Origin of the sequence: Mycobacterium sp. 1164966.3 (assembly GCF_001665395.1) — a bacterium.
Lineage (GTDB): Bacteria > Actinomycetota > Actinomycetes > Mycobacteriales > Mycobacteriaceae > Mycobacterium.
On the sequence record NZ_LZSG01000026.1, the window covers coordinates 1 to 56,351 of the forward strand.

Below are 56,351 nucleotides of genomic sequence, written 5' to 3' on the forward strand. Positions count from 1 at the left end.
CGCTGGGCGGGACTTGTTCCGCCGAGCGTGGCGCCGATACCGGCCGCGGCGGCCGCCCCCCCGCGTCGCGCACCGGCCACGCGTGCGCCGGCGCCGAGGGAGCAGGCACCCGCACCGGCGGCGCCGCCTCCGCCGCCGCCGGCCGCGCCGCCTCCGCAGCCACCGGCCGCGCCGCCCACGCCGGCTGCTCCCGCCCAGCCACCGTTGACGATGTACTTGCACTTTCCGTTCGTCACCGTCCCGATTCCGATCAACCCGCCGCCGCCCCCGGCGCCGCCGCCCGGCCCTTAGCCGCTCAGCGGCCTACATGGCGGATCGCGTCGCGCGAGCGCACACTGGGCCATATCGCTTAGAGATCAACAGCGAGGAGGTCGCGTGGGCGACTACGGTGCATTCGGTTTTGATCCCGAGGACTTGGATCGGGTGATCAGGGAGGGCAGCGAGGGGCTGCGCGAGGCATTCGAACGGATCGGGCGGTTCTTGAGCGCGCCGGCAGGCACGCGGTCCGGGTGGTCGGCGGTGTTCGACGACCTGTCCCGGCGGCCGCGGCCGGCGCCGGAAACCGCAGGTGAGGCCGGCGACGGAGTGTGGGCCATCTACACCGTGGACGACGACGGCGGCGCCCGCGTCGAGCAGGTGTACGCCACCGAGCTCGACGCCCTGCGAGCCAACAAGAACAACGTCGACCCCAAACGCAAGGTGCGATTCCTGCCGTACGGGATAGCCGTCAGCGTCCTCGACGACTCCGAAGAGTCCGCGTAGTAATAGCCGTCAGCCCTGCTGGACGACGTTCGACTGGCCGGACTTCTTGATCTTCGGCGAGCCGGAGTGATACGTCACCTGGTTCTGCATACCGGACGCCTCGATGGTGTCGGCGGCGTCGACGGTGATCGAGTTCTTGACGCCGGACACACTCAGGCGCGTGCAGTGGCCGGTGATCACCACCGTGTTGGACACGCCGCTGACGCTGATCACGTTGTCGGTGCAGGCAATGGTCCGGGTCTCGCCGACGCCGGAAACGGTGAGGGTGGCGCCCGCCGGCGGGGCAGAGGACGTCTGGCCCGGCGCAGTCAGGGTGAGGGATGGCAGAGCGGGGGGAACCCTGACGCTCGGCATGGGCTGCGGCGAAGTGCTCAGCCGGCTGGTGCTCGAAGCCGGGGACCCGACCACCACTCCGGCATCGGGGAATCGGTGCACGGCAAACGCGGCGATCCCGCCGACCAGAATCAGGATGCCGACGACGAACATCGCCGCCACGATCCAGAACACGCGGCTGCCCGAGGACGAGGAGGCGGGCGGAGGGTAGATGCCGCCGTATCCGTACCCGGGCGATGGCGGCGGTTGGGTTCCTCCCAGTTCCGATGCGCGCGCGGCGTCGGCCAGCGGTTGCTCCAGCTGCCGGATCCGGGCTTCGGGGTCATCGTCCGGGTACATCCACAGATGCTCCCACATCCGGGGGGTCGGTTGCTTGGGTAGTTTCGGAGCGTGCCCGAATTGCCGAACCGTCAGATCCTGCTCCGCCGACGCCCCACCGGGCTGGTCGAGCCGGGTGACACCGAGTTGGTCACCTCGACGGCGCCCGAACCCGGCGACGGTGAGGCGCTGCTGCGCACCACCTATGTCGGCATCGACGCTGCGGCCCGCACTTGGCTCGACGACCAGCCCGGCTACCTGCCGCCGGTGCAGCTCGGCGAGGTCATCCGGGCGGCCGGGATCGGCGAGGTCGTCGAATCGCGTTGTGCCGCTTACGCCGTCGGCGACGTGGTCACCACGTTGACTGGCTTCCAGGAGTACGTGATCATCCGCGACGACGTGTTCAGCACGCCCATTCCCGGCGAGGACGATCAGTTGGCGATCATGTCGGTGTACGGCCCGACGGGCGCCACCGCCTACTTCGGGATGACCGACATCGGAAAGCCGCGGGCGGGGGAGACGGTGGTGGTGTCGGCAGCGGCGGGTGCCACCGGATCGGTGGCGGGGCAGATCGCCAAGATCGCCGGAGCGCGGGTAGTGGGCATCGCGGGCGGCTCGGAGAAGTGCCGGGCGGTGGTCGAGGATTTCGGCTTCGACGCGTGCATCGACTACAAGAACGACGACCTGCCCGCGGCCCTCAAGCAGCACTGCCCCCGGCGGGTGGACGTGTACTTCGACAACGTCGGCGGCCCGATCCTCGATGCGGTGCTGGGCCGGCTGAATTCCAATGCGCGAGTGGTGCTTTGCGGTGTCATCTCCAGCTATCTGACGGGGGAGCATCCGGGGCCGGCCAACTACGTGAACCTGCTGTCGAAGACGGCGCTCATGCAGGGGTTCAACGCGCTGCACCAGTGGGGCCGTTTCGACGAGGCCTTCGCCCACCTTCGGCAGTGGGAGGCCGAAGGCCGCCTGCGGCATCGGCAGACCATTTTCGAGGGCATCGAATCCTGTGTCGACGCGCTCAACGGGCTGTTCACCGGAGCCAACATCGGCAAGACGTTGGTCAAGCTCAGCGAACCCGCGACCGGCTAGCCGTCACCCGCTGGATGCAATCGCGATGGACTTGGCGTCCAGGTAGCTTTCCAGCCCTTCGGGGCCCAGCTCACGGCCGTAGCCGCTGGCCTTGACCCCGCCGAACGGTGCGAACGGGTCCATGGTGTAACCCTGGTTGATCCCGAGGGTGCCGGTACGCATGCGCGCCGCGAGTTCCAGCGCTCGGTCCGTGTCAGCGGTCCATACCGATCCGGCCAAGCCGTAATCGGAGTCGTTGGCAATGGCCACCGCGTCGGCTTCGTCGCGATAAGGGATGACCGTGATTACCGGACCGAAAATTTCTTCACGCGCAATGCGCATGCTGTTGTCGGCGTCGGCGAAAAGAGTGGGCTTCACATAGCATCCGCGGTCGATGCCGTCCGGCATGTCGGTGCCCCCGACGACAATTCGGGCGCCTTCGCGCTCGCCGATTCGGATGTAGTCCAAGACGCGTTCTTGCTGGCGACGGGAGACCAGCGGCCCCAGCTGGGTGTCGGGGTCATTGGGGTCGCCCACCCGCAGCCCGGCCATTTCGGACGCGAGCGCCTCGACGTATTCGTCGTGGCGTCGCAACGGCACCAGAACGCGCGTCAACGCATTGCAGATCTGGCCGCTGTTGGACAAGCTGGCCGATCGCACCCCGGCCGCGACCTGCTCAGGTACCGCGTCGTCGAGGATGATCGCGGCCGATTTGCCCCCGAGTTCAAGACTGACTTTGGTGAGATTGGCGGCGCACGCCGTGGCCACGGCCCGGCCCGCAGAGGTCGAACCGGTGAACGACACTTTGTTCACGCCGGGATGGCTGACCAGCAATTCCCCGACGGTGCTGCCGCCGGTCAGGACGCTCACCACACCCGGCGGCAGCTCGGCCTGGTCCAGTATTTCTGCCAAAAGCAGTGCATCCAAAGGGGATTCGGCAGCGGGTTTAAGGACCACGGCGCAACCGGCGAGCAGCGCGGGCACCAGCTTGGCGATAATCAGGAACTGCGGCATGTTCCACGGCACGATCGCGGCGACCACGCCGACCGGTTCCTTTCGGATCTGCACATCAGCGCCGAAGAACCCGGGCCGGGTCTCCCGCCATGGATGCCATTCGGCCAGGTCGCAAAAAGCGCGCATCATCATTGCCGGCAGACCGACCTGGGCACGCCGGGCGAAGCTGATCGGGGCACCGATCTCGGCGGTGATCGTCTCGGCCATCTGTTGTCGTCGTTGGTCGTACACGTCGGCGAGCCGACCGACCACCGCGATGCGCTCCGACGGTTGGTAATGACCCCACGGTCCCGTATCCAGTGCGGCGCGTGCAGCTTTGACGGCAGCATCGACATCGGCAGGTCCAGCGACCGCGACTTCGGCAATAGCCTGCCCGGTCTGGGGTGACACAACGTGAAAAGTCCCCGATTGCACGCGCTCGGTCACCCGAGCCTCCCATCCCACGAATATCAACTACTTGTGATTCAGGCGTCGAGCATATACCGTCGGCATCGACCGACTCCTATGGATAAGCCGGTGGCTGCTTGAGACCGGGACAGACAGGAGCGCCGATGGCTCGATTCCCCAAGCCGCCTGAGGGCAGCTGGACGCAGCACTATCCCCAACTGGGTACCGCGCCGGTGTCCTATGAGGATTCCATCAGTCCGGAGATCTACGCCCTGGAGCGCGAGGCGATCTTCAAGCGGGCCTGGCTGAATGTCGGCCGGGTGGAGCAACTTCCACGCAAGGGCAGTTACTTCACCAGGGAACTGAAGGTCGTGAACACCTCGATCATCCTGGTGCGCACGACATCTGGGGAGATCAAGGCTTACCACAACGTCTGCCGGCACCGTGGCAACAAATTGGTGTGGAATGACATGCCGTTCGAGGAGACACGTGGCATATGCCGCCAGTTCACCTGCAAATACCACGCCTGGCGCTACGACCTGGACGGCAACCTCACGTTCGTGCAGCAGGAAGACGAGTTCTTCGATCTCGACAAGAGTCGCTACGGGCTGGTGCCCGTGCACTGCGACGTCTGGGAAGGCTTCATTTTCGTCAACTTCGCCAAACAGCCCGAACAGTCACTGCGGGATTTCCTCGGGCCCCTGGTCCTCGCGCTGGAGGGTTATCCGTTCGGCAAGATGACCTCGCGCTGGTACTACCGCTCGACGGTGAAGGCGAACTGGAAGCTCTACATGGATGCGTTCCAGGAGTTCTATCACGCGCCGGTGTTGCATGCGAACCAGTCGCCGACGGCGTATTCGAAGGCGGCCGCCGAGGCGGGTTTCGAGGCGCCGCACTACCGGCTGGAAGGACCGCATCGGCTGGTCAGTACGTCGGGCGTGCGGGCCTGGGAGATGTCACCCGAGATGCGCAAGCCGATCGAGGACATCTGCCAGAGCGGGCTGTTCGGGCCGTGGGACAAGCCCGATTTGGGAGAGCTGCCGGCCGGGTTGAATCCGGCGAAATGCGATCCGTGGGGCCTGGATTCGTTCCAGCTGTTTCCGAACTTCGTGATGCTGTTCTGGGGGCAGGGTTGGTATCTGACGTACCACTACTGGCCGACGTCGTACAACAGCCATGTATTCGAGGGGACGCTGTACTTCCCGCAGCCGCGAACCCCGCGCGAACGGGTGGCGCAGGAATTGGCGGCCGTGTCGTTCAAGGAGTACGGACTGCAGGACGCCAATACCCTTGAGGCGACCCAGTCGATGATCGAGTCGCGGGTGATCGATCGGTTCGTGCTCAATGACCAAGAAATCCTGCTGCGTCACCTGCACAAGGAGACTGCGGCGTGGATCGACGAGTACCGCCGCACGAAGGCCGGGGTGTGAGCCCATGCCAATGCTGCCAACGGAATTCGCCGATCTCGAACCGTTCTCGGACTGGTGCCTGCCGTCGGAACCGCAGCGCTATGCCAAGCGGCTGGCCAGTTCGATGACGCAGATGAAGGCGTTTTATGACGCGATCACCCCGCGTGCCGAGGAAGCGCTCGCGTACTGCGACAAGTTCTCCCTGGACGACTTACCGGAAGACGTCCTCAACCTCATGCACCTGCTGTATTCGATGATCATGGTGTCGTTTCCGGTGGAGTGCTGGAAACAGCCGCGGGTTCCCGACTCGGGGGCATCCACTTTGGACTGCGTGTCCGAGCCGGTTCCGTGACCGTAACGACCGTCCTTCGCGCCGCCCGGTGGGCCGACGTCGAAAAGGGCCGGGTTCGCTCCCCGGCGGTAGTGGCGGTCGAAGGCAACCGCATTGCCGGCGTCAATCCTGCTGGGCCGGTGCCGGATTCGGCACGGGTCATCGATCTGGGGGACGTCACGCTGCTGCCCGGGCTGATGGATATGGAGCTCAACCTGTTCATCGGCGGCCCCGGGGGTCCCGAAGGGCTGCCTGCGCCCATGCACGGCGTGCAGGACGACCCGGCGTATCGCACTCTGCGGGCCGCGGTCAATGCGCGGACCACGCTGCACGCCGGCTTCACCACGGTGCGCAACCTCGGGCTCATGGTCAAAACGGGTGGCTACCTTCTCGATGTCGCCCTGCAGCGCGCGATCGAGCAGGGCTGGCACGACGGACCGCGTATCTACCCCGCCGGGCATGCCGTCACACCGTACGGTGGCCACTTGGACCCCACGGTATTTCAGCGGCTGGCTCCCGGCATCATGCCGCTCTCGGTGGCTGAGGGCATCGCCAACGGCGTGCCGGACGTGATCGCCTGTGTCCGCTACCAGATTCGGCACGGCGCCAAGTTGATCAAGGTGTCGGCGTCGGGGGGAGTCATGTCGCACAGCACCGCTCCCGGCTCGCAGCAGTACTCCGACGCGGAATTCTCGGCGATAGCCGACGAAGCGCACCGGGCCGGTTTGCGGGTGGCCGCTCACGCGGTGGGCGATACCGCGATACAGGCATGTATCCGCGCCGGCATCGACTGCATCGAACACGGATTTCTGGCCAGTGACGAGACGATCCAGATGATGGTCGACCACGGCACGTTCCTGGTCTCGACCACGTACCTGACCGAGGCGATGGCCATCGACCGGATCGCGCCGGAACTGCGCAAGAAGGCCGAGGATGTCTTTCCGAAGGCAAAGTCCATGCTGCCCAAGGCAATCGCGGCCGGCGTGCGCATTGCTTGTGGCACCGACGCACCGGCCATCCCGCACGGCCAGAATGCCAAGGAACTGGTCGCCCTGGTGCAGCGCGGCATGACGCCCATGCAGGCGATCCAAGCCGCCACTGTGGTAGCCGCCGAACTGATCGAGGCCGAAGACGAGCTGGGGCGGATCGCCCCCGGCTTCCTTGCCGACGTCATAGCCGTATCGGGAGATCCGGCGCAGGACATCGCCACCACACTCGATGTCTCGTTCGTGATGAAAAACGGGCACATCTATAAAAGCCCCTGCGCTACCGTCGAATGATGGCCGAGCCCGGCATGGAACTCACCGACCACATCCTGTGGCTGCTCAAGCAGGCCTTCTACTACTCGCTGACCACTATCAACGAGGCGATGAGCGTGCACGGCGTGAGCACCGCGCAGATCGGTGTGCTGCGCCAACTCGCCAACGAACCCGGCCTGTCCGGAGCCGAACTCGCCCGGCGCCTGCTGATCAGCCCGCAGGGGGTACAGGTCGCGCTCGCTTCGCTGGAACGACGCGGTCTGGTGGAACGGAAGAAGGATCCGCAGCACGGGCGCATCCTGCAGGCGTACCTCACCGAAGAAGGCCGCAGCGTCGCCGCGACGGTGGTCGGCAGCGCGTTGTCGGCTCACGAGCAGGTTTTCGGTGTGCTCAATGCGCAAGAGCAGGAGACGCTGCGCGAACTGCTGGGCCGGGTGGTCGAAAAGGGCACGGGCCATGAACTTTTCAGTGATCACGTCGAAGACTGAGGTGGGCCTGCGCCTACCATATGCCGCGAGTGTCTAGTACTTGAGATTAATGACAAGTAGTTGATACTCTTGCCGGGATGCCAGATTCCCGTGCTCTGCCGTACGCCGATGCCGCACCGGCGGATGCCGGTGCGCGCGGCAATGCCGGCACCGAAGCGGTGACGATCGAACTCGGCGGCCGGACCATGACGGTGTCGTACTCGGGCGGCGACACCTTGTTGCAGACCGCGCGGATGGCCGGCCTACCCGCTCCGTCGTCATGCGAAGTCGGTAACTGTGGAACATGCATGGCGCGTTTGACCGAAGGCTCTGCGCGGATGCTCAACAACGACGCCCTCGACGACGAGGAGGTCGCCGAGGGGTGGATCCTGACCTGTCAGGGTCTGCCGACCAGCCGGACCGTGCGGGTGGTCTACGAGTGAACAGGACCTCGAATGCCAACTAAGTCCAGGGTCGCCGTGGTGACGGGCGGTGCGTCCGGCATCGGCGAGGCCACCTGCCAGGAACTGGGGCGGCGGGGCCTGCAGGTCGCAGTGCTCGACGTCAACGAGGAAGCGGCCCAACGTGTTACCGATGAGCTGCGGGCCAACGGGGGCTCGGCTCTTGCGATCGGTGCCGATGTCACCGACCGCATCGCCGTCGAGCAGGCGTTCGCCAAAGTCCGCAGCGAATTGGGGCCGGTCTCGGTGCTGGTGACCAGCGCGGGACTGTTCGGCTACTCGGCGTTCACCGACATCACCACCGAGGCTTGGTCGCGAATCATCGACGTGAACCTGAACGGGACCTTCCACTGTTGTCAAGTTGCGTTGCCGGACATGCTGGCCGCGAAATGGGGCAGGATCGTGTTGATTTCGTCGTCGAGCGCACAACGCGGATCGCCCTTCGCGGCCCACTATGCGGCGTCCAAGGGCGCGGTGATCACGCTCGCCAAGTCGCTGGCCCGCGAGTACGCGGCGCAGGGAATCACGGTCAACACCATCCCGCCCTCGGGGATCGAGACACCGATGCAGCATCAGTCGCAGGCCGCCGGGTATCTGGGGTCCAATGAGCAGATCGCCGCGAATATTCCGGTGGGCTACTTGGGAACTGGTGCCGACATAGCCGCGGCGGTGGGTTTTCTCTGCTCGCACGAGGCCCGATTCATCACGGGTCAGGTTCTGGGTGTCAACGGCGGCGCGGTGCTATGACAGGGAGGACAACATGACACGATCGGCAAGACCAGCGGAGAGGTCCTGGACCGAGCACTATCCGGAATTGGGCACCGGGCCAATCTCTTTCAAAGACTCCACCTCGCCGGAGTTCTTCGAACTCGAGCGCGAAGCGGTCTTCAGGCGCGCCTGGCTCAACGTGGCCCGGGTCGAAGAACTGCCGCGGATCGGTAGCTATGTGACCAAGGAAATCGAGGTGGCACGCGTATCCGTCATCTTGGTCAGAGGTCGGGACGACGGCATTCGTGCGTTCTACAACGTGTGCCGGCACCGCGGAAACAAGCTGGTGTGGAACGACTTTCCCGGCGAGGAAACTCGCGGCACCTGCCGGCAATTCACGTGCAAGTATCACGGCTGGCGCTACGGTCTGGACGGCGCGCTGAACTTCGTGCAGCAGCAGTCGGAGTTCTTCGACCTCGACATGGCCGACTACGGACTGCGTCCCGTGCACTGCGACGTCTGGAACGGATTTGTCTTCATCAACTTCGACGACGAGCCGCGCCAAAGTTTGCGTGAGTTCCTGGGCCCGATGATTACCGGCCTGGACGACTACCCGTTCGGCAAGTTGACCGAACGCTACGAATGGGTCGCGCACAACAACAGCAACTGGAAGATCTTCGCCGACGCCTTCCAGGAGTACTACCACGTGCCCTCGCTGCATCCGCAACAGGTGCCGCCGGAGGTGCGCGACCCGAACGCCGGATTCACCTGCGGGCATTTTCAACTCGACGGTCCGCACCGCCTGGTGTCGACGGCGGGACGGCGCCGGTGGCTGCTGCCGCCGGAGTATATGTACCCGGTTGAGCGGGCCACCCGAAGCGGACTCGTCGGCCCATGGCGCACGCCCGACATCGGCGAGCTTCCGGCCGGCCTCAATCCTGGCGGCATCGAGCCGTGGGGGATCAGCAATTTCCAGATCTTCCCCAACACCGAAATCCTGATCTACGGGGGCTGGTACCTGCTCTACCGGTACTGGCCGACGTCGCACAATACGCACCGCTTCGAGGCGTACACCTATTTCCATCCGGCCCGCAACGTCCGGGAGCGCATCGAACACGAAGTTGCGGCGGTGGTGCTCAAAGAATTTGCATTGCAGGACGCAGGCATGCTCGGGGGGACGCAGGCCGCGCTCGAGTACGGCGTCGTCGACGAGTTCCCGCTCAACGACCAGGAAATCCTGGTACGCCACCTGCACAAGGTAGTCGTCGACTGGGTCGACGAATATCGGTCCGAACGGACGCCGGTAGGAGCATGACCATGTCAGATGCACGGCTGCCCAGCGCATTCGCCGAACTCGAGCCCTATGCCCAAACCTGGTGCTTGCCAACCGAAACCGACCGGTGGAACGCCCGAATGGCCAGCACCATGCCGGAGATGCAGGAGTTCCACGACGCGTTCTTGCCGCGGCTGGAAGAAGCCATCGAATACTGCGACAAGTTTCCGCTCGACGGTTTGCCCGACGATGCGCTCAACCTGCTGCACCTGATCTATTCGCTGATCATGGTCGCGATGGCGGTGGAGGTCATGCATCAGCCCGCCCCGGTCAATGCCGCTGACGCGGTGATGATCCGCACCGTCGAACCAGTGCCCTGAGTCGCCAGAGAGGCCGGGTTATGAGTCTGCTCACCATCACCAAGCTCACCGAGTCGGTCGGCGCCGAAGTCTCCGGCCTCGACTTGGCCGCTGCCGGCGACGACGAATCGATCGGCGCCGCTATCCTCGATGCGCTGGAAGCCAACGGAGTCTTGGTATTTCGCAACCTGCAGCTCGAGCCCGAGGCGCAGGTCGCCTTCTGCCGGCGCCTCGGCGAGGTCGATCACTCCTCCGACGGACACCATCCGGTCGCCGGTATCTACCCGATCACCCTGGACCCGTCGAAGAATTCGTCGGCAGCCTACTTGAAGGCCACGTTCGACTGGCACATCGATGGATGCACGCCCTTGCGTGAGGAATATCCGCAAAAGGCCACCATCCTGTCGGCGGTGCAAGTCGCCGACCGGGGCGGAGAAACCGAATTCGCCAATTCCTACGCCGCGTACGAGGCACTGACCCCGGCAGAGCAGGAGCGGTTCGGTGCACTTCGCGTCGTGCATTCGCTGGAGGCCTCACAGCGACGTGTCACGCCCGATCCCACTCCAGAGCAGCTGGCGCGCTGGCGATCCCGGCCCACTCATGAGCATCCGTTGGTGTGGACCCACCGCAGCGGCCGAAAGTCGCTGGTGCTGGGCGCTTCGGCCGACTACGTCGTAGGCATGGACGTCAAAGACGGCCGCGCTCTACTATCCGACTTGCTCGAGCGAGCGACCACGCGTGACCGGGTCTACAGCCACGCCTGGTCGGTCGGCGACACGGTCATCTGGGACAACCGGGGGGTTTTGCATCGAGCGGCCCCCTACGACCCGGATTCGCAACGCGAGATGTTGCGGACCACCGTCCTGGGCGACGAACCCATTCAGTAGCTACCAGGAAAGACGATAATGGCCAGAACCTTGTTATTTGTCGAAAGCAAGCCCGCCGCACCGGCTTTAATTGAGGAATATCACCAATGGCACGAGCAGACTCACATACCTGAGATGCTGAGCGTCGAGGGATTCGTCTCTGCGCGCCGCTGGCGTGCCGACAACGGCGAATCATTCATCACCCTCTACGAGATCGACACGGACGTCGACACTGCTCGTGCCAACCTGAACGCGGCGTTGCGCAGCGGGCAGATGTCCAGGCCGGTGGCCGTAGAGACCCAACCACCGCCGGTGATGCGTTACCTGAGCGCGATTCGATGACCCGATCACTGGCCGGTAAAGTTGCCGTGGTCACCGGCGCTGCGTCCGGTCTCGGATACGGAATCGCGTGTAGGTTTATCGACGCCGGCGCCGAAGTGGTGATCGCCGATGTCAACGACGAGGGCCGAGAATTGGCTGCGGGATTCGGCCCAAGCGCGTGGTTTCAGCACACCGACGTCTCGTCCGCCCACGATGTCAGCGCTCTGGTGCAGGCGACGGTCGAACGCTTCGGTGGACTCGACGTGATGGTCAACAACGCGGGAATCTCCAGCACGATGTACCGCAGTTTCCTGGATTACGATCTGGGCGACTTCGCAAAGGTGATGTCGGTCAACCTGTTAGGGGTGATGCTGGGCACGCGGGAAGCCGCGCGATACATGGCTGCCCACGACGGCGGCAGCATCATCAACGTGTCGTCGATCGGTGGGCTGCAACCCGGTGCCGGAGTCGCGACATATCGTGCCTCCAAAGCAGCGGTCATACACTTCTCGAAGAGTGTGGCCGCCGAACTTGCGCCGCTTGGCGTCAGCGTGAACTGCCTTGCGCCGGGCGGAATTCCCACCCCCATCCTCGCGTCCTCGGTCCGCGGACTAAGCGCGGAGGCCGTCGACAAGTTCGTGGCGAAGACGCGCGCGAAAATGCGCGAGGACCGGCCGCTGCCCAGGGAGGGAACCCCTGACGATGTCGCCGAGGCCGCGCTGTACTACGCCGCGTGCACCAGCATCACGGGCACGGTGCTGCCTATCGACGGCGGAACGTCGGCCGCCGACTCGTGACCTCGCCCCGCCGCCGGGGTCGAGGAACTCGTGGCAGCGGGTGCCCGCCGCCTCGCCTGCTTCAGCGCGGTCCATCACGGGCTGATATCGTCCCTTGCTTGTGCCTGACATTGATCGTCGACGCATGATGCTGGCGACGGGATTTGGGGCTCTGGCGGCCATGATTCCCGTTCCGAATGCAGGGGCTGTTCCGTTGCGTTCATCGCCCCCAGCTGCACCGGCGCCCCCACCCGCTGCGCCGGTCGCGCAGACTGGGGCGTACCTGTTTCACGACGAGTTCGACGGCGCGGCCGGTTCGTCGCCGGACCGGTCGAAGTGGATCGTCTCCAACTTCCGGACGCCGATCCGCAACCCGGTCAACTGGGACAGACCCGAATTCTTCGGCCAATACCGGGACAGTCGCGAGAACGTGTTCCTGGACGGCAAATCCAACCTCGTGCTGCGCGCCACCCGAGAAGGCAGCGCCTACTTCGGCGGCTTGGTGAGTGGCACCTGGCGCGGAGGCATCGGAACCACCTGGGAAGCCCGTATCAAGCTGAACTGCCTAGGCCCTGGCATGTGGCCGGCGTGGTGGTTGTCCAATGACGACCCCGGCCGCAGCGGCGAGGTCGATCTGATGGAGTGGTACGGCAACGGGGAGTGGCCGTCGGGGACCACGGTCCACGCAAACCCGGTGGGCACGGCATTCGAGACCCACCCCATCGGGATCGACGGCGGCTGGCACAACTGGCGGGTCACGTGGAACCCCAGCGGCATGTATTTCTGGGTCGACTACGCCGACGGCGCGGAGCCATATTTCAGCGTTCCCGCGACCGGCATCGAGGATCTCAACGATCCGATCCGGGAGTGGCCGTTCAACGATCCCGGCTACACGATGTTCCCCGTGCTGAACCTCGCGGTTGGCGGTTCAGGGGGCGGGGACCCGGCACGCGGGAATTATCCGATGGAAATGCTCGTCGACTGGGTTCGTGTCTTTTGATGCGCAACGGGGGTGGGCATGGTTTCATAACACCGTTTGCGGCGTTGTCCAGGAATTGCGCAGGGGAGCTTGTGAGGGAATTCCGAGTCGGAGGTCCCGGTCTAACGATTGGTGGTATTTGAGATGGATCGTCGCCACATGTTGTTGACGACGGGGCTCGGCATGCTGGCGGCTGCAGCGGCGATGCCCTTGCCCGAAGCCCTGGCGTACCCGTCGCAGCCGGAGGCACCTGCGGGCGCCGGTGGGCCCTATATTTTTCAGGACGAGTTCGACGGCCCGGCCGGCGCAGCCCCCGATCCGGGGAAGTGGACGGTGCAGACCTGGCAGGACGACGTCTTCCCGCCTGTCGTGGGGATATACCGCGACGATCGCCGAAACGTATTCCTCGACGGCAATTCCAATCTCGTCCTCCGGGCCACCCAGGAAGGGGGCGACTACTACAGCGGCAAACTGCGAGGCAACTTTCGCAGCATGATCAACCAAACATGGGAAGCCCGGATAAAGCTGGACTGTTTGTTCCCCGGCCTTTGGGCGGCGTTCTGGGGTGTCAACGAGGATCCTCTGCCAGACGGCGAGGTCGATATCTTCGAGTGGTACGGCAACGGCTCCTGGCCCCCGGGTAGCACCGTCCACGCGGCATCCAACGGCAAGACCTGGGAGGGGAAATCGATTCCCGGATTGGTGGACGGCGGTTGGCACACCTGGCGAATGCGTTGGGCTGAGGACGGATTCCAATTCTCGCGCGACGGGGCACCGTACTTCAGCGTCCCGCCGAAGCCCATTCACGTCTATGGCGGCCCTCCTGAGGACAAGCGGTGGCCGTTCAACAATCCCGGCTATTGGATGACTCCCATGTTCACGCTGGCGGTGGGTGGCGTCGGTGCCGGTGATCCTGCCCTAGGTACCTACCCGGCATCAATGCTTGTCGACTACATCCGTATCTATTGAGCCTCAGCGCTCGGCTTTGATCACCTGAACCAGGTTGAACTGCCAGCGCTCGACGAGCCGGAAGCCCAGGTCTCGCGGAACCGTGAAGGCCGGTGTTGCGCCGTAGCGCGGGCCGGGCGGAATTGCCGCCCCCTGCTCGTGGGCGGGCGCCGACTCGTCGGCCTGGGTGATGATCCACACGACGCGGCAGTTGCCCAACGGTCGCGCGACGACCTCCGGAATCAGGTTGGTGTCGAAGACGTCGTTGCGATCAGTTGCTCGTTGCCAAAGGGTGAGATCGATCAGCTTGCGGTAGGCATCGGGGCGCGCCGCCATCAGGGGGCGCATCGGTGCGGGCATGAACGTCACCGTGTCGTTCACCAGCAGGCAATCACCCGGTGCCGTCTTGACGGTGATCAGGTCGGCGACTTGGCTGTAGTCCATTCCGTATTTGGCATACGGGTTACGTTGCACCCGAACATAATTCGGTGCCGCCACAACGGCGAACAGCGTAACGAGGGCCGTCGCTACCCAGGGCCTGACCGCCACCGCGCCAATGCAGACCCCAAGTACCAGCGCCATCGCCGGGGCGGTGAAGCACAGGTAGCGCGGCGTGTAAACCGGGTGGGCCAGGGCCGACCAAACCACGATCAAAACGGTTGGTATCACCAGCCAGGACACCGCCAACGTCAACAGCTGTCGATCCCCGGCATCCAGCCGACCGGATGTGTAGCGCCACAAGACAATAGCTGCCGCCATCACCAATGCCGAAAGCACCGCGAAGAGCGGGTTTCTCTCAAAGTACTGCTGGACCACCACGTCTTCGATCGTCCGGCGCCCGATCGGAGCTATCCACTTGATCTGCTGAACTTGTCCGACCACCTCGATCACGAACGGCGACAGGGCGCAAACCGCCACCACCGACGTGACGGCGAACGGCACCAGCACTGGTCGATTTCGCCTGAAGGTACACATGAAAACGACATGCGCCGGCAAGACGAGGGCCAGATACATGTCGAGCAGGATCGAAAAGACCAGGGCGATCCCGTAAACCAGCCAGAGCCAACGGCTTTCCCGGCGCGCGGCGACAACGAGGAGGACGGTCAGCCACACCGCGGCCATCATTGACATGGCGTAGGGGCGAGCCTCGATGCCTGCCCACGTCGTCCGGGGTAGGACCGCGCAGACGAATCCGGCACTCAAAGCCGCAGTGCGCGAAGAGAACTGCTTCCCAAGCACCACAACCCCGGCTGCGGTCGCCCCAGCGGCCAGACCGCTCGGCGCACGCGACCAGAATTCCGTCGGCGGAAAGATCTGGAACCAGCCGTGCATGGTCACGTAGTACAGGCCATGCACCGCGTCGACGTTTCCCAGCATCCGCCACAGTTGTCCGAGCGAGCGACTGTATGAGGCGGAAATGGTCGCGGCCTCGTCGTACCAGAAGGACGGGCGGCCGGCGCCGGCCAGGCTCACCGCCGCGGCAAGAATTCCGACGATCAGCGGATCCAGCACGCCAGGGCGCCACCTGGTACCCCGGCCCGACTGCACCTGACCATTCTCCACAGCAGCCTATTCGAACGTATGATCGATGAATGGCTCCGCTCGGGTCTATCGGATACAACGGGCAACCGGTCCGCAACCCGTTTCGGGTGGTGCGCCCGCCCATCCCGGTGCTGGTTGACCTGACCGTGCTCTTTCCGCGCGAACCGCACCGCTCGGGCCATTACCAGCCCAACGGACTGCAGCTGCACAAGGTCGTCGAGGGTCGGCTTAGCTGCTGGGGCATCTGCGAGCAGGGCGACTGGTGGGGGCTGGTGACCTACCCGATCGCCTATGGGTCCAAGCGGAAGACCGTGACGCACTGGGTGCCGGCGTGGACCTTGCGCCAGAAACGCTGAAGGCGGCCTATTTCAGAAGCGGCGCGATGCGTTTCTCATGGGCCTCATGCGTCAGAGATTTTCCGAGGTGTGTCCATTTGTCCGCCTTCGAGCGACAACCGTTGCGCGGCAAGCCAATTGTCGCTGTGAGGTGGAATAAAAGACACGAACCTCAGCCAGCTTCAGCCTTGGACTTTGCCCGGCGGGGGCTGCAGGCGGCGTCCTTGGACGTAGGTCTCGGCGATCGACGTCTCCCGGGTCCTCATCAGCAACCCGAACAGCGTCTGGTCCCGGGCCATCACCGGGTCGTCGGACCGTACGCCCTGGGTGATCACGGCCTTCAGCGCCGGTGTGCGGGTGGGGTCGACTACGACGAAGTCGGCGTCCTTGCCGACGTCGAAGTTGCCGAAACGATCCTCCATGTCCAGGACACGCGCGCCGCCGAGTGTTCCGATGAACAACATCTCGGCGGGGTGCAGGGAAACTCCGGCTTCACCCGCTTCGGAGATGTGCACCTTGAACGCCGCCGCCAGCACCTGCGGTATCGGCCACTCATCTCCGCCGCCGAAATCGGTTCCGGCGGAGATGTTTACTCTGGATGCCACCGTCCGCAGCCACGGCATGGTCCCCGAGCCCAGGAACTGTTGCGAAATGGGGCAGTGCGCAATGGAAGTGCCTGTCTCGGCCATCCGCTGCAGTTCCACGTCCTGGCAGTGCACGGCGTGCGCCATGATGCTGCGCCGCCCGAGCAACGTTGGTCCGCCCACTTTCGATCCGGGCAGGAATTTGCCGTCGTAGGTGTCCAGGTAGGTTTCGACCTGGTAGGTCTGTTTGGTCTCGTCCACTTCGCCGGTGCCCGGCCGGTTGTTCTCGTTGAGATGGGTGTGGAAGTACACTCCGCGGTGGCGTACCGAATCATAAAGCTCGCCAAGGCGTTTCAGCGTCTGCGTTGTCACGGCCAGGGAGAAGCGCGGGACGATCGCGACTTGTAGCAGCGCGGTGTGCGGATCGCCGGTGTCGGCCGCGTGCCACTTGTCGATCTCTTCGCGGGTCAGCCGGATCGCGTCGTCTTCCGACGTCATCAACGGCGCCGCCGCCTTAGGCCCGACGGTCTGGATGCCGCGTCCGCTGACAATGCGCAGGCCGCGCTGGCGGGTTTCGGTGAACAACGCGTCTTGGGCATGCGGAAACGGGGACCCGAAGACCATGGCCGCAGTGGTTCCCGACGCGACGCGCCGGTCGCAGAACTCGATCGCCGCCCGCCGAGCGAAGCCCGGGTCGGCGAAGCGAGCTTCCGACGGATAGATGCAGTCGGTCAGCCACTCCAGCAGCTGTCCGCCACCGTATGAGTCTCCGGCGAACGTCTGAGGGAAGTGCACATGGGTGTCCACGAACCCGGGCAGCAGAAACCCTGGCCGGTGATCGGACACCGCCGCGGCGCGGTACTGGAACGGGATGTCGGCGCGTTCACCGCAAAACGCGATCCTGCCGTCGTCCTCGACAACCAGCGCGCCCTCCGGAATCGACACCAGCGCCTGGGCGGCTTCGGTGATCAGCGGAGCGCCGGCGAGGTGGAAGATGTGTCCGAGATGAATGCGGCTTGCCACTGGGACCTCCCGTTGCGCGCAGTTCGGCTCACCACGCCGGATCATCACACGCGCGGCGGGATGGCGCCACGCGAGCGCGGCGATTCTGCCACCACAGCGCCTGTGGCAATGCGATGATTGCTGCCCGTGGCAGGAAGCTGGGGAGCCGTGACGGCCGGGCTCATTTCACTCGGACTGGTCATCTCGCTGTCACCGATCACGATCATCCCGGCGGTGCTGGTTTTACAGGGGTCGCGACCGCGGCCGAGCAGTCTGGCCTTCCTTGGCGGTTGGTTGCTGGGACTGATGGTGCTGACGGCGATCTCCGTGCTGGCCTCGCGAGCGCTCGGCGGCCTGCACAAGTCGCCGCCGCTGTGGGCGTCGTGGCTGCGAGTGGTTTTGGGGTCGGCTCTGATCGTCTTCGGTATCTATCAGTGGCTGACCCGGCATCGCCGCAGCGAATCGCCACGCTGGATGCGCTCATTTGCCAACATCACGCCGGCGCGTGCCGCCGTCACGGGGGCAGTGCTCACGGTGGTGCGACCCGATGTGTCGCTCATTTGCGTGGGCGCCGGACTGGCCATCGGCAGCAGCGGGCTCAGCATCGCCGGGCATTGGGTGGCGGCCGCCTTTTTCGTCGCCGTCGCCGTCTCCTCGGTCGCGATCCCGATCTTGGCCTATCTAGCTGCCGGTGACCGGCTGGACGAACCGCTGACGCGGCTCAAAAACTGGATGGAGCAAAATCATGCCGGCCTCATGGCCGCCGTATCGGTAGTGATCGGCCTGATGGTGCTCTACCACGGAATTCACGCTCTGCAGTAACGGTCGAGCAACGCGAACGCGGGCCGCCCGTGGTGGGCGAGCGCGAGCAACGTGCGCGCGGCCAGGTCTGTCGGCTGCAGCCGGCCTGACGGGGTCGCCTTGACGGGCAGTTTGACGTCGAGGCCGAGTCGCCAGCGCACCGCGTCCAGCATGCGGAACGGGGCCAGTACCGGCGGCTCCCACAGCGGCCAGACACCGCAGGGCTTTGCGTGCGAATTCGCCGCTTTGAGTATCCCGTTCACCGCCCGCCGCGCGGCCTCGTTGGCGCCTTCCATCGTCGCCAGGTCGGTGTTGGTCTGGACGAAGTCGGAGGCGAGGAAGAAGTTTGGGATCTTGGTGACCGCGTCCGGCCGGTTGGCCCACGAGCCCGCCGTGTTGACCAGCAGCGGCTCGGCGTTGGTCGCCTTGCCCGGGTTGGGCATCTGGATATCCGGGTCGAGGAACCAGGTGACGACGTTCTTCTTTTTCAGCACACCCTTGTCGATGTGGTCGCGGATCTGCGCCCACACCTCGTCGTGAATCTCAGCCCTGGAGCACTCGCGGGCGGGTTTCTTGTTGTGCGTGCCCGGTGTGCACCAGTCCGAGATGTCGACCGACAGGATTCCGCCCACCCGACCGTTGCCGAGACCGCTGAAATCGATGCCGTGCCAAAACTGCTTCTGCGAAATCGCGGTGAGCGCCCACGCGGAGTCGATGAACAGAATGTGTCCGTTGACCAGCGGCACGTCCTCGTGAAGGTAGAACATCATCCCGTTCATCCAGCGGATCTGCAGCTTTTTGTCTTTCACGGGTCGCAGCCGCGGTTCGGCTTCGATCAGTTTGTCGGTCAGCAGCAGTCGCAGCCGCTCGAGGGGCATCGCCGAAACGTAGTAGTCGGCTTTGACCTTCTCCCGGTGAGCGCCCTTGCGTACGGTGACGCCGGTGATACGGCGCCCGTCGCAGTGAATCTCCTCGATTGAGTGGCGCACGTGTAGCTCGACGTCGCGGCTGCGCAGATAGCTGACCCACGGATCGATCCACATTTCGCTCGTCGGCCCGGTCAGCACACCGTCGGCATGCTTGCCCGGGATGCTGGTGCAAAACATCAACTGCCACAGAATCGAAGCGCCGGTGCGCGCCGACATCTCTTCTGCGCGTGCGGCTACGAGCGTGCGGGTCATTCCGGTGGCGATGAACTTCTTGAAGGCCGCCGACCGGTGTTCGGCGTCGACGAAGTCCATCCAGGACATGCGTTCCCACTGCCCGATCCGGCGTTCTTGGCATGAGGTGAGATAGGTCAGCATCTGCTCGAAGAACGCGACCATCTCGTGCGCCGGAATGCCGATCTGGGTTCCGATGGTCCAGATGAAGTTGGCCGTCAGCTTGAGGTCGTCCAGCGATGCGGGCGGCAGCATGGGGCCGATGATTTCGTTGCGTCCCTCGGCCTGAGCGATCATCATCAGTTTCGGCGTGTCGAGGTGGTCGTGAACCGTTCCCTGCCCATCCGGGATGCGGCGCATCGTGTCGTAGAGGTGCTGATAGAAGCCCGGGAAGAAACGAAAGCCGTGCTCAGCGGGGAGATCCGCTCGCCCGGCTTTTCCCGAGCCGGGCACCGGCATCGATCGCGCCTTGCCGCCGAACACGTCCCGATGCTCGTAGACCTTCACCTTGAATCCGCGCTCGGCGAGTTCGTGCGCGGCGCTCAGTCCGCCGACGCCACCGCCAAGCACCGCAACGGTCTTCACGGCCGGGAGATCAGGTTCGGGCGCGTCGCGGCACCACTGCGCACGCCGCTGCGATACTTGGCCACATGCCGCCGAACCTTACTCCAGTCGACGACGTCCTCGACGAAATTCGGTCGATCATCAAATGGTGCAAGGAATCTGCGAGCCCACTGGGATACTTCGCCGCGCTGTATCTGCGAGTCACGCTGGCCATCAAGCAAGCGATCCAGGACGACAGATTCGACGACGGCAAGCGGATGGTGGACTTCGACGTGACGTTCGCGCGCCACTACTTCGACGCTTTCTATGCGCACCGCGACGGCAAGAAAGTCCCGCCGCAGGTGTGGCAGGTCGGTTTCGAGGACCACGACGGGAAAGATCCCCTGATCATTCTGCAGCAGCTGATGACCGCGATGAACGCGCACATCGACCTCGATCTGGGCGTTGTCACCGACGAGATTCGCCGCAAGCACCCGAAGGCGTCGGTGCAGTCGCTTCACCACGACTTCACCGCGGTCAACACCGTGCTGAGCAGTCAGATCCCTGGTGTTCTCAATGCGATCTGCGGCGTCTCGCCAGGCACCAAGACCTACCGAAAGTGGGCGGGCGACAACTTCATCAAGGCGGGACTGGGAGTGTTTCGCGAAGATGCCTGGCGGTTCGCCTGCGCGCTGGCCGCTCTGCCGGCGGCGCAACGAAAGAACATGATCGCGCTCCGTGACACCATGTGCGCCCCGCTGGGCAGGTGGTACATCCACCCGGTGCCGTCGGAGTGGATCGTCGACGACATCCGGCAGCAGGAGTCCACCGACGTTGTCCACATCATCGATGTGCTGGCAAGCAAACCGGCCGTAGCGCCCAAGAAGCTGTGGTGATCTGCGAGGGCGGTCAGGGCTGCCGCTTGAAGCGCGCGATCTCCGCTCGGGCGCGGTTGGCCCACAGGGGTGTTCGCATCTCCTCGAAGGCGCGCAAGGCTGCAGCCAATGTTGCCGTGGCGGTTTCGTGGTCGCCACACCGATGCTGCAGCTGCCCGAGCAGTAGCTGAGTTCGGGCCCGTTCGAACGGCATCGGCAGCGAATCGTGAGCGGTCATGGCCTGGTGCGCCATCCGCTCGGCCGCGTCGAGGTCACCCTGGGCGGCCAGCCACATGCTGCGGCCCCGGGCACCGACCGCCAGCAGCCAGGATCGGTTCAGCCGCAGGCCATTTTGCTCCAGCACCTCGATCAGCGGCACCGCTTCGTCGAGGCGGCCGAGTCCGACCATCGCCTCGATCGCGTCGGGTAACTGCCAGGTCACCATCAGCTCTACGCCGTGGGCTGGGTTGAAGTTGGCCAGCAGTGGTTCCAGCACGGTCAACGCCGCCTGATAATTCTCGAGTGAGACTTCCAGGAAACCCAATGTCTGAGTGGGCCATTCGGCCATCCGTGCCGACTCGCAGCGCTGGGCGCGCGCGATAACGGCGTCGGCGTCGGCGCGCGCGTCGCGAACCTGGCCGACGTAGGCGTTCACCAGCGCCCGGATTGTCAAGGGGATGATAAGGATATCTTCACCGCCGAGCTGCTCGGCGTATTCCACTGCTTCCGAGGCGTTTTGGATGGCGCTGGTGAACTCGCCACGCCAAACATCGATCAGCGCAAGGAATCCGGACACGGCCATCATGTCACGTTCAGCGCCGCGCTCCAGGCAGTGCTTCCCGAGATCCTGCACGAGGACGCGCCCTTCGTCCAAGCGTCCTGTCCAGGCCAGGATCATGGCGTTGACGAGGCTGGCGCGAAAATAGATCGGCGCATCGACGTCACGGTCTTCGAGCTCCAGGGCGCGCCGCAGCGCAGCGTGATCCAGCCCGGCTCCGTGCGAGAAACTGACGAACGACCAATACGCCAGCGCCTGGCTCGTCAGCGCCGGCACTCCGAGTTGCTCGGCAATGGTCACCGCCTCACGCGCATGATGGAGCGCTTCGTCGAACTCGCCGGTGTTGACCTCGGCCATCGACAGCATCAGGTCGGTGCGCGCCAGCATTGCCGGATTGTCTTTGGCGTCGTCGAGGGCGCGCTTGAGCAGGCTTGCCGCTTCGTCAAACCTGTTGTCGTAGATGCGAATACCGGCAAGGAGGTTGTAGGCCAGCGCCCGTAGCGCCCCCGGCCGCATCTTATCTACCACGGGTTCGAGCACCGTTCGGGCTTGTTCGGTGTTACCGGCCTCGAAATGCAGGCCCGCCGAATGTATCCGGCGCGACGGTTTGTCCCCGCCGAGTCCTATTGCCAGATCGAGTAATTCGGCTGCCGCTGCGGGTGCTCCGCGGGCCCGGGCGGCGGCCGCGGCATCGTCGAGTGTGTGCAAGATCTCGGGATCGGCGCTCACCGTGGACAGCGCGAGATGTCGTGCCTTCAGCTCGGGCAGCACCACCACCTCGGCGAGCGCGCGATGCATGCGCCGGCGCCGGGCCGGCGTCGCGGCGGTGTACACGCCGCGGGCAAGCAGTGGGTGCGAGAACCTGACCCGGTTGCCGTCGAATGCAACTATGCCGTTGCCTTCGGCTTCCTCGAGCAGCTCCACGGTCTGCTCGACACTGGACCGGGTGACTTCTGCGAGCAGCTCCACTGTCGGGTCGGCGACACACGCGACCGCCAGCAACACGTCCAGGACGTCGCCTTCGAGGCGACCGATACGTCGACTTACCAAGTCTGTCAGCGTGCCGGGCAACGCCAGTTCGCCGCTGGGTGAGGTATCGCCGATGGTGCGGGCCAGTTCGATTGCGTAGAAAGGGTTTCCGCCGGATATCTCGGCAATCCGCACCAGATTCCGTCGTGGTAAGGCGCGGCCGAACTTATTGCCGATCAGCGTGCGCAAACCGTCCAAACCCATGGGGCGCACCTGAATTCGCTCGATAGCGTCGGCCCGGCCCAGGTCCAACCAGGGTGCTACGGCATCGGTGTCCGAGGCGACGCGCTCGGCCACCAGCACGCCGACCGGGCCCCTCAGTCTGCGGGCCGCGAAGGCCAGCGCCTCTTTGCTGGAGGTGTCGAGCCATTGCGCATCGTCGACGGCCACCAGTACGGGCCCCTCGATCGCCACTTTCTCCAGCACCGACAGAAATGCCGCGGCGACCACACGCTGGTCGGTGGGCGGCCCAGTACCGTTGGCGCGCAGCAATACCCGGTCCAATGCCAGGCGTTGCAGGGGCGGCAGGCCGGCGAAGACGTCAAGTTCGATATCGGCGATCAGGTCGGCCAGCGACGCGTAGGCCAGCACCGACTCGGTTGCCCCGACCCGCGCCGAGAGCACCCGGAACCCCCGCTCGGCAGCCTCATCCAGCGCCGCCTGCCACAACGTCGTCTTGCCGATGCCCGCCTCGCCGGCAATGACCAACCCCGAGACCCGAGCGCTCGCCGAGGCCAAGAAGTGGGTGACCGCGTGCAACTCGACCGCGCGGCTCACCACCCCGGCAGCCGCAAACTCGATAGCTTCCGAGGGGCGTTGCTCGGTTGCCGGTGCGTCGGCGTCCTGCGGTGCGCGTCCCGGTGGGGGCCAGTTGATCGTTGCCGCCGCCTGTACCGAAGAAGGCGGTGTGCCCAGGGCGTCGCGGGCCGCGCGCGCCAAATCCGTGACGGTCGCGTATCGCTCGTCGGGATCTTTGGCCATGCCTTTGGCGATGACGTCGTCGAAGGCCTTTGGGACCGAGCGGATGGTCGACGGTCGCGGCGGTGGGCTCGCGAGGTGGCCGGCGAGTTGCTGGTCGACGCTGTCGCCGGGGAATGGGCAGCTGCCCGTCAGGCACTCGTGCAGCACGCACGCCAGCGAATACACATCTGAGCGGGTGTCGACCCGGCCGTTGGTGAACCGCTCCGGCGCCATGTACTGCACCGTCCCGATCAAACCGCCGCTGGTCGTCAAGCCCGCCTCACCGGTGACGCGAGCGATCCCGAAATCGATGAGGTAGGCGAAGTCGTCGTCGGTGACCAAGATGTTCGACGGCTTGACGTCGCGGTGCACCAGGCCGGCGTCGTGAACGGCCTGCAACGCCTTGGCCGTTTGTTCGACGATCAGCACGGCGCGCATCGGATCCAGCGGGCCGGCCGAAACAAGCGCGTTCAAGTCGCGGCCGTTGATCAGTCGCATGTCGACGAAGAGCCGGCCTTCGATCTCGCCGTAGGTGTGGATCGGCAACACGTGCGGCTCGCTGAGCCTAGCGGCCGCGTGCGCCTCCCGCCGGAAGCGCTTTTTGAACGCGGCGTCGGCCGCAAAGTGCGACGGAAGCAGTTTCAATGCCACAACGCGATCGGTGGCGGTGTCGTACGCGCGCCACACTTCTCCCATGCCGCCGCGAGCGACCATCTCGATCAGCCGGTACTGCCCGAACGGAGTCCCTTTCACAGCGTCTTTTCCAGGTCCTTCCCAGCTAGACCGGCGATCACTACCTTGGCTGAACGATAGACCTCGGTCACCGGCGGCCGCAGCCACTCGCAACGCCTTGCGTCGTCCGGGTTCGTCGTGACGGGCCGTTAGGGTGGAGCCGATGACTAGGCCCTGGCGCTCGCGCGGCATCAAGCAGATCACCCGCGGCCTGGGCTCCCTCGACCGCGAACTGTTCATGGCGATCGCCGACAGCCCAACGCCGTTGCTGGACACGGTGATGCCGCGGCTGACGCGGGCCGCGGACCATTCCAAGCTGTGGTGCGCCATCGCGGCGGGGCTGGTGGCCACCAGGCGACCTTCCGCACGACGGGGTGCGGTGCGGGGGGTTACGTCGCTCGGAGCCGCCAGCCTGTTCACCAACCAGATCGCCAAACGGATCCGCCAGCGGCCCCGTCCCGCCAACGATTCCGTGCCACTGATCAGGCGAGTCCGTCGCCGGCCCACCTCCAACTCGCTGCCGTCGGGGCACTCGGCCAGCGCCGCCGCGTTCGCCGTCGGGGTGGGCCTGGAGAATCCGCCGGTAGGTTTCGGGCTGGCGTTGCTGGCGGGGTTGGTCGGACTGTCGCGGGTGGCAACCGGCGCGCATTATCCCGGCGATGTGATCGCCGGATTCGGGATCGGGGCCGGCATCGCCGTCCTCGGCGGGCGATTGGTGCCGCCGCTCACGGCGGCCACCGCGCCGGAGACCGAACCGCTGCGAGTCGAGACGCCGGAGCGGCCCGACGGCTCCGGAGTGGTCCTGGTCGTCAACCCGGAGTCGGGCAGCGGGACTGGGGCTCGCGTCGCCGAGGAGGTGCGCGCCGACCTGCCGAAAGCGGAGATCGTGGAAATCGCTCCGCACGACGATCCGGAGCAGGTGTTGCGCAATGCCGCCGCGCGCGCCGAGGTGCTCGCGGTGGCAGGTGGCGACGGGACCGTGTCGACCGCCGCTGCGGTGGCCGCCGAGGCCGGCCTGCCGCTGGCGGTCTTTCCGGCCGGGACGTTCAACCACTTCGCGAAGGACATCGGCTGCGACACCGTGGCCCAAACCGTGGCGGCGATCCGGCGCGGCAGCGTTGCCTGCGTCGACCTGGTGTGCCTGAACGAAAGCCGGATGGTGGTCAACAACGCCAGCATCGGCGCGTACCCCAAATTCGTGCAGCGCCGCGAAAAGCTGGAGAAACGCATCGGCAAGCCGCTGGCCAGCGTCTACGCGATGCTGCAAACCCTGCGCAACGATCAGCCCGTGCGAATCCGCTACGACAACAAGACGATTCAGACATCGCTGTTCTTCTTGGGCAACTCGGTGTACCTGCCGACCGGATTCGCCCCGTCCCGTCGTACCCGCATGGACGATGGCCTGATCGATGTGCGCATCCTGGAAACCGGCCGTCGATTCGCCAGGACCAGGATCTTGACCGCGTTACTCTGCGGACGTCTGCCCCGGAGCCCGCTCTACCACGAGATGCAGGTGCCGCAGTTCAGCTTTACCGCCGTCGACGGTCCCACTGTCATCGCTCATGACGGCGAGGTCGGCGAGAGGTACGACGAGGTCAGCTTCAGCGCGCAGTACCGGGCGCTGCCGGTCTTTCGACCGCTTCCGTCCGTCTAGCGGGTTATCCCTTATTCGTGGCAGCGGAAGCATGAAGACCGGGACTCATGCCCGCTCTTGCGCCACCCTCGCGAGGTTCTTGAGCGAGTTGTCAAGATGCTGCCGGTCGAACGGCGGGAACCCGATGTGTTCGCGGAGGGCCGCCGGCACCGCCGACCAGTCGTACGTCAGCGTGACCTGCGTCCGGTGGTCGTCGACCGGCTCGAGGTCATAGCGCCAGATCCAGCCGCCGAACTCGAGGTGGGCGTCGTCGGCGCCTTGGCCGGGAAGCCAGGCAATCGCGTGTGGCGGCTGGAAGACCTCGACCCGGTTGGCCATCTCGTAATGCATGCCCTCGTAGTTGTCGTGGTACATCGCCATCCGAAAGATCTGGCCGACCTCGGTTAACCGCTTGTCGTCGAGCGACTCCCGCACCCAGCCGGTGCCGTCGATCGCCTGATGGGTGGTCGGGTCGGCCAGCACGTCGAACACGGTTTCCGCCGGCGCATCGACGATGCAGGTCGCTTTCATGGTTTCGTCAGTCATGCCAGTACTGACCGGCGACGGCTCGCAAACTCATCGCTACCGGCCTCGCGGATGCTCGATACACGGCTCGCCACACTGGTCACTTCGGTCGCGGAGGAGAGGCTTGCGTCTTTCGGTCCAGCTACGAGCGACAATCGGCTCGCCGCGCAACGCTGTCGCTCGAAGGTGGACGAAAAGACACGGGCCGAAATTCTGTGGCGGGTAAGACTCATCGGAAACGTCGGATACGGCTTTGATTGTGCAGCTACGGCTTTCAAGGGGTACTGACGGCTTTGAAAGTGAACTGAGTGTGGCGATCCGGCCCTTTTCTCCGCCCTGCGCGCACAGCGAAAGCCGTAGGTTCACACCAGATTCCGCGGCGCGGCGATCGGGTTCATCACCACAGCTCGCCACCGGGGCGACGGTAAGCCGACGGAGGCCGTCCCCATGCGCTGCGGAATGCGCGGGTAAATGAACTGGCACTGTCGAAGCCCACCCGGGTCGCCACCTGAAGAACGCTCAACTGAGGATCGGCGAGCAGGGCCGCGGCCTGCATGAGACGTGCCTGTCGGGTGTAGGCACGCCAGGTCATGTTCAACTCGCGCTCACACAGCCTTCGCAGCGAACGGGCAGACATGCCGGCAGTCCTGGCGGCATCGTCAATACTGATGTCGGCCAAGGCATTACGCGTGTGCTTGAGAGCGGCCGCAAGTTGCGGGTGATGGGTCGTGGGCAGGCTGAACGGGCGCTGCGAATCCAGCAGTTCGGCCAGCAGCTCGGCGAAACATTGGAAGTAGGCATCGGCTGTCGAGTCTGACGACTGTCGGTCGATGGGCCAGCGGCAAGCGTAGATGATCATGTGCCGGATCAGCGGGGTCACCGCCACGATCCCTGCGCCTTGGCGGGCCGGTTGAAGAAGGATGGGATGCAGAAATATCGACACCGAGCGCACTTGGGTGTCGATCGTGCTGATGTGCCCGAGCCCGGCGGGAATCCACGCCGCCTGTCGTTCGGACAAGATGTAGGCGCCCGCGTCGGTCTCGACCTCAAGCACACCCTGGACGACGTACTCCAGCTGGTGCAGATCGTGGGCGTGCCGTGCGGTGGTGACCGGCTCTCCTTCGTAGACGAACGCCCCTGCGGTGGGACGACCTCCCTGGCGCATGTCGACCATCACGGTCTTGTCCGCTGAGGACAAGGTTGTGGCCGCTCGTGCAGAGACAGTCATCGCTCATCGATGGTACGACTGGGAGTCATGTCAACCCAGTCCTTCACACCGGCCGCGGGCAACCCCAAGTGGACCAAGTACTACGACACCACTGTCGCGCTGTTGACGCGCGAACAGCGCTGGCGCTCGGCGGCTATTCGGCAGCTTCGGCTGGAACCCGGTGATGTGGTCGTCGATGTCGGTTGTGGGACAGCCTCTTTGGCGATCCTGATGAAGCGGTGTCAACCGGGCGCGCGCATCATCGGCGTGGACCCCGACCCCGAAGTGCTCGCCATTGCGCGTGCGAAGGTGCGGCAAGCCGGCTTAGGCATCGAAGACGTCGAATTCCTGCAGGGCATGGGCGATAAGGCCGCCAAGCTCGTGGGGCCGAAAACCGCGACCAAGGCGGTATCCAGCCTGGTGCTGCACCAGTGCCCGCTGCCTATGAAGCTGGCGATCATCACCAACATGTTCACGCTGTTGCGGCCGGGCGGTGAACTGGTGATCGCCGACTTCGGTTTGCAGCGCAGCGCCCTGATGCGGCTGGGGTTCCGGATCGTCCAGTGGGTCGACGGAAAGGCGGATACCCAGCCCAATGCGGACGGGGTGTTGCCCGAATTGATCGAGCAGGCCGGTTTTGTGGACGTCATCGAAGCGTCGGTGATTCCCACGGTCTCCGGATCCCTGTCGATCTACCACGCCAGGCGGCCGTCGCAGCGCCAATGAAATATGAGCTTGTTATGTTTCGCGCAGCGTTGCTGTGAGCCGCCCGCGAGCCCCGATAGCCTCGCGGCATGTTCGCGGTGCGGCTGGCAAAGGCGCTGGCCATCATCGTCGCGGCCGTCGTTTCGGCTAACGGCTGCAGCCACTCGACGCGCCCGCCGACGTCGAGTCCGAGTGCCGCTTCGAACCCCGCGTCGACCCATTCGCTGTTCACCACCGCCGCGCCGTGGAACGCCGACATCTCCGGCGCCGCCAAGGCCGAGCGATCCGAAGCGATCATTCACGCGCTGACCGCGATGGGTGGGTGGGGTACCGGTGGCTTGCACGTCGATTTCTCGATGCCGGTCTTCTTCGCCGACCGGAATGCACCTCAGGTTCAGGTCGTCGGCGCCGCCGACTACTGCTACGGCGGCCGGGACTGCGACACCGTTCCCGCCCGCATGCCGTTGCCGGCCAACGCGTACTTCGAGGGCTCACCAAATCCCAACTGCGACACCAGTGGTGCCACCGAAGGTCAGGAAGACTGTCATCTACTCGTCGTCGATCGCGACCAGCGCAAGCTCTACGAGATCTACCACGGCAGCAAGTCCGGCGAAAACCTCACGGCGCAAGGGTTTTTCGTGTGGGATCTGACCAAGCAATACCCTGACACCTTGCGCGGAGACCAGTGCACCAGCGCGGACGCGGCGGGGTTCCCGATCGCCGCAATGACACCGACCGCGGACGAAGTCGCCTCCGGGATAGTCGATCACGCGATTCGCTTCATCCTGCCGAACAACCGGATGAAGGCGGGTGTCTATGTCCGTCCGGCCACCCATGCCGGCGGTCCGGACAGTACCGATGCGAATGCGCCGCCATACGGCGTGCGGTTTCGGCTGCGAGCCGATTTCGACGAGTCGGGCTACTCGAAGTCTGAGCGGGTGATCATCGCGGCGCTCAAGAAGTACGGGATGCTGCTGTCTGACGGCGGCCAGGTGCCACTGACGTTCGCCGACGACCGCACGAGCACCAAGAAGTGGGCCGAATTGGGTATCAGCGCCCAGTCGTTCAACGGCATCGCGGTCGACCAGTTCGAGGTGGTCCAGCTCGGTCCTGAGGTCAAACTCACCTATGACTGCGTCCGCAACCAGTAACTGCCGCGGCAAATCTCTTCGGCGTCGTTGACGTCAAAAGTGAGACAATCGCTCCATGTCGGAATCGCCGGAGCAGCCACTCGGGCGTAGAGCGGCGCAGCGGGCCCAAGAGCTCGCGGAGCGACGAGCCGAGCTGGGGAAGGGAACGCCGTCATCGGCGGAGGCTGTTGAGCAAGCGCGTCGTGCTGCGGCGGAGTCGCGACAACGGTCGGCGGACGCACATCGAGCCGTCGCCGAGCGGCATCGCCAGGCAAGCTGGGTGCATGAACAGGCTGCCTACGTTCATGAGCACGCCGCGGCGGAAGGCATCGGCGACGTAGCCGAGCATGAACGTGCCGCCGCACGGCATCGTGAAGCGGCCGAAAACGACCGCCAAGCGGCTCAGCAGGACGACGCCGATGCCGATGCCGACGAATAGCCCAATCCGCGAATTACGCGCCGACTCAAAGCAATTGACCGTCGAGCGACGAAACCCGAAAAGGGGAGCACCCGATGCTAGGGGCGCTTTCGCCAGAAGGCATCTGAAAAGTCGTACGCAACGGCGCACTCTGGCTTAGGCTCCATCCCATCAGGAAGGGCACTCACCATGCGCCAGCTAACAGCCGCGGTCGCCGTCGCCGCGATAGGGATCTTGGTCGTGGGCTGCGGGGGTGGCGATAAGGGCGGCTCCGCTTCGTCATCGTCTGCCAGCCCCAAGACCACCGCTCCGAGCCCGTCGAAGCCTCCTCTGGCCCAGCCAGCCTTGGCGGGCCTCTTGCTCAATCCAGCCGAGGTCGATGCCGCATTGGGTGCCACCGGAGCAAAGCCGACGGAGACCGCCGACGCGTTGACAGAAGACAAAACGGCCAGCACGTTTTCTCCGGGGTACAAGTTTCCGCCCGAATGCCTTTACGCCAGCGCCGCGGGCGTGGCCCCGGTCTATGCCGACAGCGGAAACACCGCGGTGCATCGGGAACGCGACGTGGTGTCCCTGCCCCCGGAATCCAACGATCCCGACCCCCAGGTGAACCAGGTCGTGGTGTTGTTCCCATCCCCCAAAGAGGCGAAGGCGTTCTTCGAGAACTCCACCAAGGCCTGGCCGGCCTGCGCCAACCGCCAGGACACCGCACCCGCCGATGCCAACAACCCCGAGATCCATTGGGCGGTCGGACCGGTCTCCTCGGCCAACGGCATGTTAAGCACTACCGTGTCCGTGACCGTGAACTCGAACGGCACCAGCACGTCCGCGAGTTGTCAACGGGCGCTGACGGTCCGCAACAACGTCGCGATTGATATCGAGGCGTGCCGCAAGGAGCCGGGGGATGTGGCCGTCAACATCGCCAATCAGATCGCCGGCAGAGTGGACAAGCAGTAACCCAGCATCAGTAGTCGGCGACCGCCTTCTTGACGACGGCATCAGCGTCTTCGGGAAGCAAAAACCGCTCGGCGACAAGCGATTCGGCGACCGCACGGACGGCAGCCGCGTAGTCGTCGCACGTCGGATATCTTTCGGTCACCGACGGCCGCCCTGGCGGGTACGGCAACTTGCTGCCGATCCGCTCGTAGAGCACGTCGGGCAGCTCGTCGACATGCCGCCGGGGATTCCAGCCGGTGTAGCTGGCCAGTGGGGCGGCGACCGCAGGCAGCCGAATTCCGGCAATTTCGTTGCCGTCGGCGTCGACCGCAGAAACCACGTCGACGTACGTTTCGCCCAGGCGCACGGGCCAACGACCGATGCCGCGGTCGGCGTCCGGTCCAAGATCGATAGAGCGCGCGTATCTGAGCGAGGCTGGGTCCGGCGCCGCGGCGTGAAAGAACCCGGACAGCACTTCCTTGCGGGAGACGGCCGTGCCGTCGCTGGTCCGCGGGACCTGGCTGGGCGGGGGTTCGACGCTGTCGGTGACCCAGTTTTCCAGCGCGACCAACAGCGCCCGGTTCACCGGCGTGACGTCGAGGCGGTGCACCGGGTTGGCGGCCGGCAGCGCCGCCTTGATCTGGCTGCTTCCGAAGTGGTCACTGCCCGCGATCAGATACGCGCGGACGTCGGGATCCTCGGGCAAGTCCCGGCCGGTGTAGGGGTCCACGTGCAGAAGTGCGCCGTCACCGTGCCAGTACTCGGACGCGCTGTTGGTGAAGATCAGCTTCGGCACACAGCCGAGCTCGCGCTGCCGGGCAAGCAGGTCGGCATGCCCGAAAGGGGTGAGGTTGCCGAAGCCGTTGGTTTGCGCTACCGACGGCTGCGCGTAGCGGTGGTTGAACTCGCCGGTGAAGGCGCCGGCGAAGTCGCTGAAGACGCCATCGAAAACCGGCATGCCGGATTCGTCGATGTTGAGCCCTTCGGATACGAATTGGCGCAGCAGTCGCCCCGACTGCGAGACGCCGTAGGCGAAGGTGTGGTCGATACCGTCGGCCCTCAGATGCGAGACGATGTCGCGGATCGCCAGCAACCCGCAGCCGGCGACGGGCGCCAACGTTGTCCGGTACACCAGCTCGTACCAGTGGAAGGGTTTGAATCCCCCGTCGACTGTCAAGTGCGTCTCGTCGGTGAACCGCCAAGCCTTTCGCGGGATCATCGTGGGCTCCCCGTCCGGTGAAGTCCGTACGGTCAGAACGGCTTCGGGGTCGTCGACGTCGACCGTCGGGTAGTTCGTGAACGTGAACAGCGCCTGGGCGCCGGGCACCGCGTCGAGTTCAGGTGCCGAAAAGCTCAGTGCGTGCACGTCACTCGCTGTGTCGGAACGCCATTCCAGGCGCATGAAGCCAGGAGGGACGTCGGCTTGCGGAGCGCTCAGGCCCAGGATCGCCGGCCCGCGCTGCACGTCCCACTGCCACCCGCAGGACGCGATCGTCCACCCGCGGTCGAGCAGAAATCCGTTCTTGAGCCAAGGCGCGTAGGTGGGCACACCGCGGTTGGGAACGACGAACAGCATCTTGCGGTTGCCGCCATCGACAGGGCGGAGCAGGCGCAGGTCGGCGTCATAGCGAACCAGCCCGTCGTCATCGCGGGGCGCGTGGTCTAGGTCGACAATGCGCTTGTTGCAAGGGCTTTCGGGGTCGACCGCGAAGCGGACGGTCGCCTCGACCCACTCGTAGCGGGTATCGGTGTGCGGGTACACCTTGTGGGTGTGAACTGACTCGACGGTCATGTCAGCTCCTAGGCGGTGGGGTCGTATCGGCAGCGCCGCCGTGGTCCCATCAAGGGTCTCGCACACGTCTTAAAGAATTCTTGGAATAGTGGCCTCAGAGGTGTTGCAGCCGTGTCGTTTCCGCAAAATGTTGTGCGAAACTGTTGTGTGCGAGGTTATTTCGCTAGCGCCGCGGGTTGGGCAGTACCGGCGTGGGGCTCCCGCGAAATGTCATGCGGCACATTGATGCGCGAGCCGCGCTGAGCCAACCTGTCGGCGCTCACGTGAAGTCGGAGTATCCGGCCACCGATCTGGACATACGCCCCCGGTCGCCATGTCACAGGCTCCCAGGGGGTGAGCCTGGTCCAGCCCCGCTGTGCCGGTTCGCGCATGAAGACCCCGTTGGTGGAGTTGCGATCGATGACGACGACCTCTGTGTCGCCGACTCGGACTTCAATGTGCGCGCGGGACATTTCACCGGCGTGGTCCTCGATGCGTACCGGGCGAAGGCCGCGTCGCACCGCATCCGTCCCGTGCGGGGCCCGGCCGATCACGCAGTCCCGGTTGATGTCGAATCGCGAGTTGTCGTCCAGGAAGACCCATCGCTTCGGGCGCGACTCCATCGGTGCGGCGCAGACCCGCCCATTGATAGCGGCCGGCGTTGACCAGATGACGGCGCCCTGTCCGGCCACGGTTCCTCCGCTGAGCCGATAGACGCCGTGGCCATCGGTCGAGGGCCGCGGCCGCTGGCCGAGTTCGTCGACGGTGATGACCGCGGCAACCGCCGGTACCGGTACCGACCGGTGCACCAGGCGGCCGTGGCCGTGCAGCAGGGTCTGCCCGGTCCCGTTGTCGAGCGCGACGGTGACACTGCCGCACAGCAATACTTCGAGGCCCGCCGGCGTGGGCATGATGATGCCGGCGTCGACCAGGGTGCGCGTCCAGGTCGTTTCGCGGGACAGCCGCGAGAATGCCTCCACCAACCTCTTCGGGTCGGTTCGGCGGACCATGTCGGCCAGCGCCGCCAACTGTTGTGCGGCGACGGACCGCGGCGAGAGCGGAGCCCGATCACGGTGGGCCACAACGATAACCGCGCCGTTGACATTGGCCACCAGGTGCCGACCGGGGATGACCTCGATCTCGCTCGGCGGAACGGCCGCGATGGGCGCGGCGGGTTCCTCGGCTGCCTGCTTCGCGGGCGGAACCGGCACGACGTCGGGCGCCGGAGCAACCGCGGAAACGACTTCGGCCTCGGCATCCGCATCGGAAGGCGCTTCGCTGATGCCGATGCGGGAGTGCAGCCACCGCAGCGGTCGTGGCGCCCACCAGTTGAGGTCGCCGGCGAGGCGCAGAAACGCCGGTACGACGACACCGCGAATGATCGTCGCATCGATGACGACGGCCAGCGCGGTGCCGATACCGAACATCTTCATGAAAGACAGCCCGTTGGCAAACGACAGCAACGTGATCGTCAACAGCAGTGCGGCGCTGGTGACGATCCGGCCCACCCGGCCCAGGCCGATGACGGTAGACGCGTCGTTCGACAACCCCGAGTCGCGGGCTTCCTTTATCCGGCTGAGCAGGAAGATCTCGTAGTCGACGGACAAGCTGAACGCGATGGCACACAGCAGGACGACCATGGACGGGTTCAGCGGTGTGGGATCGATTCCCAGCAGCGATGCGCCGTGCCCTTCTTGGAAGATCCAGACCATGACGCCCAGGACCGCGCTCAGGACCAGCAAGTTCAGCAGAAGCGCTTTTATCGGTACCACGACGCTGCCGGTGAACAGGAACAGCAGGATGAACGTCGCGACGGCGATCAGGGTGATAGCCAACGGCAGCTGGTCGGTGATCGCGGCCCGGCTGTCGATGAGCGTGGCGGTCGGACCGCCCACCTCGACCCGGTGGTCGGTGATCTTGGCGCGGATGTCGTGCACGAGGTGTTGAGCGAGGTCCGAGTCGGCCCGAACCGACAGGTAGACGATCGCGTAGCTGGGTCCGGAGGCCTTCGCGGGTGGCGGTCCGACCACCTGGCCGTGCTCGTATTTGCCTGTGGGGCCGTTGACTTGGACGACGCCGTCCATGCGCGAGATGTCGGCGGCGAGGTCCTTGAGCGCGCCGGCGTCGGCACGGGTCACCAGCGTGATCGCCTGGGAGGGGTCCAGCTGAAATTCTCGCTGCAGTGATTCGGCCACCAGCCGTGCGTTCGACTCCTTGGGCAGCGCGCGCTCGTCCGGCGTGGCGTATTGGGCGCTGAGGAAGGGGATCCCGAGGCCCAACAGCACTGCGACGACCGGCAGCGCGTAGAGCATTGGGCGGCGGGTCACCACCTCGGCGAACCGTCGCCAGAACAGCGAATCGGCCGACAGCGGCGTCTTCCGGCGGATGATCGCGAGCGAGTCGACTCGCTTCCCGAGCAGTGTCAGCAGTGCGGGCAGGACGACGATCGCGCTGAACGCCGACAGCAGGACGGTGGCGCTCGCCGCAATGCCGACGGATCGCAGGAAATAGGTGGGGAACACCAGCAGGCTGGTCATCGCCAGGGTGACCGTCGCTGCGCTGAAGACGATGGTGCGGCCGGCGGTGGTGACGGTGGCGACGATGGCCTGATGGTGGTCTTTCCCGTTGGCGCATTCCTCGCGGAAGCGCGACACCATCAGCAAGCCGAAGTCGATGGACAGCCCGAGCCCGAACGCGGTCGCGACCGTCAAGGCATGCACCGAAACATCGGTGATGGTCGTCATGAGCAGCAACACCGTCAGGGTGGAGACGATCGAGACGATTCCAACCACCACGGGCAGCGCCGCGGCGATCAGCCCGCCGAACACGATGACCAGCACCGCCAGCGAGATGGGCACCGCGATGCTTTCGCTGATCTCGAGGTCGTGCTTGACCTTGTCCCGGATCTCTTGCTGCACCCCAAGGGAACCGCCGGCGCGCACGGTGACGTTCGGGTCGACGGGCAGGCTCGCGATGATCCGCTTGGCCGTCTCGGCGGCCTCGTCCGTGGTCCCGCCGACGTGCACGAGCATCAGGCCGGATCGCCCGTCCTTGCTGCGCAAGTCGCCGGCTCCCTGGTCGCCGAAGGATCTGGTCAGCTGCGCCTTCGACTCGGCACTGATGAGTTGGCGGACCCGATCACGTACCGCGGCGACCTCGGGGCTGTCGACGGTGCCGTCGCGCGCGAGCAATTGGATGACCAGATTCGCGGTGGTGCCGAAATGCTGGTCGAGGAACTCGTCGCCTTGCGACGATTCCGCAGCCGGATCGGTGTTTCCGCCCGTGCCGAGCTTGTCGGAGACCGACCCACCGAGCACGATGCTGATGCCGAACAACATCAGGACGGCCGCCAGCACCACTTTGGGGCGCCGCACGGTGTATGCGGCCAGCTGGCTCAACACGTCAGTGACTTCCGTTGTGCTCGGTGGTCAGTTTCGGGGCTCGCCTGCGAGCCACAGCCGTACCAGGCAGCGCCGGTCTGCCACCTCCGGCGCGTCGACGAAACTGCGCCGGTTGTGCAGGGTCACGTGGTTGTCGGCGAAGAAGACGTCGCCGGGACCGAGCGTGAATTCCGCGTGGTTAGCGGAGTCGTTGAGGATGCCGTCGAACGCGTCGAGGGCCTCGCGCTGGCGCTGGCTGAGCGGCCGGCCGGCGAGATGGTGGCCCAGTTCGATGAGCAGGCGGTTGTAGCGGATGCGGATGCCGTCCGGGGCGTCGGTGAAGATCGGGCTGACCGAGACCGGGTCCTCGCCCGGCGCGGTCTCCTTCGAGCGGTCGAAGCAGAATTCCCCGTAGAGTTCGTCCACCAGGTCGGGGCGCGTGTCGAACAGCGTGTTGTAGGCGGTGTGGCCGCTGACGATCAGGGATTCGCCGCCGGACACCGCCTTGCGCAGGCAGAGCAGCCCGAGAACGTCCGGGCGGCTGCCCGCGTAGGCGGGAGCCGAGTCGGTGTGGAAGATCATGCCCAGGTTGGTCTTGGACCCGCGTGCCTCCAGGAGCGATGCGCCGGTGTCCTGGACCAGGTAGACGCGGTCGCCCTGCCGGTTCTGTGGCTGCGGTCCGCCGAGGTAGGTGCCCAGGCCCCAGTAGAGCATCGAGGCCTCCTCGTCCGACCATCCCTCGAGGGGCAGTCCGCGCAGCACGCTGAAGCCAGGCCCGAAGCGCAGGCAGTGGTGGATGCCGCGGGCGATCTCCGTGAGCGCGGGCTCCCGGAAGTCCGACGGCTCGACGGTGGCGAGCCGCCTGCCGCGACGCCGTAGCCGGTCGCGGATCCGAAGGCAGGCCGCAGCCTGATGCGGTTCGACCGCGATCAGGTAGTCCCAGGCGCGCAGGCTGGAGTGATTCCAGACCGTCGGTCCGGTGATGGCCGCGCTACGGTTGGCCGGCGCGGTCTGGCTGGCTGACGTGGTGAGCATCCCCCTCGTCCCCTTTCATCTGGCTGGGGTGCGTTTCAGGGAGTGTGGCGATTGCGTCTCAATAAATTCTTGGAGCATTCTGGCGATGCTCAGGCGGGGACCGGGATGAGTTCTCTGGTTGCCGGACTGTGCGGCGTGAACCTCAGGAAAAACCGTGCCACAAATGGTGCGGCGAAAAGCATCATCAGAATCCGGATGACTTGGGCCGCCATGACGAACGTCACGTTGGAGCCCGACGCCGCTGCCGTCCCAAGCACCGCGTAGACGCCTCCCGGGCTGGTCGCCAGGTATCCGTCGAGCATGCTCAGGCCGGCCAGGTGCGCGAGCACGACACCAAGACCGGCTGCGGCGAAGTTCAGCACCATGATCAACGCGAATGCCCCCGGCAGGATCCGGCGGATCGACCGAAGCGACTCGCGGTTGAAGGCAAGCACCGTCTGCCAGACGATCAGCATGATGGCGGCCTGGACCAGCAGCATCGGAACCGCAAGACCCGCTACCAGCCCGGAGAGTTCCAGAGCAATCGTGATTGCCATCGGACCCAGCAAGCCGGCTCCCGGCAGCCTCACCAACCGACCGCTGACAGCGCCTGCGACAACGATGACCGCGCTCAGCGGTATGCCGAAATACCAAGGGAGATATTGTGTTTCGTCTGAATGAGCGGTATGCGCCGCGGATGCGTGGTAGAAAACGGTCACGACGACGGGCATGGCAGCCGTGATCAGCGCCACGCGGAAGTATTGGACTGCGGCGACGACGCGGTCGTCGGCGCCGAGTTCGCGGGCGATGGCGACCAGCCCGGACGAGCCGCCCGCCACGAGCGCGAGACCGCCTGTCAGGGGACTGATGTCACGGTGCAGCCCGAGCAGCGCGCCGCCCGCGACACTGATGACCAGGGTGCCGGCGGCGACGGCGACAACGATCGTCCAATGCGAGCCCAGCGCCGCGAACGAGATGCTGCGCACCATCAGCCCGGTGTAGACGCCGAGCAAGCCCTGCGCCGCCAAGCTCGCTGCCGGCATCGCTAAAGGCGCGCGCCGCGCCAACGCCCACGCGAAAACTCCGCAGCCGAGGGCGACGACGAGGAGGTCGATCGGGTTCATCATGTGGTCCGTGCTCGTGTGCCGCGGATTGTTGCCGGGGCGCTCCGTTACGTACGGGCCGAGTGTCGAATGAATGCCTTGGCGGATTCTTGATACGCAGGTACGACATCAGGACGGCTCGGCGTGCGCGGCGACCCACGCATCGACTTGTGTCCAGGTCCGTTCGAGCCAAGGTCCTATCCGGTTTGGCGGCGGGATCCGAGCGGCCGGTATCACGACGGTGCGGATCAGTAGCTTCCGGTGGATGGGTAGCTGCCACCAGGGGCGGGCCCGCCCGTCGGCGCAGAAGCCGTTGTGAGTCACCACCAGCACGTTGGCATTCGGCGCTCCCGCCACCGCAGCGGCGGCACCACTACTGCGTGGCGGCAGCGTATGGGATTGCCGCAACGCATGGCGGGCGGCGCGAAACCCGCGGGTCGAACGGAGTTGCCTAATCGCTTTGCGCCATCGCGGCCAACTGAAATTCGCGCCCTCTGGAAACAGCAGCATCGCCTGCCCCCCGACGAGCGACTCGGCCAAGGAGCGGATTTGTCTGCGTGCGCGGTCGCCGCGGTTGAGGAAGCACAGGCATCCCAATTCGCCGGCAAAGTCAAGTACCGGGTCGCACCGTAGGACGGACTTGAGCACAATCCGTAACTGCAGCCGGTATTCGATGGCGAGCAGCCACGCCACCAGCGCGCTGTCTCCGGGTCCGCAGTGGCGGGACAACACGATCACCGGCTCATCGCGCGGTATCGCGTCGGGTTTCACCGAGGCCGGCTCAACCACGACTTCGACGTCGAGGATTTTGTCCACGGCAGCATACGTTGACGTGAGTACGTCCTGCATAAGTCGATCGCAGTCGCGATTTCCACCCAAAAGCTTTGCCAGAGTGCGCAGTTCGATGGCTGCATAGGCCATCAGCACAGCGACCGTGCGCGCGGGCCGGCTCGACCGGGTGAAAAGTCCCGCCACACCTGCGCCGGTGAGCAGCAGGGGCCCCGCGATCAATATCGCAACCATCAGGATGGCCACGAACGGCACGGTGAAAGCCCGACGCAGCAGTGTCATAACTGCCCCCGCAGGTATTCGCGGGCCGCTTCATAGGCCAGTTCCGCGCGTCCAGCGACGCGGCGTGTGTCGCGATACCGCAGATTTGACCATGTCGCGGACGGTCGCTGCGGCAACCCGGTCGGGAGGACATGGACCTTCACTTCTGAACCCACCCGTTCGAGATCGCTGAAGAAGCGATGTCGCCGTGAAATCTCGAAGGCGACGAAGGCGACCTCCCACAAGAAACGCGGTGCGGCGAGGTCTTCCTCCAAACGTCCGACATGCAGAACCCAGATGGTGTCGGCGCCGCGGCTAACCGCCCTACCCAGTGGGATGCTGTTCACGAGGCCACCGTCGAAGAAGTGCTCGTCGCCGATTCGCACCGGCGGGAAGACACCCGGCAATGCGCACGAGGCCAGGACGGGCTCTACCAATTCTCCGTTGCCGAACCAGTGCTCGCGGGCACGCTCGATGCTGGCCGCCACGCACTCGAACGGAACGGCGAGATCCTCGAATGTCCGCGCCGGCAAGCGCTCGCGCAACATCCGACGAAGCGCCCCATTGCCGTGGAGCGCTGTCTTGCGCCTCACCAGGCCGGCGAGCCGGCCGGCTAACGAACCCCCGAGCATGTCGTTTCGGCTAAGCGCCTCCCACATTTCCACCAGCCGTTGGGCACCCTCAGGTGTGGGATCGGCGGCAATAGCGGCCCCATTGATCGCACCAACTGAAGTGCCGCACACAAAGTCTGGCCGCACTCCCGACTCGAGCAGCGCGCGAGCCATACCAACCTCAGCCGCTCCAAGCAGGCCGCCCCCACCGAGGACGAGGGCGTGGTATGTCATTCAGAACGTATACCCACGCAACCGTGTGCATCGCGCCGGATTAGGCGCCCCGCGGGTCTTTGCCGAGACTTCCGCCGTATTGATGCCGGTGCCGGAATCTCGGCCTCGTGGACGAATTGCCCGATCTGTGCCACCCCAGAATCCAACTCTCCCAGCGACAGTCGTCGCCGACGGGCAGCTGCGACCGGCACGCCACCGGCACTTGTTGTACTTATGTTAATTAGCGCCCTCGGGGGGTACCCCACACTTCAGATAAGGAGCGCGAAGATGCAAGCGTTGAATGGACTGCTCGGAGTGGTGTTAGGACTCCTCGGAGCGGTACTTGGTGTGGTGTTAGGAATTCTCGCGGGCGTGGTCTGGCTGCTCGGCTTGTTGCTGTGCGTGACAGTGCTTTTGATACCGCTCGGGATACCAGTGATGAAGCTCGGCGGCCGCCTGTTCGGCCTCGCCGGGGATCTGATGCACATCGGTTGACCTGACGGGAAGTCCGGCGGCCGAGTGGGTCGCAGCGGTGGGCCCGAAGGCGTCGGTCCGGACGCAGACGGTTACGCCTCCTGCGACCGAGTCGCATATCGCGTCGTCCACGAGATCGCTTGTGTTGTTGGGCCTTACATACGATCTGTGTCCGCTGCTCAGGCCCGTCCATGAACCGGACACGGCAGCCGCCTACGTGCCGTCCGACAGGAAACGATGATCCACTTGAGCCTTGCCAGTTTGCCAACTAGAACAGGTTCGCCTCCGTTCGATTGGTTGCCTTCGAAAATGTTCTCGGTTGGGGGACTGGGTTATTCGACGTGACAGCTGCACTCGCGGGCATTATTCGGCCGGCGTCGTGGGGGCGACCGACGATTAAACGCGAGGAAGTCACTGACGGACTTCCGCAAACTGCCTGGCGAAGCATCGATGTTCAGCGAGGACTCCGAGGCGAAAACGCTTTCTCCGCGGCCGCAATTTGCACGCCCGCGACATGACTAAGGCTTCTAGCCGGTGCGAATACGGCGACTTGCATCGATCACGACGCGCCGTCCACGGAATGAACAAACGATATCTGGGTCTGCATGCTTTGGTGAGAACCATTGTGTTGGAGGGGTTTTGGCGGCACCTCTCGACAATAGCCGGGAATCTCAGCGCGCCGATTCCGGCCGTTGGTAATTAGACGTGCATGTAATAGGTGGCTCGGTCACGACTGGCTGCAAGCGGCTACGTTGAGCTGGTGCAGCTGGGTTACTGGACCGAGGTTTCATCACCGATCCGAGTCCCGATATGCCGCATGTCGCCATGGCTGCCGGCAACTTCACGACGCTAATTCTCCAGAGCCGGCTTATTATCCCGCCCGGTGAGCCGGTCAATATTCACCCAAGTAAATATAGATCATCTAACTCAAACAATACTTGTTTTACAGCGGTTTAATAACCTTATCGGCAACAAATAGCACGGTGCTTTTTGGACGTTGTTAGCTACGTCAACGTAAGGAGGCAATATCTAGGGCGCCAGGGTAGCTGAGCTACCCGACTATGCCGTTGAACTGCAGGTGAGCGGCCATATCTCGCGCGGCAGGCAATCCTTGAGGGGTTGTCAGTGCGCCCGCACCGAGCCGCCGCAAAAAAACGTTGGCAAATTAACTGGGATCTCGGTTAATGCTTCCGCTGATCGGGTAGCCGACGAATATGCACCCATTTTAAGCCCTCGGGACGGCTTCGGAAGGGTTTCGCCGGTATTGCTCCGGCTGCAGTGACAAACGAATCGACACTAGGAGAGTAGGACATGTCGAACGGAGCCAAAGTCGCGCTGGCGGTGGGTGCTGGATACCTACTGGGAAGAACGCGCAAGATGCGGTTCGCGCTGATGCTCGCGGCGGCCGGGATAACCGGTAAGTTCCCGGCCCGTCCGGCCGATGTGGTGGCGCACGGCCTCAAATCGCTCGGCGGGTCGGCCGAGCTGAGTCGGCTGACCGAGCAATTGCGCGGCGAGGTGCTGGGAGCGGCAAGATCGGCCGCGCTTACGGCAGTGACAAATCAGGTCGATTCGCTCAACGATCGGTTGCAAGGGGTCACGACAGCCGTCGGTGCCGATGAAGTGCTCGATGACGTCGACAGGACCGTCGGTGACACCGTGGGCATAGTCGGCGGGCGGCGGCGTACGCGGCCCGCCGAGGACGAGTATCCCGAAGAGGATGATGCCTACGACGAGCCGGAATATGAGGACGAGGAACCGCTTGACGTCGACGAGGTGGACGACGATGACGACGAGGACCTTGATGACAGCGACATCGACGAGGAGCCGATCGAAGAGGAAGAGCCGCAGCCGCCGGTAACGAGACGGCGGGCGAGCAGAAGGGCCGTCGCACCCCGGACGTCGATAAGACGGGCGACGCGGGCGGCTTCACACGAAGAGTCGCGCGCCGGGGCCGCAAGACACCAGCGAGCAGCGGCGCCGACAAAGCGTTCGACTGTGCGGCGAGGTCGGTGATAACGATGGCGCAGACAGCCAAGGCGGCGAAGCGGCAGCCCGGCCGCGGCAAGCAAGCCACTGAGAACGATCTACCGCCAGGCCAATTGCGGACCTCTCTGCAACAGTTGGCGAGCACACTGACCGATCGCGCGGTTTCGTCGATGTCAGGCCGGCTTAGCGGTGCAACGGAGCGTTTGACCGATTACTCGCAGGGCGGTGGAGACAGTGGACTGCTGTCAGCCGTTACCGGTCTGGATGATCTGACTACACCGGTCAAGACCGCCGTCAAGACGGGGTTGAGCAACGCCGGCGAGAAGGTTACCGGCACACTCAAGAACGCCGCTGGGTCACTATTCGGCGGAAAGGGCAAGGGCGGAAAGAAGTCCAAGATCACCAACATCGTCGAGAACGTTGACGTAGGTGCGCCTGTGGAGCTGGTGTACCAGCAGTGGACGCAGTTCGCGGAGTTCCCGAAGTACATGAAGAAGCTGGAACAGGTAGAACAGGAGTCCGACGAGAAGTTGCGGTGGAAGGCGCAGGTCTTCCTCTCGCACCGCAGCTGGGAGTCGACGATCACGGAGCAGATTCCTAACGAGCGCATCGTCTGGAAATCCAAGGGCGACAAGGGCTATCTCGACGGCGCGGTCACATTCCACGAACTGGCGCCTAACCTCACCCGTGTGGTCGTGGTTCTGGAGTACCACCCGCAGGGGCTCTTCGAGCGGACCGGCAATCTGTGGCGAGCTCAAGGTCGGCGAATCAGGCTGGAGCTGAAGAACTTCCAGCGTTATGTGATGACCCAGACCGTGCTGCACCCCAACGATGTCGAGGGCTGGGAGGGCGAAATCCGCGACGGCGAAGTGGTCGACGACGGACGCGAGAAAGAAGGCGAAGAAGACAAGCGAACGAAATCCGGTTCAGGGACCAAGCAAAGGCGAACAACTGACCAAAGTCGCACATCCAGGCGTGCCAGCTCCAGCCGCACGAGTGGACGCACGACTTCCAGCCGGCGCCGTGTCCCGGCCAAGGGAGGGAATAGAGCATGACTACTGCCATTCAGCCAGCAGGCGGCACGAGTGGGTCGCCAGGCGGACCGAGCTCGAGCAGCCTTGCCGACGTGCTCGACACAATCTTGGATAAGGGTCTGGTAATCGATGCCTACGTCCGCGTCTCACTGGTGGGCATCGAGTTGTTGACCATCGACGCCCGTGTGGTCGTCGCCAGTGTCGACACCTATCTGCGATTCGCGGAGGCGGTCAACCGCCTCGACATAGCAGAGGAGGACCCCAAAGCGGGTCTGCCTGAAATTGTGGACGACGTCACGTCTGGGGCGGCCAAGAGCAAGACGCAGGGCGTACTGGATGCGGCAGGCGAGAAGCTGGGGGACTTACTCAATCAAAAAGAGCCACAGCGGAAGAAAGCAACCCGGGTGCGAAGCCAGCGGGAGGACCGATGAGCACTTCACAGGAAACGAAGGATCGGTCTGACCGGTCACAAAACGGCAGCGCCGTTTACGTGTACGGGATCGTTCCGGGCGACGTCGAGGTCGAGGAATCCGCTCAGGGCGTCTGTGATCCGCCCGTAGCGGTGGATATCGTCCACGAGGGGGACATCGCGGCTCTTGTCAGCGTCATTTCCACCGATTGCGCGCTGGGCACCCCCGAAGATCTGCAAGCGCACGCAAAGCTATTGGACGGTACGGCTCGCGTCGCGCCGGTCCTGCCGTTGCGGTTTGGCGCCGTTATGACCGACGAGGAGGCCGTGGCGGAAGAACTGCTGCGGGATCACCATGACGAATTTGCCCAAGCGCTCAAAGCTCTTGAAGGTCAAGCCGAATACATCGTCAAGGGCCGCTACGTTGAGAAAGCCTTCCTCACCCGGCTGTTATCGGAGAACGAACAGGCGCAACAGCTGGCGGCCGACATCCGCGACAAGTCCGAAGACGCGTCGCGGAATTCGCGGATCGCGCTAGGCGAACTCATTTCGAATGCCGTTGAGGCAATGCGGGAAACCGATACCAAAGCTGTGATCGAGGAGCTTGACGGCATTGCCAAACAGGTCAACCCGCGTGATCCGACACACGAGTGGGACGCCGTCCACGTCGCCCTGCTGGGAGAGGTCGAGCGTCAAAGCGAGCTGGAAGAGCTATTGGAACGGCTGAACGAAAATGCCGACGGACGAATGCAATTGCGGTTGCTGGGCCCGTTGGCCGCGTACGACTTCGTCGTCGCCGGCGCCGCGGAGGGCTGAGGGGTGGGGCTCTTCTCCGGCATCGTATTGCTGCCGCTGGCTCCGGTGCGCGGAGTGATCCGGCTCGCCGAGGTCATCCAGGAGCACGTAGAGCAGGAACTGCACAACCCTGCTCACACCCGCCGGAAACTCGAAGAACTCGCGCAAGCGCGAGAGCGTGGTGAAATCTCGGCCGACGAGGAAAGGCAACTCCAAAGAAAGATTCTTGAGCCCAGGGTCAAGCCGGCGAACCCAGATACCCCGGCTCCTGAGGAGGACTGAGAAAAATGCCAAGGCGCGCCCGCACAGAATCGCAATATGACCGCGACGAGCCGGCGCTGACGGCCCGAGAAGCCGTCGACGTCGTTCGGGAGAACATCACCGAGATCGCCGGTGGAGAACCTGTGCGGATCACTTCGGTGGCGCCCAGCGACGAAGGCGGCTGGATCGTCGAAGTCGAAACCGTTGAGGACAGACGCATTCCGTCGTCCGCCGACATGCTCGCCCTCTACGAAGTGGAACTCGATTCCGACGGGGAGATGCTGGCGTATCGAAGACTCCGTCGCTACATGCGAGGCCAGACCGACAACGGAGGTGCGCCGGAGTGACTCTCGTCCCTGGCGATGACTTCTCGCCCGCGCAGCAGAGGGGCGGGTCCGCTATGTCCGGCCCGCAGTCGACGAACCTCGGCGACATCTTGGAGCGCGTGCTTGACACCGGGATCGTCATCGCCGGCGACATCCGGGTAAATCTCCTTGACATCGAGCTCCTGACGATCAAGTTGCGGTTGGTCGTCGCGTCTCTTGAGACGGCCAAGGAAGCCGGAATCAATTGGTGGGAAAACGATCCGTGGCTGACAGGCAAGTCATCCGAACTCCAACTCGAGAACGAACGGCTGCGAAAACGTATCGAACAGCTTGAGCAGGGGAACGGTCAGCGGCCTCCGATCAAAGGCCGAGCCGTGGAGCACGAGGATGTCGACTGAAGGCGTTTGGATGTATGCGGTTGTCCGTGCGGAATTGGCCGCCGACGGCTTTGGTCGCCTGCTGGGTGTCGCTGGTAGACCGGTGCGGGCCGTGACTGCTGCCGGTCTAACGGCAGCCGTCGAAACCGTCGGTCTTGATCAGTTCGGCGAGGAGCCGCTGCGCCAGAACCTGGAAGACTTCGACTGGTTGGCGGCTACGGCACGTGCCCATGATGCAGTGATTTCCGCGATCGCCCAAAACGGTCCGATCGTTCCGATGCGCATCGCGACGGTATTCCTTGACGACGCCCGGGTACGTGAGTTGCTGGAAGCCAGGACGGACTACTTTGTTGCCGCGTTGGAGCGGGTTACTGCGCGAGACGAGTTGGGCGTCAAGGCATATGCCGACCCCAAGATGCTCACCGGTGATATCGAACCGAGTGAATCGAGTGGGAAGCTTTCGGGCACTGCGTATCTCATGCGGCGCCGTAAGGCACTCGCCGCGCAGGACGATGCCTTTCGCATCGCCGCCGCGCACGCCGAACGCATTCACGCCGGACTGTTGAAACACGCGGTCGACGGGAAACGCAAGCCGGCAAGCGATCGCCGTCTTTCTGGGCGCGAGGGCTGGACGGTGCTGAATGGGACGTATCTCGTGGCGAAGGACGAGGTCGACGCGTTCAGGGCAGCGGTCGCGACCATTGAACGGAACACGCCGGGCATCGAACTCGAGATCACTGGTCCCTGGCCGCCGTATTCGTTCGCCGGTGACGCGGTCGGCACGTGACTGAGGTATTGCCCGCGGATAACGACCGAGAGCTCGCTCTGGTCGACCTGCTCGATCGCGTGCTGGCCGGAGGTGTAGTAATCAGCGGCGACGTCACGCTGTCGATCGCAGACGTGGATTTGGTCGTCATTTCTTTGCGTACTTTGATTTCGTCGGTGGGTTCGTTGCTGCCCGAAGACCTTTCGCTGGACGGCGCCGGATGACCGAACCCGATCACGAGGTGCAGCGCACCGACCTCGCTGCGCCGAGGCAGCGCATAAATTCCGATCCCGAATCCGTTGAACGTGGCTTGGTCAGCCTGGTGCTCACTCTGGTGGAGTTGCTGCGTCAGCTGATGGAACGTCAGGCCATTCGACGGGTCGACCGCGGTGATTTGACTGATGAGCAGATCGAACGCATCGGGACAACGTTGATGCTGTTGGAAGAGAAGATGACTGAGTTGCGCGAGCACTTTGATCTGAAGCCCGAGGACCTCAACATCGACTTGGGCCCGCTGGGCCCTTTGCTTCCGACAACGGACAACAAGCGAGCCGGCTGAGCGTGTCAGCCGGCTCGTCTTGATGCAGCCGTCAACGTCGCAGAATGCCCGATCGTCTACGTGTCCACGCGGCTGCGACGATGGCGACACCACCCGCCGCCACGATGACCTGAACCAAGAGTTCCAGCCAATCGACGCCACTGGTGTCGGTCGGGATATGGATCGCGCGAGCCAGCGCCGTATCGGCCTGAATGCGCCGTTGCTCAGCCGCTACACAGCGTCACAACGTCGGCATATCGGGGTCAACCGAATCACAGCCACCCTCAGCGGGTCGGCCCGGGCTGAGTCGGTTGGCCGGATACCGGACCGCCAGCCGGCGGCGGACCGGTCGGCGCATCCTTGACCCCGGACATCTGAGTGATCGGGGCGGCAGGCACAGCATCCAGGGGAGCGCCAGCGGCCGCCGGACCGCCCAGCGCGATCAGGGGAGCGCCGGCAGGTATCACCGGCGCGACTGGCACCGGAGCACCCGCCGGCACCGGCGGCACGATCGGCAGCGGCGCCCCCAGGGGCCCGGGCACTGCCACTGGGACACCCGCCGGGACCGGTGCGATACCAGACATGTCAGTGAGAGCAGCGCCGCATACAGGTCCGCCGGCGGCTACGGGTCCGGCAGCTACCGGCCCACCAGCTGCTACGGGCCCACCGGCAGCAGCGGGTCCACCACCAGCTATGGGTCCGCCGGCAGCTGCCGGTCCGCCCGCGCCGGCCGGGACCTCGCCCGCCTGCTGGTGCGTACACGCGGGGCCGCCCGTTATCAGCGGTGCGGCTGCAGCGTCTGGGCTCAACGCGATAGCGGCTCCGCACAACCCAGCGCAGGCCACTGTTTTGATGTTGAACCAATCGACGATCGCCATCAGCGTCGCCTCCTTATTCGCGCTCAGGTAGTCCCGCAATTGCTGCGCGGAACCGCATAGCCGTACCGAAGTCGTGTTTCGACAACCGGGCCAATTGTCAGCAGCAAAATCTGGAGCACCGACACGCCGCACCGCGGCGTTTCCAAATAGTGACGTGCGGACGCCGCTGATCAAGGGCGCTGGGCAGAGTTAGACGTCCCGGCTGGGTTTTCGACCCCAGGCGGCGACCACCAAGCCACCCCGGTAGAGAAACGAAGGATCTTCCAGGGCGCGTTGCGCGTCCGACACGTCGGACTGCCCCACAACTCCGCTGGCGACCATGGCGTCATCCACGGGCCGAAAGGACTGAATCATCAACTGCGACATTGGGCTGCGACCGGGCCCCACCAAAGCAACGCCCTCATTCCCCAGATCGATCAGGTCCAGCCGCGTCATGTGGACCGGTAGGGTACGGCCGAAGCGCAGATCCATCACGCCGCGTGCCAGTAAAAACATGATCCGGGCCTGGGCGCACCGGTCAAATGCCGCGGCGAATGGATGAGCCGGGTCAGCCGCCTCAACGGTGCCGTTGTCGACGTCTTCGATCATCAGCCAGCCACCGGGCTTCAGCGCAGTGGCCAAGCGCCGGAGCACTGCTACTGGATCGCGCAGATGCATCAAGACATTTCGAGCGTGTACGAGGTCATACGACGACGGCTCGATGGGATCTTGAGTTATGTCGCATCGACGGACCTCGACGTTTTGTGCGTTGATGTCGCTGAGAAACCGCACATCGAGGTCAGCGGCCACGACTTTCCCGGCGAAACCTACCCGTTGAGCGAGCCAGCGCGTTACGGACCCCGCGCCGGCACCCACCTCAAGGCATCGCCAACCTTGGGTGACACCGATCGCGTCAAGCTGACGGAGCGTGGACGGATCGTTGAACCGCTCGATCAACCGCAAGCGCGTGAGTTCGCCGGCCGCTTCGTGGTCGGTCCAGAAGTAGCCGTCGCTCCGGGTTTCCTGTTGGCTCAAACAATCCCCTTAGAACGGCTGCGGCGCGGTATCTGGCTACGGTATCGCGCGAATTTGCGGATATCAGTCTGACAGCGCCTGGGTGCGCCGCTAATGTGAGAACGTGCTTACCGGTCTGGCCCACACCGGTGTGTGCGTGCCCGACTGCGAGGCCGCAGTGGCGTTCTACCGGGACGTGCTGGGCATGCGGGTGCTCTCGCCGCCGTACGTGATGGACGGCGACGCGATCCGCGACGACATGGGTCAACTGGTCGCGGACCCCACGATGAAGGCGGCGATTGTCGGCTTCGACGGTTACGGCGACCGGGTGCTCGAGGTGATCGAGTATCTGGGTGCCGAGGGAACCGAGCAGCGGAGCAACGCGGCCCTCACGGACTTCGGCCTGTCGCACGTCGGATTGATTTGCGACGACGTCGAAGCCACCCGGGCGGAATTGGAAAGCAAGGGTGTGCGATTTCTCGTCGATGGCGTCGCGGATGTCGCCCGGGTGCGCACCACATGGTTCGTCGACCCGTGGGGAGTGGTGTTCATTCTCGTGGAGAAGAGCAGGCCCGAGCGACCGTACTTTGCGCAGTGGCCGTGAAACCGCGAGTCGCGGTCATCGGCGCGGGCGCCGGTGGCATCGCGATGGCTATTCAACTTCTCGACAGTGGTTGGGGTGAAGGCGATTTCACGATCTTCGACCGTGCCGACGGGTTCGGCGGGACGTGGCGGCACAACACGTTTCCCGGCGCGGCGTGCGATGTGCCGTCGCACCTGTACTCGTATTCGTTCGCGCTCAACCCGAGGTGGAGCAAGACGTATGCGAACCAGCCCGAGATTCTGGACTACCTCGAAGCGGTGGCGATCAAAGGCGGGCTTGACCGGCACCTGCGCGCCAACACGCGGATCGACACGATGCAATGGTCGGACCGCGAGCACCGCTGGACGCTGACTACCGACGACGGCTCCGAGCACGACTTCGATGTGGTGGTCAGTGCGGTGGGAATGCTTGACGTACCGAACATTCCAGCGATACCCGGCGCGGAGACGTTCCGTGGTCGCGCATTTCACTCGTCGCGGTGGGACCACAGTCGTTCGACCGCCGGTGAGCGCGTCGCATCGATCGGCACCGGGGCCAGTGCGATCCAGTACGTTCCGGCAATTGCGCCAGAAACCACGCACCTCACCGTGTTTCAGCGCTCCGCGATCTGGGTGGCGCCGCGATTCGATTTTCCGTACACACCCGAGCAGCAAGAGCTGTTCGAGCGCGACCCGCGCGAGGCGCAGAAAATCCGTGACGAAGTCTGGAACGCGTACGAGGCATCAAGCTTCGACGCCGAGTCCGACCAGATCCGCGAAGCCACCGAGCTCGCGTACAGCTACCTGATGCGCAAGGTGGCCGATCCCGTGCTGCGCGCGAAACTCACACCGGACTACCCGGCGGGGTGCAAGCGCCCGTTGATGTCACGCGAGTGGTTCCCGACCTTCGCGCTGCCGAACGTGCGGCTGGAGACGTCGCCGATAATCCGGTTCACCGAGAATGGGCTACTGACTGCCGACGGCAACGAGCATCGGGTCGACACGGTCATCTACGGCACCGGTTTCAAGGCCGCCGACTACCTCAGCAGCATCGACGTCTACGGCGGCGGTGGGCGGCGGCTCCGCGACGATTGGCGCGAAGGCGCTGAGGCTTACCTGGGCACCCTCGTCGCCGGATATCCGAACTTATTCGTTCTGTACGGTCCAAACACCAACGGCGTCAACTCAATTCTGTATATCCACGAGGTCCAGTCCGACCTCGTCCGGCGCCTGCTGGACTTGATGGCTGAGCGCAGAGCCAGCGCGATCGAAGTGAAACGCGAAGCGCAGGACGCGTACAACGCCGAGCTTCAAGCGGCGATGCAGGGCAAGGTCTGGCTGGCTTGCGACAACTATTTTCGTCATCCGAGCGGCAAAGTCGTCACGCAGCTGCCGTTTTCCGGCAAGGACTTCGCCGACCGTGCCCGGAATGTGGCTGTCAAAGACTTCCACCTGTGCTGACGGCAGGCAGTGGGCGTCGCAAGTGCCGGTACGCGCGTAAACTCCGTGGTCCATGTATCAAGGGCCGGCGACACTGCTGCAGAATCAATCCCAGACCCGACGGGTGTTCTGGTTCGTCGGCGGCGGCATACTGCTGCTGACCGTTGTGGCGGTGCTTCTGCTGCCCGCAGGTTACAAGCGCTACGCCGCATACGTCGGCGCCGGGGCGATGCTCGCTGTGTACCCGGCGGCGTTGTCGCGCTCGTTCAAGCCGAAGCTGGTTCCCGTCAATTTGTACGTCGACCAGACCGGCATCTACGTCGACAACGCTCCGCTGGCACGGCGCGAGGACATCACGCAGGCATACATCCGGCCTGCTTTCGACAAGAAGACGCACCGCTACTCGGGCGGCTACGGATCGTCGATGGGTCCGTACCGGTTCAGCATCACGACGCCGGCGTACCCCTTGACGCTCGAAATGATGACTCGGAGCGGCCAGCTGAATATCGATCCAGGCGGTGAGGGCCCCGCCGGCGAAATCCTGACCGCTCTGGGCATTCCCGTAACCACGTGCGCGCCGGATTACCGGCCGCAGCCCAGCCGGAGTAGTTGGGTGGCCACGGCGGTGATCATCGTGGTGTTCGTGGCAGCGTTTCTCGGCTACTACTTCTTCATGGCGTACAAAACGATGCATCGCCACTGAGGATGGGTGGAAAACCTTGGCTCTGATAGGTTTTCGGCCGCGCCGACGAGATCGCAGGGCAGGGATGCCTGTGAGCTTGATTCGCGTACTCGTGCGCACTACGCGAGCATTGGCCGAAGCGGTTAGCCACGAAACGGGAGCAGGTTGATGTTCGACGATCCGGCGCGCCTCGCCAAGTTCTTCGCTCGCGCCAATACGGTCGTTCGGCCTTTGCTTAAATCACCATTTCACTCGCTAGCCAGCGGTCGCTTGATGCTCTTGAGCTACACAGGCGGCAAGACGGGCAAGCGGTACAGCTTCGCTACCGGCTATTTCCCTTGGGATGACGGCGACATAATCATTCTGAGCTCTGCCAACTGGCCCAAGACGTTCGGCGGTGCGCGAAATGTGGAGGTACTCATCAAGCGCCACTGGTTCGCTGCGCAGCCAACCGTAATCCGGCAACTCGAGCAGAAGGCAAGCATGCTCGGTGAGTTCGCCAAGCGCAATGGACCTCGAGCCGCAAGGGGACTGATGCTAGGCCTACCGGCAGATCGTCAGCCGGACCAGCAAGAGCTGTTCGATGCGGCAGCCAAGACGACGATCGTCCGCTTCGCGATAGAACCCAAGGCGGGATCGACCTGAAACCCTGGTGCTTCGCGCAGCCGATGACAGGAATCGAACCCCGCGTATTCAGCTCGAGGAACAAATGCGACACCCTTTGGATGATGGGTGTCACCCTCCGGTTGTAGACGGCTACGGACAGGTCACCGTCATTTCGAACGGCTTGCTCACCATCGGTCCCGGGTTGGCCAGGTCGGTCATATTGCGACCCGTCGCGACGCCGCTGATCTTGTAGGTGTTGCCGTTCTTGGTGGCGTCTGCCTTGCCGGTGGGGTCTACGCTGCGCAAGTACCCCATCGACACGCCATCGAACGTGCCCACTCCCACATAGTTGACGACCGGGTTATCGCCTTGCGTTACGGCAGCGCCGATGCCACTGTCGGATCCTCTGATTTTGATGTCGATAATGCCCTCACGCGCTGGGCATTCAACCGGTCCCTGCGCTTTCTGGTCCTTGCCATCGACTACCAGCTTCGCTGTCCCTGGAGCAGGGGCACCTGTGCTCTGGGTTGTGCTCGAGTGGCCCCCGCCACCGCACGCAGCCAGGGACCCAGCCATGATCGCCACGCCGCCAACGACTCCCAGGAACTTTTGCTTCACAGTTCTCCTTCGCCTGTGTCGTCGTCTGACGTTTTTTCGACTGACGAAACGTACTGTAGGGCCCTCCTGAGACTCGCGTGCTCGTTTGCTGCATCAAGGCTGCGACATGCGCAAGTACGCGGTCACACCGTGCTTGGCGGTGACACCACCATTCGGCCGGAATCTAGCCGTGAACATCGCCGGTCAGATCGCGGGCAGGGTGGACACGCAATAGCGACGACTGGCCGAGCAGTCGTTGCTCGATGAGGTCGGCGCCGCGCGCGACGCCGCCGGTCGCGGCGTACCCCTGAGCCACGCGGCGCGCTCCGGCGGACATGGTGATCGCCTGACGCACCTTGGCGTGTAAGCGGGCCGTGGTCAGCTTCCTATTCGGTAGGCGCGTTCCGCAGCGAGCAACTTCGACCCGGCGGGCGACCTCGAATTGATCGCGCGCTTGCGGCACCACACACACCGGCACCCCGCGCTCGAGGGCTTTTTGAGTAGCACCCATTCCGCCATGCGTCACGGCGCAGACAGCGCGCTCCAGCACGACACTGTGCGGCACGAACTCGCGGACCGTCGCATTCGGCGGCACCGTGAGATTGTCGGGTATCCCGGCGGGAAAGGTCGCGATCACATGGAGCGGCTCGTCGGCAAGAGCGAGCATCGTCAATTGGGCCAGATTGGTTTCCCGCCCGCGTTCCGAGGATGTCGACACCAGCACGATGTCGCGGTTGATGCGGTCCAGCCAGTCTGGAGCAGAGTGGGGGGCAGGGTCGAAGGAGCACGGACCGATCATCTGAACAGACTCACCCCAGTCGGGATGAGGATACTCAAACGGCTCGCCCCCCGCGACCAGCATCAGCGGTGCTCGCCGCAAGTAGGCGTCACCAGAGTCCACTGGTGCGGCCCCGACCTCGGCACGGAGCTTGTTCAGCCGCGGGAGCATTGGCTTCTCGATAAATCCCGTTATCAACGGACGCAAAGCCTCGTCACGCAAGCGTCCGATCAGGCCGGGCCACGGCCGCAAGCCTGGACCGAACGGGGGCATACCGCGCGACCGGAGGTAGGGGGTGAACGGCCAAAAGGACAGCCAGGGTATGCCGCTGACATCTGCCACTGAAGCTGCGCCGCCGCAATTCGAGTCGATGATCAGCACATCAGGCCGCACGTCGACGATCGCGGCACGCAGGTCGCCGACTTCGAACTCGGCCCGCTTGGCGAAGGTATCGAACGCGAGCTTCATGGCGGCACGCAGATTTGGAGCCTTCTCGTCATGCCGGGAAATTGCCTCGATCCGCTGATCGACGGCCTGCGTGGCGAACCCGAGTTCGCGACCGGTCTCAACGCCGGCTTTTAATGTCCGCAGCGCGATGTTGTGACCTCGGCCGCGTAGCTCGATAAGCAACGCACAGATTGGATAAAGATGCCCAAGGGCCGGTGTGGTGTAAGCCAGTATCTCCCCCATTTCTCCTGATACCCACTCAGGCGAAGTTTTCACTCAAAGATTCCGGCTCAGCCGGCGTCCGTGCGCCGAGGCCTGTTCGAACAGTGTCACGACACCGCTGCCAGAGATCTCGTACGTCGAGCTAACGGTCACACCGCAATCGCGCTTTTCGGCCTGCGAGCGGAAAACTTACGTCTACGATCCTTCACGGCCCGCCGACCGAAGGATGGCTCCCCGATGACTGTTGCGCCCGGTGGTTCGGACGGAACTGAGCCGCTACCGTCAACTGCCATCGTGCGACCCGCGGACAGCGACACCTTTGCTGCCGACGTCGTGATCATCGGCTCGGGAATGGGCGGCTCCACCGTGGCATGGGCGCTCAAGGACTCCGGATTGTCTGTACTGGTCGTCGAGCGCGGGCACTTTCTTCCACGCGAACCGGAAAACGCAAGTGTCGAAGAGATGTTTATCAAGAAGCGCTATAAGACCGCCGAACCATGGTTCGACGGACACACCGGACAGCCGTTCGACCCCGGCGTGCACTACTGGGTGGGCGGCAATACCAAGTTCTATGGAGCCAGCCTGTCCCGCTTTCGGCGCACGGACTTCGAAGAAGTGCAGCACTACGACGGCATCTCACCTAAGTGGCCGTTCAGTTACGGCGATATGGAGCCCTACTACTGCGCGGCGGAAACGCTCTACGAAGTACATGGCCGGACAGGCGAAGATCCCACTGAACCACCCCGCTCCTGCGACTTTCCCTATCCGGCGCTGGACCATGAGCCCGCGGTGGAGCGTTTCGCGGGCTCGTTGAAACGTCAGGGGCTGCACCCCTATCACATGTCCTGCGGCATGAACGTGCAGACCATGGACGATCGGCGAGCGGTCGAGGCAGCGGACGGCCTGCCCGTCCAGGGCGCAAAGAGCGACGCAGAGAACCGCGCCCTGCGACCAGCCCTGCGCTCGGGGAATGTGCGCATCCTCATCGACACACGGGTGGACCGGTTGCTCACCCAACGGGACGGCTCACGGGTGGTCGCCGCTCAGGCTGTCGTGAACGGGCAGCCCATTCTGATCCAAGGTGATGCGTTCGTCGTGTGCGCAGGTGCAGTCAATTCCGCGACTTTACTGATGAGGTCGGCCACCGACACGCATCCGAACGGTCTGGCCAATTCCTCGGGGCTGCTGGGACGCAACTATATGGTGCACAACAGCACCTTTCTCGTAGGCGTCAGTCCGTTCCGGCGGAACCGGACCGCGTGGCAGAAAACCCTCGGAGTCAACGACTGGTACGTCGCGGGCCCGGACACTCCCTATCCGCTGGGCAATTTGCAGATGCTTGGAAAGCTGCAGTCCGCCCACATCAAAGGCGTGCATCCCTGGGCGCCACGATGGGCGCTGACGTTCGCGACCGACCGGAGCTTGGACCTCTACCTCACCACAGAGGATTTGCCGCGGCGGGAAAATCGTGTCCGAATCGATGGCGATAGAACCATCTTGGAGTGGACACCGAACAACGTCACACCGCACGTCGAGTTGGTCAGGCGCGTATCGCGCGCGGTTCGGAAGGCGGGTTACCCGATCACCGTGACCGAGCGCAAAGGCATAACCGCCAATGGCCACATGTGTGGAACCGCGGTCGCCGGCGCCGACGCTCGCGACAGCGTCCTCGACCCCTGGTGTCGCAGCCATGACGTGCCCAACTTGTGGATCGTCGACGGCTCGTTTTTCCCGTCCTCGGCTGCGCTCAATCCCGCCCTGACCATCGCCGCGAACGCGCTCCGGGTGGCACCGAAACTCACCGCTAGCCTTCGATCATGAAGAAGCTCGCAGCGCTCGCCGCTGGCGGGCTCGCCGCGCTGGCCGCCCGGCGGTATGTCGCGATGCGTGATGCGCTCGCTCATGTGGAGCCCGAGCTGCGCAGCCCTGTGCTGCCGTTTGTGACGGTCACACACTCGGCCAAGACGCTGCCAGTACTCCGCCTCGCATACCGAGTCACGATGTCGCCCGGACCTGGTGTCGATGTCGTGACGCGGACTGTCGGCCAATCGGTAACCCGCGTGCTGGTCATCACTCCT

General features: G+C 64.5%; 58 protein-coding genes and 2 pseudogenes (1 of these 60 running past the window's edge). 40 read left to right on the forward strand and 20 right to left on the reverse strand.

The window, feature by feature from the left end; all coding sequences use genetic code 11:
• Positions 1-236, reverse strand: a 236-nt coding sequence (locus A9W99_RS26795) for a hypothetical protein (RefSeq protein ID WP_216639722.1), incomplete at its 3' end; no start/stop codon positions are given.
• A 139-nt stretch (positions 237-375) separates the two neighbouring features.
• Here A9W99_RS26795 and A9W99_RS09100 point away from each other — a divergent pair.
• Positions 376-762: a hypothetical protein gene (locus tag A9W99_RS09100; RefSeq protein ID WP_067375984.1), complete on the forward strand. Its 387-nt coding sequence runs from the start codon at positions 376-378 to the stop codon at positions 760-762.
• Positions 763-771: 9 nt separating this feature from the next.
• Here the strand turns inward: A9W99_RS09100 and A9W99_RS09105 are convergent, their stop codons facing one another.
• Positions 772-1,434, reverse strand: coding sequence for a DUF3060 domain-containing protein (locus A9W99_RS09105; RefSeq protein ID WP_067376106.1), 663 nt, complete (start codon positions 1,432-1,434; stop codon positions 772-774).
• Between the two features lie 51 nt (positions 1,435-1,485).
• Here A9W99_RS09105 and A9W99_RS09110 point away from each other — a divergent pair, with 51 nt between their 5' ends.
• On the forward strand, positions 1,486-2,505 hold the full coding sequence (locus tag A9W99_RS09110; protein ID WP_067375986.1) for an NADP-dependent oxidoreductase: 1,020 nt from the start codon (positions 1,486-1,488) through the stop codon (positions 2,503-2,505).
• 3 nt (positions 2,506-2,508) lie between these two features.
• On the opposite strand, the gene A9W99_RS09115 is transcribed toward A9W99_RS09110, so the two are convergent.
• The gene (locus tag A9W99_RS09115; protein WP_253869703.1) at positions 2,509-3,924 is read right to left on the reverse strand and encodes an aldehyde dehydrogenase; all 1,416 of its coding nucleotides are present in this window, start codon (positions 3,922-3,924) and stop codon (positions 2,509-2,511) included.
• A gap of 125 nt (positions 3,925-4,049) precedes the next feature.
• Here A9W99_RS09115 and A9W99_RS09120 point away from each other — a divergent pair, with 125 nt between their 5' ends.
• The 13 genes and pseudogenes from A9W99_RS09120 (at position 4,050) to A9W99_RS09180 (ending at position 14,063) form a co-directional block, all read left to right on the forward strand.
• Positions 4,050-5,315 (forward strand): aromatic ring-hydroxylating dioxygenase subunit alpha, encoded by a 1,266-nt coding sequence (locus A9W99_RS09120; protein ID WP_067375988.1) that lies wholly within the window; start codon positions 4,050-4,052, stop codon positions 5,313-5,315.
• Positions 5,316-5,319: 4 nt separating this feature from the next.
• On the forward strand, positions 5,320-5,646 hold the full coding sequence (locus tag A9W99_RS09125) for a hypothetical protein (protein ID WP_067375989.1): 327 nt from the start codon (positions 5,320-5,322) through the stop codon (positions 5,644-5,646).
• Positions 5,643-6,905: an amidohydrolase family protein gene (locus A9W99_RS09130; protein ID WP_067375993.1), complete on the forward strand. Its 1,263-nt coding sequence runs from the start codon at positions 5,643-5,645 to the stop codon at positions 6,903-6,905. The genes A9W99_RS09125 and A9W99_RS09130 overlap by 4 nt, the downstream gene beginning before the upstream one ends.
• Before the next feature lie 14 nt (positions 6,906-6,919).
• Positions 6,920-7,372 (forward strand): MarR family winged helix-turn-helix transcriptional regulator, encoded by a 453-nt coding sequence (locus A9W99_RS09135; protein WP_067376108.1) that lies wholly within the window; start codon positions 6,920-6,922, stop codon positions 7,370-7,372.
• Positions 7,373-7,491: 119 nt separating this feature from the next.
• Positions 7,492-7,794 (forward strand): annotated as a pseudogene (locus tag A9W99_RS27170) (2Fe-2S iron-sulfur cluster-binding protein); the annotation flags it as partial.
• Positions 7,795-7,806: 12 nt separating this feature from the next.
• Complete coding sequence (locus tag A9W99_RS09145) at positions 7,807-8,559, forward strand: SDR family NAD(P)-dependent oxidoreductase (protein ID WP_067375995.1); 753 nt, start codon at positions 7,807-7,809, stop codon at positions 8,557-8,559.
• 13 nt (positions 8,560-8,572) lie between these two features.
• A complete protein-coding gene (locus tag A9W99_RS09150) occupies positions 8,573-9,835 on the forward strand; it encodes an aromatic ring-hydroxylating dioxygenase subunit alpha (protein WP_067375996.1) in 1,263 nt (420 codons plus the stop codon).
• A complete protein-coding gene (locus A9W99_RS09155) occupies positions 9,832-10,173 on the forward strand; it encodes a hypothetical protein (protein ID WP_067376002.1) in 342 nt (113 codons plus the stop codon). The genes A9W99_RS09150 and A9W99_RS09155 overlap by 4 nt, the downstream gene beginning before the upstream one ends.
• Before the next feature lie 20 nt (positions 10,174-10,193).
• Positions 10,194-11,039 carry a TauD/TfdA family dioxygenase gene (locus A9W99_RS09160; protein WP_067376004.1) on the forward strand — a complete coding sequence of 282 codons (846 nt, stop codon included), beginning with the start codon at positions 10,194-10,196 and terminating at the stop codon, positions 11,037-11,039.
• An 18-nt stretch (positions 11,040-11,057) separates the two neighbouring features.
• The gene (locus A9W99_RS09165) at positions 11,058-11,360 is read left to right on the forward strand and encodes a DUF4286 family protein (RefSeq protein ID WP_067376008.1); all 303 of its coding nucleotides are present in this window, start codon (positions 11,058-11,060) and stop codon (positions 11,358-11,360) included.
• Positions 11,357-12,136 carry an SDR family oxidoreductase gene (locus A9W99_RS09170; protein ID WP_067376009.1) on the forward strand — a complete coding sequence of 260 codons (780 nt, stop codon included), beginning with the start codon at positions 11,357-11,359 and terminating at the stop codon, positions 12,134-12,136. Before A9W99_RS09165 ends, A9W99_RS09170 begins: the two co-directional genes overlap by 4 nt.
• A 94-nt stretch (positions 12,137-12,230) precedes the next feature.
• Complete coding sequence (locus A9W99_RS09175; RefSeq protein ID WP_067376011.1) at positions 12,231-13,115, forward strand: family 16 glycosylhydrolase; 885 nt, start codon at positions 12,231-12,233, stop codon at positions 13,113-13,115.
• Positions 13,116-13,238: 123 nt separating this feature from the next.
• Complete coding sequence (locus A9W99_RS09180) at positions 13,239-14,063, forward strand: family 16 glycosylhydrolase (protein ID WP_067376015.1); 825 nt, start codon at positions 13,239-13,241, stop codon at positions 14,061-14,063.
• 3 nt (positions 14,064-14,066) lie between these two features.
• On the opposite strand, the gene A9W99_RS09185 is transcribed toward A9W99_RS09180, so the two are convergent.
• Positions 14,067-15,554, reverse strand: coding sequence for a glycosyltransferase family 39 protein (locus A9W99_RS09185; RefSeq protein ID WP_082929923.1), 1,488 nt, complete (start codon positions 15,552-15,554; stop codon positions 14,067-14,069).
• An 80-nt stretch (positions 15,555-15,634) separates the two neighbouring features.
• Between A9W99_RS09185 and A9W99_RS09190 the strand changes: the two genes are divergently transcribed.
• Positions 15,635-15,940 (forward strand): hypothetical protein, encoded by a 306-nt coding sequence (locus A9W99_RS09190; RefSeq protein ID WP_067241840.1) that lies wholly within the window; start codon positions 15,635-15,637, stop codon positions 15,938-15,940.
• A 161-nt stretch (positions 15,941-16,101) separates the two neighbouring features.
• Here A9W99_RS09190 and A9W99_RS09195 read toward each other — a convergent pair whose 3' ends face one another.
• The gene (locus tag A9W99_RS09195; RefSeq protein ID WP_156623027.1) at positions 16,102-17,526 is read right to left on the reverse strand and encodes an amidohydrolase family protein; all 1,425 of its coding nucleotides are present in this window, start codon (positions 17,524-17,526) and stop codon (positions 16,102-16,104) included.
• A gap of 126 nt (positions 17,527-17,652) precedes the next feature.
• On the opposite strand from A9W99_RS09195, the gene A9W99_RS09200 reads away from it, so the two are divergent.
• Positions 17,653-18,327, forward strand: coding sequence for a GAP family protein (locus A9W99_RS09200; RefSeq protein ID WP_067376019.1), 675 nt, complete (start codon positions 17,653-17,655; stop codon positions 18,325-18,327).
• Here the strand turns inward: A9W99_RS09200 and A9W99_RS09205 are convergent.
• Positions 18,312-20,051, reverse strand: a complete 1,740-nt coding sequence (locus A9W99_RS09205; RefSeq protein ID WP_067376021.1) for an FAD-dependent oxidoreductase — start codon at positions 20,049-20,051, stop codon at positions 18,312-18,314. The two genes, A9W99_RS09200 and A9W99_RS09205, sit on opposite strands and share 16 nt — an antisense overlap.
• A gap of 65 nt (positions 20,052-20,116) precedes the next feature.
• On the opposite strand from A9W99_RS09205, the gene A9W99_RS09210 reads away from it, so the two are divergent.
• Entirely contained in the window at positions 20,117-20,905 is a 789-nt protein-coding gene (locus A9W99_RS09210) for a DUF5995 family protein (RefSeq protein WP_067376023.1), read from the forward strand.
• Between the two features lie 13 nt (positions 20,906-20,918).
• Here the strand turns inward: A9W99_RS09210 and A9W99_RS09215 are convergent, their stop codons facing one another.
• Positions 20,919-24,404, reverse strand: coding sequence for a serine/threonine-protein kinase (locus A9W99_RS09215; protein WP_067376025.1), 3,486 nt, complete (start codon positions 24,402-24,404; stop codon positions 20,919-20,921).
• A 142-nt stretch (positions 24,405-24,546) separates the two neighbouring features.
• Between A9W99_RS09215 and A9W99_RS09220 the strand changes: the two genes are divergently transcribed.
• Positions 24,547-26,037, forward strand: a complete 1,491-nt coding sequence (locus tag A9W99_RS09220; protein ID WP_067376026.1) for a bifunctional phosphatase PAP2/diacylglycerol kinase family protein — start codon at positions 24,547-24,549, stop codon at positions 26,035-26,037.
• A gap of 45 nt (positions 26,038-26,082) precedes the next feature.
• Here A9W99_RS09220 and A9W99_RS09225 read toward each other — a convergent pair whose 3' ends face one another.
• Together A9W99_RS09225 and A9W99_RS09230 are read right to left on the reverse strand one after the other, a co-directional pair.
• Positions 26,083-26,562 carry an SRPBCC family protein gene (locus tag A9W99_RS09225; RefSeq protein WP_067376028.1) on the reverse strand — a complete coding sequence of 160 codons (480 nt, stop codon included), beginning with the start codon at positions 26,560-26,562 and terminating at the stop codon, positions 26,083-26,085.
• A gap of 376 nt (positions 26,563-26,938) precedes the next feature.
• Positions 26,939-27,769 (reverse strand): AraC family transcriptional regulator, encoded by an 831-nt coding sequence (locus A9W99_RS09230; RefSeq protein WP_067376031.1) that lies wholly within the window; start codon positions 27,767-27,769, stop codon positions 26,939-26,941.
• A gap of 27 nt (positions 27,770-27,796) precedes the next feature.
• Between A9W99_RS09230 and A9W99_RS09235 the strand changes: the two genes are divergently transcribed.
• From A9W99_RS09235 to A9W99_RS09250, 4 genes are all read left to right on the forward strand, one after another.
• A complete protein-coding gene (locus A9W99_RS09235) occupies positions 27,797-28,474 on the forward strand; it encodes a class I SAM-dependent methyltransferase (RefSeq protein WP_067376033.1) in 678 nt (225 codons plus the stop codon).
• 68 nt (positions 28,475-28,542) lie between these two features.
• Positions 28,543-29,604 (forward strand): hypothetical protein, encoded by a 1,062-nt coding sequence (locus A9W99_RS09240; protein WP_067376038.1) that lies wholly within the window; start codon positions 28,543-28,545, stop codon positions 29,602-29,604.
• 55 nt (positions 29,605-29,659) lie between these two features.
• Entirely contained in the window at positions 29,660-30,022 is a 363-nt protein-coding gene (locus A9W99_RS09245; RefSeq protein WP_067376042.1) for a hypothetical protein, read from the forward strand.
• Between the two features lie 168 nt (positions 30,023-30,190).
• Entirely contained in the window at positions 30,191-30,958 is a 768-nt protein-coding gene (locus A9W99_RS09250; RefSeq protein WP_067376044.1) for a sensor domain-containing protein, read from the forward strand.
• Positions 30,959-30,965: 7 nt separating this feature from the next.
• Here A9W99_RS09250 and A9W99_RS09255 read toward each other — a convergent pair whose 3' ends face one another.
• The 6 genes from A9W99_RS09255 to A9W99_RS09280 all read right to left on the reverse strand — a co-directional run bounded on the left by A9W99_RS09255 (position 30,966) and on the right by A9W99_RS09280 (position 40,100).
• Positions 30,966-32,729, reverse strand: coding sequence for an alpha/beta hydrolase domain-containing protein (locus A9W99_RS09255; RefSeq protein WP_067376046.1), 1,764 nt, complete (start codon positions 32,727-32,729; stop codon positions 30,966-30,968).
• 155 nt (positions 32,730-32,884) lie between these two features.
• Positions 32,885-36,109, reverse strand: a complete 3,225-nt coding sequence (locus A9W99_RS09260) for an MMPL family transporter (protein ID WP_067376048.1) — start codon at positions 36,107-36,109, stop codon at positions 32,885-32,887.
• A 27-nt stretch (positions 36,110-36,136) separates the two neighbouring features.
• Positions 36,137-37,123, reverse strand: coding sequence for a TauD/TfdA family dioxygenase (locus tag A9W99_RS09265; protein WP_067376050.1), 987 nt, complete (start codon positions 37,121-37,123; stop codon positions 36,137-36,139).
• 89 nt (positions 37,124-37,212) lie between these two features.
• Entirely contained in the window at positions 37,213-38,226 is a 1,014-nt protein-coding gene (locus A9W99_RS09270; RefSeq protein WP_082929927.1) for an AbrB family transcriptional regulator, read from the reverse strand.
• A gap of 108 nt (positions 38,227-38,334) precedes the next feature.
• A complete protein-coding gene (locus A9W99_RS09275) occupies positions 38,335-39,276 on the reverse strand; it encodes a 1-acyl-sn-glycerol-3-phosphate acyltransferase (protein WP_067376052.1) in 942 nt (313 codons plus the stop codon).
• Positions 39,273-40,100 (reverse strand): patatin-like phospholipase family protein, encoded by an 828-nt coding sequence (locus A9W99_RS09280; RefSeq protein WP_067376054.1) that lies wholly within the window; start codon positions 40,098-40,100, stop codon positions 39,273-39,275. The genes A9W99_RS09275 and A9W99_RS09280 overlap by 4 nt, the downstream gene beginning before the upstream one ends.
• Before the next feature lie 267 nt (positions 40,101-40,367).
• On the opposite strand from A9W99_RS09280, the gene A9W99_RS09285 reads away from it, so the two are divergent.
• The 11 genes from A9W99_RS09285 to A9W99_RS09335 all read left to right on the forward strand — a co-directional run bounded on the left by A9W99_RS09285 (position 40,368) and on the right by A9W99_RS09335 (position 47,069).
• Complete coding sequence (locus A9W99_RS09285) at positions 40,368-40,574, forward strand: hypothetical protein (protein ID WP_067376114.1); 207 nt, start codon at positions 40,368-40,370, stop codon at positions 40,572-40,574.
• Positions 40,575-41,864: 1,290 nt separating this feature from the next.
• Positions 41,865-42,569, forward strand: a complete 705-nt coding sequence (locus tag A9W99_RS09290) for a hypothetical protein (RefSeq protein ID WP_067376056.1) — start codon at positions 41,865-41,867, stop codon at positions 42,567-42,569.
• A 5-nt stretch (positions 42,570-42,574) separates the two neighbouring features.
• Positions 42,575-43,597, forward strand: coding sequence for an SRPBCC family protein (locus A9W99_RS09295; protein ID WP_082929924.1), 1,023 nt, complete (start codon positions 42,575-42,577; stop codon positions 43,595-43,597).
• Positions 43,594-44,007 (forward strand): gas vesicle protein GvpJ, encoded by a 414-nt coding sequence (gvpJ, locus tag A9W99_RS09300; RefSeq protein WP_067376058.1) that lies wholly within the window; start codon positions 43,594-43,596, stop codon positions 44,005-44,007. The genes A9W99_RS09295 and gvpJ overlap by 4 nt, the downstream gene beginning before the upstream one ends.
• Positions 44,004-44,801: a GvpL/GvpF family gas vesicle protein gene (locus tag A9W99_RS09305; RefSeq protein ID WP_067376061.1), complete on the forward strand. Its 798-nt coding sequence runs from the start codon at positions 44,004-44,006 to the stop codon at positions 44,799-44,801. The genes gvpJ and A9W99_RS09305 overlap by 4 nt, the downstream gene beginning before the upstream one ends.
• Before the next feature lie 3 nt (positions 44,802-44,804).
• Positions 44,805-45,062: a gas vesicle protein GvpG gene (locus A9W99_RS09310; RefSeq protein WP_067376063.1), complete on the forward strand. Its 258-nt coding sequence runs from the start codon at positions 44,805-44,807 to the stop codon at positions 45,060-45,062.
• 5 nt (positions 45,063-45,067) lie between these two features.
• On the forward strand, positions 45,068-45,388 hold the full coding sequence (gene gvpO / locus A9W99_RS09315; RefSeq protein ID WP_067376068.1) for a gas vesicle protein GvpO: 321 nt from the start codon (positions 45,068-45,070) through the stop codon (positions 45,386-45,388).
• The gene (locus A9W99_RS09320) at positions 45,385-45,765 is read left to right on the forward strand and encodes a gas vesicle protein (protein ID WP_067376069.1); all 381 of its coding nucleotides are present in this window, start codon (positions 45,385-45,387) and stop codon (positions 45,763-45,765) included. Before gvpO ends, A9W99_RS09320 begins: the two co-directional genes overlap by 4 nt.
• Positions 45,755-46,531, forward strand: a complete 777-nt coding sequence (locus A9W99_RS09325; RefSeq protein ID WP_067376071.1) for a GvpL/GvpF family gas vesicle protein — start codon at positions 45,755-45,757, stop codon at positions 46,529-46,531. The genes A9W99_RS09320 and A9W99_RS09325 overlap by 11 nt, the downstream gene beginning before the upstream one ends.
• Entirely contained in the window at positions 46,528-46,734 is a 207-nt protein-coding gene (locus tag A9W99_RS09330) for a gas vesicle protein (protein ID WP_067376073.1), read from the forward strand. The genes A9W99_RS09325 and A9W99_RS09330 overlap by 4 nt, the downstream gene beginning before the upstream one ends.
• Positions 46,731-47,069: a gas vesicle protein K gene (locus tag A9W99_RS09335; RefSeq protein ID WP_067376076.1), complete on the forward strand. Its 339-nt coding sequence runs from the start codon at positions 46,731-46,733 to the stop codon at positions 47,067-47,069. Before A9W99_RS09330 ends, A9W99_RS09335 begins: the two co-directional genes overlap by 4 nt.
• A 31-nt stretch (positions 47,070-47,100) precedes the next feature.
• Here A9W99_RS09335 and A9W99_RS27175 read toward each other — a convergent pair.
• The 3 genes and pseudogenes from A9W99_RS27175 to A9W99_RS09345 all read right to left on the reverse strand — a co-directional run.
• Positions 47,101-47,250 (reverse strand): annotated as a pseudogene (locus tag A9W99_RS27175) (GlsB/YeaQ/YmgE family stress response membrane protein); the annotation flags it as partial.
• An 82-nt stretch (positions 47,251-47,332) separates the two neighbouring features.
• Positions 47,333-47,926, reverse strand: coding sequence for a hypothetical protein (locus tag A9W99_RS09340; protein WP_067376118.1), 594 nt, complete (start codon positions 47,924-47,926; stop codon positions 47,333-47,335).
• Positions 47,927-48,115: 189 nt separating this feature from the next.
• Positions 48,116-48,940, reverse strand: coding sequence for a class I SAM-dependent methyltransferase (locus A9W99_RS09345; protein ID WP_067376078.1), 825 nt, complete (start codon positions 48,938-48,940; stop codon positions 48,116-48,118).
• Between the two features lie 103 nt (positions 48,941-49,043).
• Between A9W99_RS09345 and A9W99_RS09350 the strand changes: the two genes are divergently transcribed.
• From A9W99_RS09350 to A9W99_RS09365, 4 genes are all read left to right on the forward strand, one after another.
• A complete protein-coding gene (locus tag A9W99_RS09350) occupies positions 49,044-49,523 on the forward strand; it encodes a VOC family protein (protein WP_067376080.1) in 480 nt (159 codons plus the stop codon).
• Positions 49,520-50,962: an NAD(P)/FAD-dependent oxidoreductase gene (locus A9W99_RS09355; RefSeq protein WP_253869705.1), complete on the forward strand. Its 1,443-nt coding sequence runs from the start codon at positions 49,520-49,522 to the stop codon at positions 50,960-50,962. Before A9W99_RS09350 ends, A9W99_RS09355 begins: the two co-directional genes overlap by 4 nt.
• 52 nt (positions 50,963-51,014) lie before the next feature.
• Positions 51,015-51,644 (forward strand): hypothetical protein, encoded by a 630-nt coding sequence (locus A9W99_RS09360; RefSeq protein WP_067376085.1) that lies wholly within the window; start codon positions 51,015-51,017, stop codon positions 51,642-51,644.
• A gap of 147 nt (positions 51,645-51,791) precedes the next feature.
• Positions 51,792-52,268, forward strand: coding sequence for a hypothetical protein (locus tag A9W99_RS09365; RefSeq protein WP_067376086.1), 477 nt, complete (start codon positions 51,792-51,794; stop codon positions 52,266-52,268).
• 111 nt (positions 52,269-52,379) lie between these two features.
• On the opposite strand, the gene A9W99_RS09370 is transcribed toward A9W99_RS09365, so the two are convergent.
• Together A9W99_RS09370 and A9W99_RS09375 are read right to left on the reverse strand one after the other, a co-directional pair.
• The gene (locus A9W99_RS09370; RefSeq protein ID WP_067376088.1) at positions 52,380-52,847 is read right to left on the reverse strand and encodes a lipoprotein LpqH; all 468 of its coding nucleotides are present in this window, start codon (positions 52,845-52,847) and stop codon (positions 52,380-52,382) included.
• A 163-nt stretch (positions 52,848-53,010) separates the two neighbouring features.
• Entirely contained in the window at positions 53,011-54,294 is a 1,284-nt protein-coding gene (locus tag A9W99_RS09375; RefSeq protein ID WP_067376090.1) for a glycosyltransferase, read from the reverse strand.
• Positions 54,295-54,510: 216 nt separating this feature from the next.
• Between A9W99_RS09375 and A9W99_RS09380 the strand changes: the two genes are divergently transcribed.
• Both A9W99_RS09380 and A9W99_RS09385 read left to right on the forward strand, forming a co-directional pair.
• A complete protein-coding gene (locus A9W99_RS09380) occupies positions 54,511-56,094 on the forward strand; it encodes a GMC oxidoreductase (RefSeq protein ID WP_067376092.1) in 1,584 nt (527 codons plus the stop codon).
• Positions 56,091-56,351: the start of an alpha/beta hydrolase gene (locus A9W99_RS09385; RefSeq protein WP_067376094.1), read on the forward strand. 726 nt of this gene lie beyond the right edge of the window; only the first 261 of its 987 coding nucleotides appear in the window; its start codon is at positions 56,091-56,093; the stop codon falls past the right edge of the window. Before A9W99_RS09380 ends, A9W99_RS09385 begins: the two co-directional genes overlap by 4 nt.

Bases quoted from the DNA above. Each gene is read 5' to 3' on its own strand.
- A9W99_RS09150 (WP_067375996.1), top strand. From the start codon at position 8,573: ATGACACGATCGGCAAGACCAGCGGAGAGGTCCTGGACCGAGCACTAT.
- A9W99_RS09280 (WP_067376054.1), bottom strand. From the start codon at position 40,100: ATGACATACCACGCCCTCGTCCTCGGTGGGGGCGGCCTGCTTGGAGCG.
- gvpO (WP_067376068.1), top strand. From the start codon at position 45,068: ATGCCAAGGCGCGCCCGCACAGAATCGCAATATGACCGCGACGAGCCG.
- A9W99_RS09235 (WP_067376033.1), top strand. From the start codon at position 27,797: ATGTCAACCCAGTCCTTCACACCGGCCGCGGGCAACCCCAAGTGGACC.
- A9W99_RS09145 (WP_067375995.1), top strand. From the start codon at position 7,807: ATGCCAACTAAGTCCAGGGTCGCCGTGGTGACGGGCGGTGCGTCCGGC.
- A9W99_RS09165 (WP_067376008.1), top strand. From the start codon at position 11,058: ATGGCCAGAACCTTGTTATTTGTCGAAAGCAAGCCCGCCGCACCGGCT.
- A9W99_RS09335 (WP_067376076.1), top strand. From the start codon at position 46,731: ATGACCGAACCCGATCACGAGGTGCAGCGCACCGACCTCGCTGCGCCG.
- A9W99_RS09255 (WP_067376046.1), bottom strand. From the start codon at position 32,729: ATGACCGTCGAGTCAGTTCACACCCACAAGGTGTACCCGCACACCGAT.
- A9W99_RS09160 (WP_067376004.1), top strand. From the start codon at position 10,194: ATGAGTCTGCTCACCATCACCAAGCTCACCGAGTCGGTCGGCGCCGAA.
- A9W99_RS09155 (WP_067376002.1), top strand. From the start codon at position 9,832: ATGACCATGTCAGATGCACGGCTGCCCAGCGCATTCGCCGAACTCGAG.
- A9W99_RS09225 (WP_067376028.1), bottom strand. From the start codon at position 26,562: ATGACTGACGAAACCATGAAAGCGACCTGCATCGTCGATGCGCCGGCG.
- A9W99_RS09180 (WP_067376015.1), top strand. From the start codon at position 13,239: ATGGATCGTCGCCACATGTTGTTGACGACGGGGCTCGGCATGCTGGCG.
- A9W99_RS09285 (WP_067376114.1), top strand. From the start codon at position 40,368: ATGCAAGCGTTGAATGGACTGCTCGGAGTGGTGTTAGGACTCCTCGGA.
- A9W99_RS09120 (WP_067375988.1), top strand. From the start codon at position 4,050: ATGGCTCGATTCCCCAAGCCGCCTGAGGGCAGCTGGACGCAGCACTAT.
- A9W99_RS09380 (WP_067376092.1), top strand. From the start codon at position 54,511: ATGACTGTTGCGCCCGGTGGTTCGGACGGAACTGAGCCGCTACCGTCA.
- A9W99_RS09275 (WP_067376052.1), bottom strand. From the start codon at position 39,276: ATGACACTGCTGCGTCGGGCTTTCACCGTGCCGTTCGTGGCCATCCTG.
- A9W99_RS09105 (WP_067376106.1), bottom strand. From the start codon at position 1,434: ATGTACCCGGACGATGACCCCGAAGCCCGGATCCGGCAGCTGGAGCAA.
- A9W99_RS09170 (WP_067376009.1), top strand. From the start codon at position 11,357: ATGACCCGATCACTGGCCGGTAAAGTTGCCGTGGTCACCGGCGCTGCG.
- A9W99_RS09365 (WP_067376086.1), top strand. From the start codon at position 51,792: ATGTTCGACGATCCGGCGCGCCTCGCCAAGTTCTTCGCTCGCGCCAAT.
- A9W99_RS09325 (WP_067376071.1), top strand. From the start codon at position 45,755: ATGTCGACTGAAGGCGTTTGGATGTATGCGGTTGTCCGTGCGGAATTG.
- gvpJ (WP_067376058.1), top strand. From the start codon at position 43,594: ATGACTACTGCCATTCAGCCAGCAGGCGGCACGAGTGGGTCGCCAGGC.
- A9W99_RS09220 (WP_067376026.1), top strand. From the start codon at position 24,547: ATGACTAGGCCCTGGCGCTCGCGCGGCATCAAGCAGATCACCCGCGGC.
- A9W99_RS09135 (WP_067376108.1), top strand. From the start codon at position 6,920: ATGGAACTCACCGACCACATCCTGTGGCTGCTCAAGCAGGCCTTCTAC.
- A9W99_RS09290 (WP_067376056.1), top strand. From the start codon at position 41,865: ATGTCGAACGGAGCCAAAGTCGCGCTGGCGGTGGGTGCTGGATACCTA.
- A9W99_RS09250 (WP_067376044.1), top strand. From the start codon at position 30,191: ATGCGCCAGCTAACAGCCGCGGTCGCCGTCGCCGCGATAGGGATCTTG.
- A9W99_RS09210 (WP_067376023.1), top strand. From the start codon at position 20,117: ATGCCGCCGAACCTTACTCCAGTCGACGACGTCCTCGACGAAATTCGG.
- A9W99_RS09265 (WP_067376050.1), bottom strand. From the start codon at position 37,123: ATGCTCACCACGTCAGCCAGCCAGACCGCGCCGGCCAACCGTAGCGCG.
- A9W99_RS09125 (WP_067375989.1), top strand. From the start codon at position 5,320: ATGCCAATGCTGCCAACGGAATTCGCCGATCTCGAACCGTTCTCGGAC.
- A9W99_RS09240 (WP_067376038.1), top strand. From the start codon at position 28,543: ATGTTCGCGGTGCGGCTGGCAAAGGCGCTGGCCATCATCGTCGCGGCC.
- A9W99_RS09305 (WP_067376061.1), top strand. From the start codon at position 44,004: ATGAGCACTTCACAGGAAACGAAGGATCGGTCTGACCGGTCACAAAAC.
- A9W99_RS09270 (WP_082929927.1), bottom strand. From the start codon at position 38,226: ATGAACCCGATCGACCTCCTCGTCGTCGCCCTCGGCTGCGGAGTTTTC.
- A9W99_RS09340 (WP_067376118.1), bottom strand. From the start codon at position 47,926: ATGGCGATCGTCGATTGGTTCAACATCAAAACAGTGGCCTGCGCTGGG.
- A9W99_RS09230 (WP_067376031.1), bottom strand. From the start codon at position 27,769: ATGACTGTCTCTGCACGAGCGGCCACAACCTTGTCCTCAGCGGACAAG.
- A9W99_RS09245 (WP_067376042.1), top strand. From the start codon at position 29,660: ATGTCGGAATCGCCGGAGCAGCCACTCGGGCGTAGAGCGGCGCAGCGG.
- A9W99_RS09295 (WP_082929924.1), top strand. From the start codon at position 42,575: ATGGCGCAGACAGCCAAGGCGGCGAAGCGGCAGCCCGGCCGCGGCAAG.
- A9W99_RS09190 (WP_067241840.1), top strand. From the start codon at position 15,635: ATGGCTCCGCTCGGGTCTATCGGATACAACGGGCAACCGGTCCGCAAC.
- A9W99_RS09375 (WP_067376090.1), bottom strand. From the start codon at position 54,294: ATGGGGGAGATACTGGCTTACACCACACCGGCCCTTGGGCATCTTTAT.
- A9W99_RS09360 (WP_067376085.1), top strand. From the start codon at position 51,015: ATGTATCAAGGGCCGGCGACACTGCTGCAGAATCAATCCCAGACCCGA.